Annotated in this window: 57 protein-coding genes (1 of these 57 cut by a window edge); 32 read left to right on the forward strand and 25 right to left on the reverse strand. The window is 66.9% G+C overall.

Annotated features, from left to right (window positions below; all coding sequences use genetic code 11):
• Positions 1-67 precede the first annotated feature (67 nt).
• Positions 68-2119 carry a glycoside hydrolase family 97 protein gene (locus ABE423_RS06945; protein WP_346485531.1) on the reverse strand — a complete coding sequence of 684 codons (2052 nt, stop codon included), beginning with the start codon at positions 2117-2119 and terminating at the stop codon, positions 68-70.
• Positions 2120-2356: 237 nt separating this feature from the next.
• On the opposite strand from ABE423_RS06945, the gene ABE423_RS06950 reads away from it, so the two are divergent.
• The 6 genes from ABE423_RS06950 to ABE423_RS06975 all read left to right on the forward strand — a co-directional run bounded on the left by ABE423_RS06950 (position 2357) and on the right by ABE423_RS06975 (position 9127).
• Entirely contained in the window at positions 2357-4549 is a 2193-nt protein-coding gene (locus ABE423_RS06950; RefSeq protein WP_346485532.1) for a Six-hairpin glycosidase-like protein, read from the forward strand.
• Positions 4546-6033, forward strand: coding sequence for an MFS transporter (locus tag ABE423_RS06955; RefSeq protein WP_346485534.1), 1488 nt, complete (start codon positions 4546-4548; stop codon positions 6031-6033). Before ABE423_RS06950 ends, ABE423_RS06955 begins: the two co-directional genes overlap by 4 nt.
• Entirely contained in the window at positions 6033-7748 is a 1716-nt protein-coding gene (locus ABE423_RS06960; protein ID WP_346485536.1) for an alpha-amylase family glycosyl hydrolase, read from the forward strand. The genes ABE423_RS06955 and ABE423_RS06960 overlap by 1 nt, the downstream gene beginning before the upstream one ends.
• A 122-nt stretch (positions 7749-7870) precedes the next feature.
• Positions 7871-8257, forward strand: coding sequence for an SseB family protein (locus tag ABE423_RS06965; protein WP_346485538.1), 387 nt, complete (start codon positions 7871-7873; stop codon positions 8255-8257).
• Positions 8258-8372: 115 nt separating this feature from the next.
• On the forward strand, positions 8373-8837 hold the full coding sequence (locus ABE423_RS06970) for a GNAT family N-acetyltransferase (protein ID WP_317217222.1): 465 nt from the start codon (positions 8373-8375) through the stop codon (positions 8835-8837).
• Positions 8834-9127 carry a hypothetical protein gene (locus ABE423_RS06975; protein ID WP_336685778.1) on the forward strand — a complete coding sequence of 98 codons (294 nt, stop codon included), beginning with the start codon at positions 8834-8836 and terminating at the stop codon, positions 9125-9127. The genes ABE423_RS06970 and ABE423_RS06975 overlap by 4 nt, the downstream gene beginning before the upstream one ends.
• Positions 9128-9242: 115 nt before the next feature.
• On the opposite strand, the gene ABE423_RS06980 is transcribed toward ABE423_RS06975, so the two are convergent.
• The 3 genes from ABE423_RS06980 to ABE423_RS06990 form a co-directional block, all read right to left on the reverse strand.
• Positions 9243-12827: an ABC transporter permease subunit gene (locus tag ABE423_RS06980; RefSeq protein ID WP_346485540.1), complete on the reverse strand. Its 3585-nt coding sequence runs from the start codon at positions 12825-12827 to the stop codon at positions 9243-9245.
• Positions 12828-12839: 12 nt separating this feature from the next.
• Entirely contained in the window at positions 12840-13742 is a 903-nt protein-coding gene (locus ABE423_RS06985) for an ABC transporter ATP-binding protein (protein WP_134950937.1), read from the reverse strand.
• A gap of 132 nt (positions 13743-13874) precedes the next feature.
• The gene (locus ABE423_RS06990) at positions 13875-14906 is read right to left on the reverse strand and encodes a LacI family DNA-binding transcriptional regulator (RefSeq protein WP_032129583.1); all 1032 of its coding nucleotides are present in this window, start codon (positions 14904-14906) and stop codon (positions 13875-13877) included.
• Between the two features lie 138 nt (positions 14907-15044).
• On the opposite strand from ABE423_RS06990, the gene ABE423_RS06995 reads away from it, so the two are divergent.
• The 6 genes from ABE423_RS06995 (at position 15045) to ABE423_RS07020 (ending at position 20333) form a co-directional block, all read left to right on the forward strand.
• The gene (locus tag ABE423_RS06995) at positions 15045-15440 is read left to right on the forward strand and encodes a hypothetical protein (RefSeq protein WP_071227796.1); all 396 of its coding nucleotides are present in this window, start codon (positions 15045-15047) and stop codon (positions 15438-15440) included.
• Positions 15441-15610: 170 nt separating this feature from the next.
• Positions 15611-16186 carry a single-stranded DNA-binding protein gene (locus ABE423_RS07000; RefSeq protein WP_010483495.1) on the forward strand — a complete coding sequence of 192 codons (576 nt, stop codon included), beginning with the start codon at positions 15611-15613 and terminating at the stop codon, positions 16184-16186.
• Between the two features lie 201 nt (positions 16187-16387).
• Entirely contained in the window at positions 16388-17284 is an 897-nt protein-coding gene (locus tag ABE423_RS07005; protein WP_125893707.1) for a TIM barrel protein, read from the forward strand.
• Positions 17285-17311: 27 nt separating this feature from the next.
• Positions 17312-18997, forward strand: coding sequence for a GMC family oxidoreductase (locus ABE423_RS07010; RefSeq protein WP_125893709.1), 1686 nt, complete (start codon positions 17312-17314; stop codon positions 18995-18997).
• Positions 18997-19572, forward strand: coding sequence for a gluconate 2-dehydrogenase subunit 3 family protein (locus tag ABE423_RS07015; RefSeq protein WP_346485544.1), 576 nt, complete (start codon positions 18997-18999; stop codon positions 19570-19572). Before ABE423_RS07010 ends, ABE423_RS07015 begins: the two co-directional genes overlap by 1 nt.
• Entirely contained in the window at positions 19557-20333 is a 777-nt protein-coding gene (locus tag ABE423_RS07020) for a DUF1080 domain-containing protein (RefSeq protein WP_346485546.1), read from the forward strand. Before ABE423_RS07015 ends, ABE423_RS07020 begins: the two co-directional genes overlap by 16 nt.
• 30 nt (positions 20334-20363) lie before the next feature.
• Here ABE423_RS07020 and ABE423_RS07025 read toward each other — a convergent pair whose 3' ends face one another.
• From ABE423_RS07025 to ABE423_RS07045, 5 genes are read right to left on the reverse strand one after another with little or no spacing between them, the layout of a single operon-like run.
• Positions 20364-20660 (reverse strand): cytochrome c, encoded by a 297-nt coding sequence (locus tag ABE423_RS07025; protein ID WP_106467339.1) that lies wholly within the window; start codon positions 20658-20660, stop codon positions 20364-20366.
• A gap of 18 nt (positions 20661-20678) precedes the next feature.
• The gene (locus tag ABE423_RS07030; RefSeq protein WP_346485549.1) at positions 20679-21542 is read right to left on the reverse strand and encodes a sugar phosphate isomerase/epimerase; all 864 of its coding nucleotides are present in this window, start codon (positions 21540-21542) and stop codon (positions 20679-20681) included.
• A 19-nt stretch (positions 21543-21561) separates the two neighbouring features.
• Positions 21562-22686, reverse strand: coding sequence for a Gfo/Idh/MocA family oxidoreductase (locus tag ABE423_RS07035; protein ID WP_346485550.1), 1125 nt, complete (start codon positions 22684-22686; stop codon positions 21562-21564).
• Positions 22687-22698: 12 nt separating this feature from the next.
• Complete coding sequence (locus ABE423_RS07040; RefSeq protein ID WP_346485552.1) at positions 22699-23916, reverse strand: nucleoside permease; 1218 nt, start codon at positions 23914-23916, stop codon at positions 22699-22701.
• A gap of 27 nt (positions 23917-23943) precedes the next feature.
• Positions 23944-24996, reverse strand: a complete 1053-nt coding sequence (locus ABE423_RS07045; protein ID WP_049422750.1) for a sugar phosphate isomerase/epimerase family protein — start codon at positions 24994-24996, stop codon at positions 23944-23946.
• A 95-nt stretch (positions 24997-25091) separates the two neighbouring features.
• Between ABE423_RS07045 and ABE423_RS07050 the strand changes: the two genes are divergently transcribed.
• On the forward strand, positions 25092-26099 hold the full coding sequence (locus ABE423_RS07050; RefSeq protein ID WP_049398862.1) for a LacI family DNA-binding transcriptional regulator: 1008 nt from the start codon (positions 25092-25094) through the stop codon (positions 26097-26099).
• Positions 26100-26203: 104 nt separating this feature from the next.
• Positions 26204-27256 (forward strand): sensor domain-containing diguanylate cyclase, encoded by a 1053-nt coding sequence (locus ABE423_RS07055; protein WP_132809508.1) that lies wholly within the window; start codon positions 26204-26206, stop codon positions 27254-27256.
• Here ABE423_RS07055 and ABE423_RS07060 read toward each other — a convergent pair.
• A complete protein-coding gene (locus ABE423_RS07060) occupies positions 27244-28140 on the reverse strand; it encodes a LysR family transcriptional regulator (protein ID WP_107433637.1) in 897 nt (298 codons plus the stop codon). The genes ABE423_RS07055 and ABE423_RS07060 overlap by 13 nt on opposite strands.
• Positions 28141-28248: 108 nt before the next feature.
• Between ABE423_RS07060 and ABE423_RS07065 the strand changes: the two genes are divergently transcribed.
• Both ABE423_RS07065 and ABE423_RS07070 read left to right on the forward strand, forming a co-directional pair.
• A complete protein-coding gene (locus tag ABE423_RS07065) occupies positions 28249-29097 on the forward strand; it encodes an isocitrate lyase/PEP mutase family protein (protein ID WP_125893729.1) in 849 nt (282 codons plus the stop codon).
• A gap of 135 nt (positions 29098-29232) precedes the next feature.
• Positions 29233-30258 carry an AI-2E family transporter gene (locus ABE423_RS07070; protein ID WP_012510371.1) on the forward strand — a complete coding sequence of 342 codons (1026 nt, stop codon included), beginning with the start codon at positions 29233-29235 and terminating at the stop codon, positions 30256-30258.
• 86 nt (positions 30259-30344) lie between these two features.
• On the opposite strand, the gene ABE423_RS07075 is transcribed toward ABE423_RS07070, so the two are convergent.
• Positions 30345-30512, reverse strand: a complete 168-nt coding sequence (locus ABE423_RS07075) for a hypothetical protein (RefSeq protein ID WP_346485556.1) — start codon at positions 30510-30512, stop codon at positions 30345-30347.
• Between ABE423_RS07075 and ABE423_RS07080 the strand changes: the two genes are divergently transcribed.
• From ABE423_RS07080 to ABE423_RS07120, 9 genes are all read left to right on the forward strand, one after another.
• A complete protein-coding gene (locus ABE423_RS07080) occupies positions 30505-32163 on the forward strand; it encodes a GGDEF domain-containing protein (protein ID WP_346485558.1) in 1659 nt (552 codons plus the stop codon). The genes ABE423_RS07075 and ABE423_RS07080 overlap by 8 nt on opposite strands.
• Before the next feature lie 72 nt (positions 32164-32235).
• Positions 32236-32673 carry a hypothetical protein gene (locus ABE423_RS07085; protein ID WP_125893731.1) on the forward strand — a complete coding sequence of 146 codons (438 nt, stop codon included), beginning with the start codon at positions 32236-32238 and terminating at the stop codon, positions 32671-32673.
• A gap of 14 nt (positions 32674-32687) precedes the next feature.
• Positions 32688-33191 (forward strand): GNAT family N-acetyltransferase, encoded by a 504-nt coding sequence (locus tag ABE423_RS07090; protein WP_346485560.1) that lies wholly within the window; start codon positions 32688-32690, stop codon positions 33189-33191.
• 128 nt (positions 33192-33319) lie between these two features.
• Entirely contained in the window at positions 33320-33901 is a 582-nt protein-coding gene (locus ABE423_RS07095) for a hypothetical protein (RefSeq protein ID WP_100437520.1), read from the forward strand.
• A gap of 183 nt (positions 33902-34084) precedes the next feature.
• On the forward strand, positions 34085-34552 hold the full coding sequence (locus tag ABE423_RS07100; protein ID WP_125893794.1) for a DUF2975 domain-containing protein: 468 nt from the start codon (positions 34085-34087) through the stop codon (positions 34550-34552).
• Positions 34552-34776 (forward strand): helix-turn-helix transcriptional regulator, encoded by a 225-nt coding sequence (locus tag ABE423_RS07105; RefSeq protein ID WP_032127628.1) that lies wholly within the window; start codon positions 34552-34554, stop codon positions 34774-34776. The genes ABE423_RS07100 and ABE423_RS07105 overlap by 1 nt, the downstream gene beginning before the upstream one ends.
• A gap of 43 nt (positions 34777-34819) precedes the next feature.
• Positions 34820-36358, forward strand: a complete 1539-nt coding sequence (locus ABE423_RS07110) for a TerC family protein (RefSeq protein ID WP_180889626.1) — start codon at positions 34820-34822, stop codon at positions 36356-36358.
• Between the two features lie 133 nt (positions 36359-36491).
• Positions 36492-37628: a metallophosphoesterase gene (locus ABE423_RS07115; protein WP_253145477.1), complete on the forward strand. Its 1137-nt coding sequence runs from the start codon at positions 36492-36494 to the stop codon at positions 37626-37628.
• Positions 37629-37700: 72 nt separating this feature from the next.
• A complete protein-coding gene (locus tag ABE423_RS07120) occupies positions 37701-38105 on the forward strand; it encodes a hypothetical protein (RefSeq protein WP_346485563.1) in 405 nt (134 codons plus the stop codon).
• A gap of 48 nt (positions 38106-38153) precedes the next feature.
• Here ABE423_RS07120 and ABE423_RS07125 read toward each other — a convergent pair whose 3' ends face one another.
• The 5 genes from ABE423_RS07125 to ABE423_RS07145 form a co-directional block, all read right to left on the reverse strand.
• Positions 38154-38792, reverse strand: coding sequence for a hypothetical protein (locus ABE423_RS07125; RefSeq protein ID WP_346485565.1), 639 nt, complete (start codon positions 38790-38792; stop codon positions 38154-38156).
• Between the two features lie 2 nt (positions 38793-38794).
• The gene (locus ABE423_RS07130) at positions 38795-39580 is read right to left on the reverse strand and encodes a putative DNA-binding domain-containing protein (RefSeq protein ID WP_346485567.1); all 786 of its coding nucleotides are present in this window, start codon (positions 39578-39580) and stop codon (positions 38795-38797) included.
• Entirely contained in the window at positions 39573-40418 is an 846-nt protein-coding gene (locus ABE423_RS07135) for a DUF692 domain-containing protein (protein ID WP_346485569.1), read from the reverse strand. The genes ABE423_RS07130 and ABE423_RS07135 overlap by 8 nt, the downstream gene beginning before the upstream one ends.
• Positions 40419-40474: 56 nt before the next feature.
• Complete coding sequence (locus tag ABE423_RS07140) at positions 40475-40951, reverse strand: EF-hand domain-containing protein (protein WP_346485571.1); 477 nt, start codon at positions 40949-40951, stop codon at positions 40475-40477.
• 100 nt (positions 40952-41051) lie between these two features.
• Positions 41052-41696 carry a DoxX family protein gene (locus ABE423_RS07145; RefSeq protein WP_088025044.1) on the reverse strand — a complete coding sequence of 215 codons (645 nt, stop codon included), beginning with the start codon at positions 41694-41696 and terminating at the stop codon, positions 41052-41054.
• Between the two features lie 342 nt (positions 41697-42038).
• Here ABE423_RS07145 and ABE423_RS07150 point away from each other — a divergent pair, with 342 nt between their 5' ends.
• The 6 genes from ABE423_RS07150 (at position 42039) to ABE423_RS07175 (ending at position 47991) form a co-directional block, all read left to right on the forward strand.
• On the forward strand, positions 42039-42833 hold the full coding sequence (locus ABE423_RS07150; protein WP_346485574.1) for an alpha/beta hydrolase: 795 nt from the start codon (positions 42039-42041) through the stop codon (positions 42831-42833).
• A 3-nt stretch (positions 42834-42836) separates the two neighbouring features.
• A complete protein-coding gene (locus ABE423_RS07155; RefSeq protein ID WP_346485576.1) occupies positions 42837-43382 on the forward strand; it encodes a redoxin family protein in 546 nt (181 codons plus the stop codon).
• Positions 43383-43440: 58 nt separating this feature from the next.
• Positions 43441-44181, forward strand: coding sequence for a response regulator transcription factor (locus ABE423_RS07160; RefSeq protein ID WP_049443785.1), 741 nt, complete (start codon positions 43441-43443; stop codon positions 44179-44181).
• Positions 44178-45491 carry a HAMP domain-containing sensor histidine kinase gene (locus ABE423_RS07165; protein WP_346485578.1) on the forward strand — a complete coding sequence of 438 codons (1314 nt, stop codon included), beginning with the start codon at positions 44178-44180 and terminating at the stop codon, positions 45489-45491. Before ABE423_RS07160 ends, ABE423_RS07165 begins: the two co-directional genes overlap by 4 nt.
• Before the next feature lie 148 nt (positions 45492-45639).
• Positions 45640-46653 carry a hypothetical protein gene (locus ABE423_RS07170; RefSeq protein WP_346485580.1) on the forward strand — a complete coding sequence of 338 codons (1014 nt, stop codon included), beginning with the start codon at positions 45640-45642 and terminating at the stop codon, positions 46651-46653.
• Between the two features lie 78 nt (positions 46654-46731).
• The gene (locus tag ABE423_RS07175) at positions 46732-47991 is read left to right on the forward strand and encodes an MFS transporter (RefSeq protein ID WP_346485582.1); all 1260 of its coding nucleotides are present in this window, start codon (positions 46732-46734) and stop codon (positions 47989-47991) included.
• Positions 47992-47995: 4 nt separating this feature from the next.
• Here the strand turns inward: ABE423_RS07175 and ABE423_RS07180 are convergent, their stop codons facing one another.
• Entirely contained in the window at positions 47996-48943 is a 948-nt protein-coding gene (locus ABE423_RS07180; protein ID WP_004147861.1) for a nucleoside hydrolase, read from the reverse strand.
• A gap of 151 nt (positions 48944-49094) precedes the next feature.
• Between ABE423_RS07180 and ABE423_RS07185 the strand changes: the two genes are divergently transcribed.
• Complete coding sequence (locus tag ABE423_RS07185; protein ID WP_253145483.1) at positions 49095-49421, forward strand: hypothetical protein; 327 nt, start codon at positions 49095-49097, stop codon at positions 49419-49421.
• Between the two features lie 71 nt (positions 49422-49492).
• Here the strand turns inward: ABE423_RS07185 and ABE423_RS07190 are convergent, their stop codons facing one another.
• The 8 genes from ABE423_RS07190 to mdcC all read right to left on the reverse strand — a co-directional run.
• The gene (locus tag ABE423_RS07190) at positions 49493-50212 is read right to left on the reverse strand and encodes a GntR family transcriptional regulator (protein ID WP_057499721.1); all 720 of its coding nucleotides are present in this window, start codon (positions 50210-50212) and stop codon (positions 49493-49495) included.
• Positions 50213-50317: 105 nt separating this feature from the next.
• Complete coding sequence (locus tag ABE423_RS07195; protein WP_032127621.1) at positions 50318-51685, reverse strand: SLC13 family permease; 1368 nt, start codon at positions 51683-51685, stop codon at positions 50318-50320.
• A gap of 104 nt (positions 51686-51789) precedes the next feature.
• On the reverse strand, positions 51790-52710 hold the full coding sequence (gene mdcH / locus ABE423_RS07200; RefSeq protein ID WP_346485584.1) for a malonate decarboxylase subunit epsilon: 921 nt from the start codon (positions 52708-52710) through the stop codon (positions 51790-51792).
• The gene (mdcB, locus tag ABE423_RS07205) at positions 52707-53564 is read right to left on the reverse strand and encodes a triphosphoribosyl-dephospho-CoA synthase MdcB (protein WP_346485586.1); all 858 of its coding nucleotides are present in this window, start codon (positions 53562-53564) and stop codon (positions 52707-52709) included. The genes mdcH and mdcB overlap by 4 nt, the downstream gene beginning before the upstream one ends.
• Positions 53561-54202 carry a malonate decarboxylase holo-[acyl-carrier-protein] synthase gene (gene mdcG / locus ABE423_RS07210; protein ID WP_180837931.1) on the reverse strand — a complete coding sequence of 214 codons (642 nt, stop codon included), beginning with the start codon at positions 54200-54202 and terminating at the stop codon, positions 53561-53563. Before mdcG ends, mdcB begins: the two co-directional genes overlap by 4 nt.
• Entirely contained in the window at positions 54195-54899 is a 705-nt protein-coding gene (gene mdcE, locus ABE423_RS07215) for a biotin-independent malonate decarboxylase subunit gamma (RefSeq protein WP_180837939.1), read from the reverse strand. Before mdcE ends, mdcG begins: the two co-directional genes overlap by 8 nt.
• Before the next feature lie 2 nt (positions 54900-54901).
• Positions 54902-55810, reverse strand: a complete 909-nt coding sequence (locus ABE423_RS07220; RefSeq protein ID WP_049422772.1) for a biotin-independent malonate decarboxylase subunit beta — start codon at positions 55808-55810, stop codon at positions 54902-54904.
• Positions 55807-55888, reverse strand: the final stretch of a protein-coding gene (gene mdcC / locus ABE423_RS07225; RefSeq protein WP_180837932.1) for a malonate decarboxylase acyl carrier protein. The gene runs 239 nt beyond the window's last position; only the last 82 of its 321 coding nucleotides appear in the window; its start codon lies beyond the right edge, outside the window — the gene reads right to left on this strand; the stop codon is at positions 55807-55809. The genes ABE423_RS07220 and mdcC overlap by 4 nt, the downstream gene beginning before the upstream one ends.

Raw genomic sequence — 55888 nt, forward strand, 5'->3', positions numbered from 1 at the left:
GTCGCTGCCTGTGTCTTCTTCGTGTGTACCCGGGGAGCCCGCCCCCCCCCCCCCACTACTGCGGCATTCAAAGCGGCGTGAAACGAATGGCCTGCCCACCCCCCGGTGCCAGCACCAGCGTCAGCACGTCGGCGCTGGTCACCTCTCGGGTTTCGCGCGCGAATGCGAAGGGATTGCTGCGGAAATCCGCGCCCTCGCCATCGCGGTAGATCTCGGCGCGGTAGCGCACGCCCGGTTCCAGGAAGCCCAGCGACACCGGCAGCACGCGGCCGTGCTCGTCGGTGATGCTGCCGAGGAACCAGTCGCGGCTGTTGCGGTCGCGGCGCACGATCGTCACGTAGTCGCCCACTTCGCCATCGAGCACGCGGCTCTGCTCCCAGTCCACCGCGACGTCTTCGATGAAGCGGAATGCCTCGCGATGCTGCAGGTAGTGCTCGGGCAGGTCGGCGGCCATCTGGATCGGGCTGTACAGCACCACGTACAGCGCCAGCTGGCGTGCCAGCGTGCTGGGAATGGCCTGGCCGTGGCGGCCCTTCAGGCTGAGGATGCCGGGGGTGTAATCCATCGGCCCGGCCAGCATGCGGGTGAACACCAGATTGACCTCATGTTCCGGCGGGTTCGGCGGCTGGCCCCAAGCGTTGTACTCCATGCCGCGTGCGCCTTCGCGCGAGATCCAGTTGGGATAGGTGCGGCGTAGGCCGGTGTCCTTGATCGGCTCATGCGGGTTCACCGACAGATGGCGGCGTGCCGATTCCTGGACCACCTTCAGGTGGTGGCGCGCCATGAACTGCCCGTCATGCCACTCACGCCACAGCGAGCCGCCCGAGGGATTGCGGCGGTCGACCTGACCGTCGTCGCAGACGTAACCGGTCTTGAACTGGTCCACGCCCAGCCGCGCGTACAGGTCCAGCGCAGCGTCCAGCTGGTCCTCGTAGTGCTCGATGGCGCAGCCGGTTTCATGGTGGCCGATCAGGTGCACGCCCTTGTTCAGGCCATACGCCGACAGCGCTTCAATGTCGAAATCGGGCGTGGCACGGGTGAAATCGAAGTCGTAGCCATTGCCCACCCACATGCCGTCCCAGCCCGGATTCCAGCCTTCCACCAGCACGCCACGGAAGCCGTGTGCGGCGGCGAAGTCGATCACCTTCTTCGTCTTCGCGGTGGTGGCCGCATGCTTCGGCCCGGTCGCCCAGCTCTCGTTGTCCAGGTGCATCGACCACCACACCCCCAGGTACTTGGCCGGCTTCACCCAGCTCACATCACCCAGCGCATTGGGTTCGTTGAGGTTGAGGATCAGGTCCGATTCGACCAGGCCGCCGGCACGGTCGGCAATCTGCAGCGTGCGCCACGGCGTGGCGAAGGGCAGGCCGCGGCGCACCTTCCAGACTTCGGCCGAGGGCGAGAGCTGCGCGCGCAGGCGCTGGCCCTCGGTGCGGCGCAGCCACATGCCGGCATAGTCCACCAGCGCGGCCTCGTGAATCGCCACGTGCAGGCCATCGCGGCTGCGCAGGGTCATCGGCGTATGCACCAGCGGAACCTCGCGCAGCGGCGTGCGCTGGTACAGGTACTCGTAGTGGATCGGTTCGCCGGCAGGGATCCACCACGCGGTGGAATCCTGCGCGATGGCGAACTCGGTCAGCTCGTCATCGATGATGGCTTCGCGCAGGTTCGGCTGCTCGGGGAATACGTAGCGGAAGCCAAGGCCATCGTCGTACACGCGGAACACCACATCCAGCCGGCGCTTGCTGCCGGTGGTCTCGGCCAGCTGCACGGTCAGTTCGTTGAAGTGGTTGCGGGTGAGCCGGCGTTCGCCCCAGGGCTGTTCCCAGTTGTCATCGACGCTGCGTTGCTGTTGGCCGAGCAGGGCGAAATCCCGGTCCAGGCGCCCATCGCGCAAGGCAAAGCCCAGCTTCGAATCTTCCACCACGGTCTCGCCGAAACGCTCGACGCGATAGCGCGCGGTGCCACCGTCCAGCACCAGGCTGACCTTGAGCACCTTTCCCGGTGATTCGACGCTGGCCACCTGCGGCGCGGCCTGCGCCAGCGTGGCCAGGCCCAGCAGAGCCAGACCGAGCAGGTGCGCGAACACCGCGCGTACAGCAGTGGGTGACATCGGCATTTCCCCTCCCAAGGCGCCGTTGGCAGACCCGGACCATAAGCCAGCGCGGCAGGCCCGCTACCGCGCAACGCCATGAATACGTATGCAGCTGGACGCAGCCGACAGCCCCGCGTCTACCATGGGGCCAAGGCACCTTGAGGGAGGGGCCGCGCCCGCCCGCCGACAACGACGGTGCGGACCTACAACGCGTGCAGAGAGGGAGGGAGGCCGACGGGCGAAAGCCGGTCCGCCGCTTCGATGCTGAAGATCATTTGCCTGACCGCTGCCCTGGGGGCAGCGCTGGGATCGACCGCGCAGGCGGCCGACCTGCAATTCGACGGCCGCCATGCGCGCGCCGAAGCCGCTGCCAACGGCAGCTACGTGCTGCATGCGCCGAAGGCTGAGGTGCGTATCGCGCCCATGCCGATGCGCAGCCAGACCGGCAGCGTGATGTTCGATGCACTGTTCGCGCTGGCCCAGCAGGAGATGGACCAGGACCGCGTGGATGCGATCCGCGATCCCGCGTTCGACGAAGGCCGGCCGGTGCCATGCGGGTGCTTCCAGACCGGCGCGCGCTGGCCCTACGTGTGGACCCGCGATGTCAGCTTCGCCGCCGACCTGGCGCTGGCGCGGCTGGACCCGCAGCGCACCCGGCAGTCGCTTCAGTTCAAGCTCTCGGCAGCGCGCGATGGCCATACGCCCGGCCTGTTCGTGGCGCAGGACACCGGTTCCGGCGGCAGCTGGCCAATCAGCAGCGACCGCGTGGTGTGGTTCCTGGCGGCACGCCACCTGTTGGAGGATCGCGCGTTTGCCGACCAGGTCTGGCAGGCGCTGCAGGGTACGCTGGCGCAGGACCGCGCGATGGTGTTCGACGCGCGAATGGGCCTTTATCGTGGCGAGACCTCGTTCCTGGATTGGCGTGAGCAGACCTATCCGGACTGGACCCGCGAGGACGTGCGCTTCATCGGCGATTCCTATGCGCTGTCCACCAACGTGCTGCACTACCAGGCGCTGCGCCTGGCCGAACGCCTGGCTGGCCAACATGGTGATGCCCGCGCGGCTGACTACAAGGCGTGGGCCGATGCGTTGGCGCAGCAGATCGATGCGCGCTTCTGGCGCGAGGACATGGGCCAGTACATGAGCTACATCGGCGAAGCCGCGCACCCGGTGCCCTACGCCAAGGTCGATCTGCTCGGCCTGTCGCTGGGCATCCTCGCCGAGGTGTTGCCGGCCGAGCGTGCGCGCCGTGCGCTGGCCGCCTACCCGATGGCGCCGGCCGGCAGTCCGGTGGTGTGGCCGCAGGAGTCGCAGCAGCCGATCTACCACAACCGCGCGATCTGGCCGTTCGTCAGCGCCTACTCGCTGCGTGCGGCGCGGCAGCTGGACGATGCGCCGCGCATCGCTGCCGAAATCCGCTCGCTGATGCAGGGCGCGGCGCTGGCCGGTTCCAACATGGAGAACTACGAGCTGGTCAGCCAGGCCGTGCATGTCGACGAAGGCGCACTCAGCGGCCCGGTGGTCAACTCCGAACGCCAGTTGTGGTCGGTGGCCGGCTATCTGTCGATGGTGACCGAGGGTGTGTTCGGCGTGCAGGATGACGGTCGCGTGCAGCCCAAACTGCCGGCCGAACTGGTGCCGGAGCTGTTCGGCACGCATCCCCGCATCACGCTGGAAGCCAACGGCAGGCGCTATGTGCTGGAGCGCCCGCAGAACGTGGGCGATGGCCTGCTGGTGGCCGGCAGCACCATCACACGTGGCACGACTACCACGGTGCAGCTGGTCGCTGCCCCGGCAGCAACCGGTTTCGCTGCCACGACTGCGGATGCCAACGCGCGTGCGCCCGCAACACCGGCGGCACCGCAGGCCCTGCGCATGGGCACGGGCTGGAACGTTCCGGTGCAAGCCGAGCAGGTTCTGTGGAAGGACGGCAGGGCCCTCGTCGCCAGCAATGGCCCGGTGCACATCAGCGACGATGGCCTGCAGCACTGCCTCAGCCTGACCCTGCGCGAGGGTGCGCTGGAGTCGCTGCACAGCCCGACGCTCTGCGTCGGTCCGCAGCAGGTGCTGAAGGGCGAGGAACGCTGGCAGTTCACCGCGGGCCAGGCCGGGCAGGTGCGCCTGCGCCTGCAGTACCGCAACCCGAACGGGCCGATCAACACCGGCGTCACCGCTGCGGTCAAGCAGCTGGTGCTGCAGTGCCCGGGCCAGCCATTGCAGCGGCATACGGTCACTCTGCCGCACAGCGTGGCGATGCAGGACTCGACCTCGGCGACATTCACGGTGCCCAAGGGGCAATGCACGGTCGCGCTTGAAGAGGGCTTCAACATGAGCGCGCTGCAGCACTTCGCGCACTACACGGGCGGCAAGGGTGGACGTGAGGGTGTGCTCAACCAGGCCCAGGTGCAGGCGCTGAAGGTGGCGCCGGTGGCGATGGAAGAGGGCGCACGATGAGTCGTCCCGTCAAACCGCAGTTGTCGTTCTGGCAGATCTGGAACATGTGTTTCGGCTTCCTCGGCATCCAGTTCGGATTCGCCCTGCAGAACGCCAACGCCAGCCGCATCTTCGAGACACTGGGCGCGGACATGGACGCGGTGCCCGGGCTGTGGATCGCGGCGCCACTGACTGGCCTGCTGGTGCAGCCGGTGATCGGTTACCTGTCCGATCGCACCTGGACGCGCTGGGGCCGTCGCCGCCCGTTCTTCATGATCGGTGCGGTACTGACTACGCTGGCGCTGCTGGTGATGCCGAATTCGCCGACGCTGTGGATCGCCGCCGGTACCTTGTGGGTGCTGGACGCCTCGATCAACGTGTCGATGGAACCGTTCCGCGCCTTCGTCGGCGATCAGCTGGCGCCGCGCCAGCGTCCGGCCGGCTATGCCATGCAGAGCTTCTTCATCGGTGTGGGCGCCATCGTCGCCAGCTTCCTGCCGTTCATCCTGGCCCACTTCGGTGTTGCCAATACCGCAGCTGCCGGCGAAGTGCCCGATACCGTGCGCTATGCGTTCTACTTCGGCGCGGTGGTGCTGCTGGCGGCGATCACCTGGACGGTGGTCAGCACCCGCGAGTACTCGCCGGCAGAGCTGGCCGGGTTTGACGATGCCGAGCCGCCGGCGCACCACGCAGGGGCTGCGATCAGTGGCCCCGCGCCGTGGGCACAGGTGGCGCTGTGGCTGGGGCTCGGCGTGGTGCTGGCGCTGCTGATCGCCTGGCGGCAGGGCGACAGGATGCTGTATGTGCTGGCAGGACTGTGCGCCGGCTACGGCCTGCTGCTGGCGGCCGCGCGTGCCTTGCCGGCCACGCATATGCTGGCCGCCATCGTCGGCGACCTGCGCGCGATGCCGGTGACCATGCGTCGTTTGGCGTGGGTGCAGTTCTTCTCGTGGTTCGCGCTGTTTGCGATGTGGATTTACACCACCGCCGCGGTGGCCGGTATCCACTTCGGCTCGACCGATCCGCAGTCGGCGGCCTACAACGAGGGCGCCAACTGGGTGGGCGTGCTGTTTGGTGCCTACAACGGCTTCGCCGCGCTGGCCGCAGTACTGATCCCGCCGATGGTGCGTGCGATCGGCCTGCGCTGGAGCCACCTGGTCAACCTGTGGCTGGGCGGCGCCGGCCTGGTCTCGCTGATGTTCATCCGCGACCCACACTGGCTGCTGCTGTCGATGGTCGGCGTCGGCTTCGCCTGGGCGTCCATCCTTTCGCTGCCCTATGCGCTGCTGTCCGACAGCGTGCCGGCATCGAAGATGGGCGTGTACATGGGCATCTTCAATTTCTTCATCGTGATCCCGCAGCTGGTCGCGGCCAGTGCGCTCGGCTTTGCCCTGCGCGCTTGGCTGGGCGGTCAGCCGATGCATGTGCTGGTGCTGGGCGGCTGCAGCCTGTTCGTCGCCGGCCTGTGCGTGCTGCGGGTTCCATCCCGTCCGGAGGTGGTGTGATGCGTGGTGCGCTGTCTGTTGCTGTTTCCCTGGTACTGCTGGCCGGCCATGCGGCGGCCGCGCCACGCCCGGACTATGTGGGCACCACCGAGCCGTTCGCCAGCGATGCGGTGTACTTCGTGGTCACCGACCGCTTCGTCAACGGCGACCCGTCCAACGACCACCGCGACCAGGGCGGCACGCACCGCACCTTCGATATCCCGGTGCCGTGCCCGGACAAGGTGGACGGTAATATCGGCTACCTCGGTGGCGACTTCCGCGGCGTGCTCGACAATGCGCAGTACATCCGCAACCTCGGCTTCGGCGCGGTATGGATCACGCCGATCATCGACAACCCGGACGAGGCATTCACCGGCAGCAAGGCGATCAGCTGTACCAGCACGCTGACCGATCGTGGCAAGACCGGTTATCACGGCTACTGGGGCGTCAATTTCTACAAACTCGATGAGCACCTGCCCAGCAGGGATCTGGACTTCGCGGGGTTGACCAAGGGCCTGCACGGCGCAGGCCTGAAGGTGGTGCTGGACATCGTCGGCAACCACGGCTCGCCGGCCTGGACCATGCCGACGCGGCAGCCGCAGTTCGGCCAGATCTTCGACAAGGACGGAACGCTGATCGCCGACCACCAGAACCTGCCACCGCAGAAGCTGGATCCGAAGCACAACCCGCTGCATGCGTTCTACAACAACATCGGTCCGGTCGACGGCAAGAACGGATCGATCTTCGACGGCAACCTTGCCGAGCTGTCCGACTTCAACCAGGACAATCCGGCGGTGATGGATTATCTGGTGGGTGCTTACCTGCAGTGGACCGCGCAGGGCGTGGATGCCTTGCGCATCGACACCATCGGCTGGCTGCCGCACCCGTGGTGGCATGCCTTCGTGAAGCGCATCCGCGCCGAGCATCCGGGCATGTTCATGTTCGGCGAAGCGTTCGACTACAACGCCGCGAGCATCGCCGAACACACCTGGCCGGCCAACGCCAATGTCAGCGTGCTCGACTTCCCGCTGCGCGGCGCACTGGAGCAGACCTTCGGCACCGCCGGAAAGGGCTTCGAGACCCTGGCCGAGCCGCTGCACCTGAGCGGTGGCCCGTACGCCAACCCGTATGAGCTGATGAGCTTCTACGACAACCACGACATGCCGCGCCTGCAGGCCAGCGACAGCGGCTTCATCGATGCGCACAACTGGTTGTTCACCGCACGCGGCATTCCGGTGGTCTATTACGGCTCGGAAACCGGCTTCATGCGCGGCCGCGCCGAGCATGCCGGCAATCGTGCCTACTTCGGCCAGCCGCGTGTGGATGCCGCACCGGAGAGTCCGATCTTCGCGCCGCTGCAGCGTATCGCGCGATTGCGCGAAGCCACGCCGGCGCTGCAGCGTGGCCTGCAGGTGAACGAGCGCCTGCAGGGTGATGAAGCGGTGTTCTTCCGCGTGCTGCAGCAGGGCGACGTGGCGCAGACCGCGCTGGTGCTGCTGAACAAGGGCGACCGGACCAGGATCCTCACCGTGTCGCGTTACGTGCAGGCGGGCCGCTGGCGCGATGCACTGGACGGCGGTTGGTTGCAGGTGGATGCCTCCCTGAAGGCCGACGTGCCCGCGCACGGCGTGAAGGTCTACGTGCTGGACGCCGCCGTGCAGCAGCCGGCATTGCAGGCCGAGCTGGACAAGGCGATGGCCGACCAGAAGGCGCGGGATCAGCGGCTGGGGCGGTAGTGCCGGCCGCTGGCCGGCAACCCATGAATCCATGGCACCTTCAGGTGCCGGCCAGCGGCCGGCACTACCTGGTTTGCCTGCATCCGGCACAATAGGCACCCCTTACGCCCCGCCGTACCGCCATGACCGACCTCGCCCCGCAGACCCCGATCGAAACCCTGCTCAAGGCGGCGATGGACGGGGCGGTGCCGATCCGCGCCTTCATGGAGGCCTTCGTCGCCTCCGAAGTGGTGCTGCTGACCGGCAGCCTGGTCACTCACGACGGCAGCGGCTTCGACCCGCTGCTGTTCGACAAGCAGGGCACCCTGCACGTGGCCGTGTTCACCGACCCGTCGCGGGTGGGCATCTACAGCCAGCAGGCCGAACACCAGATCCGCTGGCTGATGCTGGACGTGCTGCGCCGCGTGCCGGGTGGCTATGGCGTGGTGATCAATCCGGGCACTTCGCTGGGCTTTGAGATTTCGCCGAGCGGCGTCGGCGAGATCCTGAAGGACTTCGCCCAGAGCTGAACCGCCACCGCGCTATATTTGTAAAGTCGAGCCATGCTCGACTGCCTTTCGCACAGTGCCAGATCAGTCGAGCATGGCTCGACTCTACAGAACGCTTCCCCATCGAGGCATTGCCATGGAATTCAGGGTATTACCCGCCGGCGCACCGGGACGGCAGCAGTTGGCCCGGTGGTACCACGCCGAATGGGGCCGCGACGCCGGCCTGTCGCTGGAACAGGAACTGCAGCGGCTGAACACACCTCAGGACGCCGAGGGTTTCCCGCACCTGATCGCCGCCTTCGATGGCGACCAGGTGGTCGGTGCCGTGCAGCTCAAGCGCCGGGAAATGCAGGCCTTCCCGCAGTACGAGCATTGGCTGGGCAGCGTGTTCGTGGCCGATAGTCATCGCGGGCGTGGGCTGGCTGGCGCGCTGGTCGAGCAGGCCGCGGCGCAGGCGGTGCGGATGGGGGTTTCCGAACTGTACCTGCAGACCGAATCCCTGGATGGCGGCCTGTATGCGCGGTTGGGCTGGAAGCCGCTGCAGGAAGCCGACAACCGCAGCCACCGCGTGCTGGTGATGGTGCGCAGGTTGGCCGCATGAGCGCCGCAACGGCCCGGCACTCCCGCTCAGCACTGATCTTCCTGATCGCAGCCATCGTTGCCGCACTGGTCTCCATGCCCCTGCTGCGCGCGGTGGGCATGGTGCTGTGGCCGGTCTTCGTCATTGCCTGGCTGATCAACCTGGGCGCGGCCTGGCATCTGGCCCAGTGGGCGCGCCAGCAGGGCCGTTCGGCGTGGGCATTCGGGTTGCCGGCGGCGCTCGGTACCGTCGCCTCGATCGTGGTCTATGTGCTGCTGGCGTTGCTGGGGCCGAAGGCGACGGTGCGCTGAAGCTTCGCGGTCACCGTGGGCAGTATGCCGAGCATGGCTCGGCACTACAGTAAGGCCGAGCCAAGCCCGCAGGTGTTGCGTGGAGCGCCGGCGGACAGGCCGGCGCCCCGTTGCCTCACATCGTCACCTTGCGCCGGTTGTCATCGCTCACGCGGTCGATCAGCTTGTTGTACGGGTCGAAGCCTGCTTCATCCGGCTTTTCATCCACCGTCACCGTGATCTTCGGCGCGGCGCTGGTGATGTGGTGGCGCTGCAGATACAGCACCTTCTGGTCGCGTTCCTTGCCCGACGGCCCGTTGGCGAACACGCCGATCTCGACCCAGTCATCCATCGTGCCGTCGCTCTCCTTGCCCTTGCCATCGGCGTACTGCTTGGCGGCGTGCAGGTCCAGGGTCACGTCGTAGCGACCGTCAGCACGCTTGCGGGCGCTGGCGGCCATCACCCGGTTGTCGTAGAAACTGATCTTCTCGAACAGGTCGGTGACCAGCTGCTGGCGGTCGGCCGGGGTCTCCGCCCGGATGTAGCCCAGCAGTTCGCGTGAGGTGGTGTACGGCGGTTGCTGATAGCCCTTGTCCTGCAGGAAGCGCTTCAACGCACGGTTCAGCGCCTGCTCGCCGATTTCCTCGCGCAGCCGGTAGAACACCAGCGAACCCTTCTGGTAGTGGATGTACTGCTGGTTCTCCACGCGCTCCAGCGGCTGCTCCTCGATGGCCTCGCCACCGCGTCCGGACAGGTAGCCATCCAGCTCGCGCTTGAGGAACTGGCGCATGTGCTGGCGGCCGTACTCCTGCTCCATCACCATCAGCGCAGAGTACTGCGACAACGATTCGGAGAGCACCGTCGCGCCCTGCACGTTGGCACCGATCACCTGGTGCGCCCACCACTGGTGCGCGATCTCGTGCGCGGTCACGTAGAACACGTAGTCCACCTTGTCCGGATCGCGCAGGTCGGCGATGAAGCCGATGGCCTCGGAGTAGGGGATGGTATTGGCGAACGACTGCGCGAAGCGCGCATAGCCTGGGAACTCGATGATGCGTACCTGGCGGTGCTGGTAGGGCGTGAAGTTCGCTTCGTAGTAGGCCAGCGACTTCTGCACCGCTTCGATCATCCGGTCCACGTTGTAGCCGTGCGCCGGGTCGAAGTAGACCTCGATCGGGATGTCCTTGTACTTCGCCTTGCGCACCTCCCAGCGTGCCGACAGATAGGCGTAGAAGTTCAGCATCGGCCGATCCATGGCGTAGCTGAAGCAGCGGCGGCCATTCACCGCGGTCTCCTTCTGCAGGTAGCCCGGCGCCAGCGCCACCTGGTCCGGTGCGGTGCAGACCGTGGTGCGGAAGTCGAGCCAATCGGCATCGTTGGAGATGTAGGTGTTGGCACGCGCGGCTTCGTCTTCCAGCTTGGGCATGCGCCGCGGCTCACCCAGGCCGCGCTTGCGCCGCTCGTTGCGGTCGCTGATCTCGGCGCCTTCGTTGTAGCCGAACGACGGCAGTACGCGGCTGTTGAAGAACGTGCCGTTGTCGACGATGTTGCTCGGCGCCTGGCCGGCGGTGATGCCATTGGGTTTCTGCACCACCCGGAAGTGGACGTTGCGGCTTTCACCCGGTTGCAGTGGCGCGGCCAGGCGGTAGATGCGGTAGCCAAGGTCGGCGTCGTGCATCGACAAGGTCTGCCCACCCAGGTCAGCCGCGACCAGCTGCTTGTCGTCGCCCATCGAGACATGCACGTCCTGGATTGGCACGGCATGCGTGTTGCGCACCGTCCAGTTCGCATCGATCACCATCGACTGCGATTCGGGGAACAGGTCCACGCGGTTGTCCACCGCCACGATGCGAGGCTGCGGCAAAGTGCGGTACTTCGACAGCTCGCGCTCGTAGCGGGCCTGCAGATCCAGCTGCTGGTCGGGCGAGATGAACTCGTTGCGGATGTTGGTGCTCCAGTAGAGCCAGCCGCCCACGCCGATGAAGGCCAAGGCCGCTACTCCAGCGAAGACGCCGGTCGGACCGCGCAGGCGGCGGCCGGCCAGGGCCAGTCGCTGGCGCAGCCCTTGGCTGACGCCACGCACCCAGAATGCCGATGCCAGGCACATCAACGTCAGCAGGAACAGGGCCCAGTAGCCCTGGAACGCCAGCTGCCCGGTCAGGAAGTGGCCGTAGCCGTTCATGTCCGAATAGGGCGCGTTGGGCCAGCTGCCGAAGTTGTACAGGTTCTGCGTGTAGTCGAGCAGGCCGAGCACACCCTGGCCGATCATCACCACGATCAGCAGTGCGTAGCCGACGAACTTGTTGTTGGTGAGCACCTGCAGCACCAGCGCCAGGCCGCCCATCAGGATGTAGACCACCGAATCCAGGGCCAGGCTGCGCAGGTACAGCAGCGGCTCAAGATGCGTGTAGCCCTTGGCCAGCTGCACACCCATCGCCGCCAGCGCGCCGGCGGCCTGGAAGCAGACGATCACCGCCAGCAGTGCAGTGAACTTGGCCAGCAGCGGCACCCAGTTCGGCACCGGCATGGCATCGGTCACTTCATTGATGCGCGCGCTGCGTTCCTTCCAGACCAGCTCACCGGCGAAGAACAGCACGATGATCACCAGCAGCCAGCTGAAGGCGCCCTGCAGGCCCATGATCATCTGCGAGGTGACCGGCCAGATCGAGGTGCCGTACAGGGTCTGCCGGAACAGCGCGCTGGGCAGGAAGTTGGCCAGGCCGAGCACGAGCAGCACGATGAACGGCACGCTGCGCAGGACGCCACGTGTATCGAAGCGGACCTGGCGCAGGAACTGCTGCCACGCCGTGGTGGTAGTGAACGCCGGTACCACGCGCGGCAGCGTTGCGCGGGTGGGGCGGACGGCGCCGGCATCGGCAACCGGTTGCGCCTGCCTGAGGCCCCAGCGCCGACGGCCACTGCCGCTGCGTTCGGTGCGGAACAGCGCGAAGGTGGCGGTGAACAGCGCGGCAGCCACGCCCAACCACAGGGCGCGGTTGGCCAGCAGGTAACCGGCCAGCTCGGGAATCCCGTTGTTGCGTTCGGCGGTGGACCAGTAGCGGATCGTGCGGCCCAGTGCGCGCATGCCCAACGGTTCGCTCAGCACCGCGATCCACGTGTTGTCGATGTCGCGCAGCAGGGCTGCACTGACGCCATACAGCACGAGGTAGGCCACCAGGCCGATGTAGACCCACAGGATCGAGCGCGTCAGCGCCGCCAGCAGCGACAGCAGCGCGGTGGTGAACAGCAGGTTCGGAATGACGATGACCGCGAACGTCCACGCATAGCCCTGCCAGCTGATCGGGCCCATGCGCTCGGGATCGACCCACGGCATGAACGGCGCCAGCCACAGGCCGAACGCGATCAGGACGTAGACCAGCAGCCCGGCCGCCAGGGCGGCAGCGATGCGCCCGGCCAGGTAATCGCGGCGCTTCACCGGACTGGCGAAGATCAGTTCGGCGGTGCCGAGTTCGAAGTCACGCAACAGCGCATTGCTGACGAACAGTGCGGTGACCAGCATGCCAAGCAGGGTGAAGATGCCCAGCATCTGCGCGATCACGGTGGGCGCGTTGCTGTGCACGTTGCCAGTGCCGCCACCGATCTGCACGGCGTCGCTGGAGGCGGCGGCGAAGGCGAGCAGGGCGAACAGCCCGGCCAGCAGCCACAGCAGCGGGGAACGCAGCTGCTCGCGCAGCTCGAAGCGGAAGAAGTTGAGGATCATGGCGTGCTCCGCTCAGGCTGCCGCGCGGGCACGGGCCTGCAGGCGCAGGCGCTGGAAGTACACGTCCTCGAGGTCGGGAGCTACGGCCGCAAAGCCGTCGCCGGGGTCGTTGGCGCTGTGCACGTGGATCACCGGGCGGCCACCGACCAGGCGGGTCGACAGCACCACATAGCGCGCTTCGTGGTCGGCCAGTTCAGAAGGATCGACCTGCTTGCGCCAGACCTGGTGCTGCAGGGCGTCGATGGCTTCGGCAGGACGGCCGGTCAGCAGCACCTGGCCCTTGTTCATGATCGCCATCGTCGGGCACAGATCGGTTACGTCCTCGACGATGTGGGTGGACAGGATCACCGCCACGTTCTCGCCGATGGCCGCCAGCAGGTTGAGGAAGCGGTTGCGTTCTTCCGGGTCGAGGCCGGCGGTGGGTTCATCGACGATCACCAGCCGCGGGTCACCCAGCAACGCCTGGGCAATGCCGAAGCGCTGGCGCATGCCGCCGGAGTAGGTGCCCAGCTTGCGTTTGCGGGCGTCCCACAGGTTCACCTGCTGCAGCAGTCCATCGACCACCTCGCGGCGCTGCGCGCGCTGGGTCAGGCCCTTGAGCACCGCGAAATGCTCCAGCAGGTCCAGCGCGCTGACTTTCGGGTACACGCCGAAATCCTGCGGAAGGTAGCCCAGCCGGCGGCGCACCGCGTCCTTGTCGCGCAGCACGTCGATCGGTGTCTCGCCGGGGATGGTGAGCACGGCCGTGCCGCTGTCGGCCTCCTGCAGGGTGGACAGCGTGCGCATCAGCGACGATTTGCCGGCGCCGTTCGGGCCGAGCAGGCCGAACATGCCGCGCGGGATGTCCAGGTTGACGTTGTTGAGGGCATGCACGCCGTTGGCGTACGTCTTGGACAGCGAATCGATCTTCAGCATGCGACGTACACCTTTCAATGGGCGATGTCTGCGCGTTATCCGCGCATCAGCCTCCGTGCGCATCCGCCGTTGGTCATGGGGGGAGAATTCCGCCGTCGCACGTTGGGGCGTGGGGCGGTGGCCTGGCAGCGCTTACCCGCGCAGCGAAGATTCCCGCACCACCAGCTTCACCGGGATGCTCTGGCTCTCCACCGGTTGCCGGCCGATCAGTGCCAGCAGGCGCTCCACCAGCAGCTGTCCGGCCTGCTTGGTGTCCTGCTGCACGGTGGTCAGCGCCGGGGATACCGAGGCCGCCAGTGGGATGTCGTCGAAGCCGGTCACCGCCACGTCCTGTGGCACCCGCAGGCCAGCCTCGCGGAGCGCGCGCATCGCACCGATGGCGATCAGGTCGCTGGCGGCGCAGATCGCATCGATCGGTTCACCGCGCGCCAGCAGCACCTGGCAGGCCTCCTGGCCGGAAGCCTCGGTGGTGATCGCATCGTGCTGCAGCGCCGGTTCGGCGGCCAGGCCGTGGTCCTGCAGGGCCGCGACATGGCCGCGGTAGCGTTCCTGGAATTCGGGGTAATGGCTGGAGGCATGGCCGAGGAAGGCGATGCGGCGGCAGCCCTGCTGCAACAGGTGGGTGGTGATGTCATGCCCGCCCTGGAAGTTGTCGCTGCCGATCGACACGCCGGGCTGGCCGGGCAGGGCGGCGCCCCAGCGCACGAAGTGCGTGCCCTGTTCGACCAGCCGCTGCAGGCGGTCGCGCGATTCGTGGTAGTCGCCGTAGCCGAGCAGGATGATGCCGTCGGCCTTGTTGCTGTCCTCGTAGTCGGCCTGCCAGTCGGTGGACAACTGCTGGAACGAGACCAGCAGGTCCTGCCCGTGCAGGGCGCAGGCGCGGGTGATCGAGCCCAGCATCGAGTGGAAGAACGGGTTGATCAGCGAGTCGTCGTTGGTCGGGTCTTCGAAGAACAGCAGGGCCAGGGTGCCGGCGTTGCGCAGGCGCAGGCTGGAGGCGTTCTTGTCGACCTTGTAGTTCAGCTCGCGGGCGATGCGCAGGATGCGCTCGCGGGTCTCGGCGTTGACCATCGGGCTGCCACGGAGCGCCCGCGACACGGTCGGCTGGGAGACCCCGGCCAGGTGGGCGATGTCCAGGGAGGTGGCTTTGCCTTTGATCGTCATGGGAACGCGGAAGGGGGCAGGCGGAAGGTGCCTGGGCATGATGCCATGCGGTGGCTGCCGGCCGTCCTGGCCGACGCCGCTTGTGGTCAAGGTCGCGGGTGTGCGACGGTCAGTGCCACAGCCTGATGGAGCCAAGCGGTGTCCTTTCGCCTGTACCCGGATGTTCCGGATGATTTCGAGGCGCGGATCCGTATCCTCGCGCCGGAGGAGGGCGGGCGACGCAGCCCGGCCCGGAACGGTATCCGCTGGGACTTCGCCTACGCCGATGACGCCGGGACACCCGAGCTGTTCATGATCTGGCCCGACTTCCGGCACGCTGAGGGCGACAGCTGGGCGACCGAGCTGCCGCTGCCGGTGGGCGAGCCCCTTCTGGCGGGCCTGACCGTGGTCAATGAGGTGCTGAGGGCGGGGTTGCACCGGGAGCGTATCCAGCCGGGCGTGCGCTTCCACTGCCATGAAGGGCCCAAGGTGGTGGCGGTGGGGGAGGTTACGCGGGTCACCGGCCTGCTGCTGGATCGTCCCCTGCTTCGTTGAGGCCGGTTCCGACCCGGATCGGCCGGATTCCCGACGGGCCGGGGGCGAAGGGAATGGTAAGATGCCTCGTTCCGATATCCCCCATTCGCAACCGTGGGAGGTCCAGCGTATCGGCACCCCGTCGGGTGTGCTATCACTGGTCCAGCCCCGGACAACGGAAGAATCCATCTATGGCGCGCGGCATCAACAAAGTCATCCTGGTCGGCAACCTCGGCAACGACCCGGACGTGAAGTACACCCAGAGCGGCATGGCGATCACCCGCATCAGCCTGGCCACCACCAGCGTCCGCAAGGACAAGGATGGCAACCAGCAGGAACGTACCGAATGGCACCGCGTGGTGTTCTTCGGCAAGCTCGGCGAGATCGCCGGCGAGTACCTGCGCAAGGGCAGCTCGGTCTACGTCGAAGGCAGCCTGCGCTACGACAAGTACACCGGCCAGGACGGCGTGGAGAAGTACTCCACCGACATCGTTGCCGATGAAATGCAGATGCTGGGCGGCCGTGGTGAAGGCGGCGGTGGCGGCGGTGGCGGCAACTACGGCGGCGATCGCCCGCAGCGCCAGCAGGCGCCGCGCCAGGAGTACGGCGGCGGTGGCGGTGGCCAGCGCGGCGGCCAGGGCGGTGGCTATGGCAACCAGGGCGGCAATCAGGGCGGCGGTTACGGCAACCAGGGTGGCAACCAGCGCCCGCAGCCGCAGCAGGCGCCGCCGATGGACGACTTCGCTGACGACGATATTCCGTTCTGATCGAACGCTCGTTCGCAGCAGAAAAGAAAGCCCCGCTCATGCGGGGCTTTTCTTTATCCGGAATCCCTTCGGAGTTGTGCCCCGCAGCATCGGTTTTCGTGCACCGCGACTTGCAAACAGACAATTTCCTCCCCTATGGTGCAATCGATTGCATTGCTGTGAATCGTTGCGTTTGATACCGGTTGGGAGGCCGGCAGGTGGATGTCCATCCATTCGATCAGACCGGCCCCGGCGACGGGCCTCACGCGGCGCGATGCGTTGCGCATGGCGGTTGCTGGAGGCGTAGCTCTGGGTACTGCGGGTACGCTGCCCGCATTCGCCGCCATGGCGCCGCTCAAGGGCAACCTGAAGCATTCTGTCGCCCGCTGGACCTTCCCGCAGCTGTCCGTCGCCCAGCTTTGCGCGACGGTGAAGGACATCGGCTTTGCCGCGATCGACCTGGTCGGCCCGGAAGACTGGTCCACGCTGAAGGCGAATGGCGTGTACAGCTCGATGTGCAACGGCGCGGAGCTGGGCCTGACCAAGGGCTTTGCCGGCCGCCAGTTCCATGACCAGCTGGTGGAGCGCTACACGCGGCACATTGATCTGGTGGCCGATGCCGGCTATCGCAACCTGATCTGCTTCTCCGGCAACCGCAACGGCATGGACCCCGCCGAAGGCATGGCCAATGCCGAGGCCGGCCTCAAGCGCATACTCGGGCACGCCGAGAAGCGCGGGGTGGTGCTGGTGATGGAGCTGCTGAATTCCAGGGTCGATCATCGCGACTACCTGTGCGACCACTCGGCATGGGGCGTGGAGCTTTGCCAGCGACTCGGCTCGGACAACTTCGGCCTGCTCTACGATATCTACCACATGCAGATCATGGAGGGCGACATCATCGCCACCATCGGCAAGCATCACGCCTGCTTCAAGCATTACCACACCGCAGGCGTGCCCGGCCGGAACGAGATCGGAGACCAGCAGGAGCTCCACTATCCGGCCATCTGCCGCGCGATCCGCGACACCGGTTTCAAGGGGTATCTGGCGCAGGAGTTCACGCCTGCAGCGCCCGATCCCGTTGGCTCATTGCGCGAGGCGATCCGCCTCTGCGACGTCTGAAACGATATCCACCCAGGTGAGAAACCCATGGCAGATAATCATTACGACGCCATTGTTGTTGGCTCGGGAATCAGTGGCGGTTGGGCGGCGAAGGAGCTGACCGAAAAGGGCCTGAAGGTCCTGATGCTGGAACGCGGACGCAACATCGAGCACGTCAAGGACTACGTCAATGCGATGAAGGAAGCGTGGGACTTCCCGCATCGCAACCGGCCAACGCAGGCGATGAAGGCCGACTTCCCGGTGCTGATGCGCGACTACGGCCTGGCTGAGAATCTGGAAGGGATGTGGGCCAACGAACAGGACTCGCCCTACATCGAGACCAAACGTTTCGACTGGTTCCGTGGCTACCACGTCGGCGGCCGCTCATTGCTATGGGGCCGGCAGAGCTATCGCTTCTCCGACCTGGATTTCGAGGCGAACCTCAAGGACGGCATCGCGGCCGATTGGCCCATCCGCTACGCCGATATCGCGCCGTGGTACGACCATGTGGAAAAGTTCGCCGGCATCGCCGGCACGCGCGAAGGACTGGACGTGTTGCCGGACGGCGAGTTCCTGCCGCCGATTCCCTTGAATATCGTCGAGAAGGATGTGGCCGCGCGTATCAAGAAGGCCTTCGGCGGAACGCGCCATATGATCCACTCGCGCACTGCCAACATCACAAAGCCCATGCCGGAACAGGGCCGCGTCAACTGCCAGTACCGCAACAAGTGCATCCTGGGTTGCCCTTTCGGCGCTTATTTTTCCACCCAGGCAGCGACACTGCCGGCGGCGATGAAGACCGGCAACCTGACCTTGCGGCCGTTCTCGATCGTCAAGGAAGTGCTCTACGACAAGGACCGCAAGCGTGCCCGCGGTGTGGAGGTCATCGATGCCGAAACCGGCCAGACCTACCAGTACACCGCCAAGGTCATCTTCCTCAACGCGTCGTCGTTCAACTCGACGTGGCTGTTGATGAACTCGGCCACTGATGTGTGGGAGGGCGGGCTGGGCTCATCGTCGGGCGAGCTCGGGCACAACGTGATGGACCATCACTTCGGTGCGGGCGCCTCCGGCCGGGTCGAGGGTTACGAAGACAAGTACTACTTCGGGCGTCGCCCCTGCGGCTTCTACATTCCGCGTTTCCGCAACGTTGCGGCCGACAAGCGCGGCTATCTGCGCGGGTTCGGCTACCAGGGCGGTGCCAGCCGCACCGGCTGGTCGCGCGAGATCGCCGAGCTGAACATCGGTGCCGATCTGAAGGAGGCGCTGACCGTGCCCGGTGACTGGCGCATCGGCATGACCGGGTTCGGTGAAATGCTGCCGCACCACGACAACACGATCCGCCTGGACCGCGACCGCAAGGACAAGTGGGGGCTGCCGGTGCTGGCGATGGACGTTGCCATGCGCGCCAACGAACTGGCGATGCGCAAGGACATGGCCGCCGATGCCGCCGAGATGCTGGAGGCGGCCGGTGTCAAGGACGTGAAGATGCACGACAACGATTACGCCCCGGGCAAGGGCATCCACGAAATGGGGACCGCGCGCATGGGACGTGATCGGAAGAGCTCGGTGCTGAACCAGCACAATCAGGTCTGGGATGCACCCAATGTCTATGTGACCGACGGTGCCTGCATGACCTCCAGCGCCTGCGTGAATCCTTCGTTGACCTACATGGCGCTGACGGCTCGGGCCGCAGATCATGCGGTGCGCGAACTGAAAGCGGGGAATCTCTGATGGATCGCCGCGAGCTGTTGAAGATGATCGTCGCCGCCACCGGTGCGGCCATGGTTGGGTTGCCTGCCCTTGTGCAGGGTCAGGCACCGGCGGGCGCCACCAAGATTCATTTCTCCGATACCGACGTCGCTACGCTGGACGAGATCGCCGAGACCATCCTGCCGCGGACCCGGACACCAGGGGCGAAGGATGCCGGCGCCGGCCTGTTCATGGCGACGTTCGTCAGTGACTGCTACACCGCCCGGCAGCAGGCGACGTTCCGCGCAGGGCTGGCCGACATCGACAAACGCGCCGGCGGTCGCTTCGCGTCGCTCACGCCGGAAGCCCGCGCCGAATTGCTGCGCACGCTGGACGCCGAAGCCAAGGCACGCCATGCCGATGTGACCGAAACCGGTACGCCTGAAGAGGGCGAGGCGATGCCGCATTACTTCACGATGCTCAAGCAGCTGGCCATCTTCGGCTTCTTCACCTCCAAGGTCGGCGCCACCGGGGTGCTGCAGTACGTCGCCGTGCCGGGGCGCTACGACGGCGACCTCGCCTATGTTCCCGGCACGCCCGCATGGGGGACCAGCTGATGGAGCGCAACACGATGATCAAGCCGCTGCTGATCGCGGCCACCGTGCTGGCCACCACCTCACCCGTGTTCGCGCAGAACGGTGCCGACGCCGCGCGCGATCCGAAGAAGACCGAGGTGTGGACGCCGGTACCTGCGACCGTGGCTACGCCGCCAGGCAAGGCCCCGTCCGACGCAATCGTGCTGTTCGATGGCAAGGATGTCTCCGCGTGGGAGTCGGAGCAGGGCGGAGGCGTGCCCTGGAAGGTTGCCGATGGCGCCATGACCGTCGTGCCCGGCAGCAAGGGCATTCGCACCCGGCAACGCTTCTGCGACGTCCAGCTGCATGTCGAGTGGCGCACGCCTACCGACACGAAGGGCTTCGACGGACAGAACCGCGGCAACAGCGGCATCTTCCTGCAGGAGCTGTATGAGCTGCAGGTGCTCGACAGCTACAACAACCCGACCTATGCCAATGGCCAGGCGGGCTCGATCTACAAGCAGGCCATGCCGTTGGTGAACGCCTCGCGCGCACCGGGTGAGTGGCAGGCCTACGACATCCTCTGGAAGGCGCCGCGCTTCTCGCAGGGCGGTGGGCTTGTGTCGCCCGCGCGCATCACGGTGCTGCACAACGGCGTCCTGGTGCAGGACGACACGGTGCTGGCGGGCAAGACCGAGTACATTGGCGCACCGTCGTACGCGCCGCATGGGTGCGCGCCGCTCTATCTGCAGGAACATGACGCCAGGGTCAGCTACCGCAACATCTGGGTGCGCGAGCTGTAGTGGCACATGGCCGGTGTGGTTGCCGGCCGCTTACTTCGCCAGATAGCTGGCGATGTCATCGATCTCCTGCTGTGACAGCTGGGAGAAGGGCGGCATCAGCCCACCGCCCTTGCTGATCTTTTCCTTGATCTGTGCGGGTGCCATGCGCTTGCCGATGTCGGTGAGCGCCGGGAACGCGCCCGGCATGCCCGCACGATCGGCGCCGTGGCAGGCCACGCAGTTCGCGGTGTAGAGCTTTGCACCCGCAGCCGGGTCGTCCTTGCACCAGGCGGTTGTCGCAACGCTCATGCCACCCAGGGCCACCGCCATTGCCAGGATCATTTTCATGTGGGGCTCCTTGATGCGTCAGCGCCGCGCATGGGCGGGCACGCGGGTGGTCAGGTGTTCACGCAGATAGTCCGCACCGGCCTGGATGATCCTGGCCGGATCGCGTGGCTGGTCGTGCTCGATGATGTACCAATGCACGCCGGCGGCTGCCGCAGCAGGCAGGATCGCGTTCCAGTCCAGTACGCCCTGGCCCACCGCAGCGAATCCGCCTTCGTCCTGGGCCTGGCCCTTCGGTGCATTGTCCTTGGCGTGCACCGCGAATACGTGGCCGCGGAACTTTGCCAGCATCACGGCCGGGTCCAGGCCTGCACGCGCGACCCAGGCCAGGTCCAGCTCGGTCTGCAGGTTTGGACCGGCGGCGGCGAACAGCAGCTCCAGTCCGGTCCTGCCGTCGAAGTCGGCCAGTTCGAAGTCGTGGTTGTGGTAGGCCAGGCGCATGCCTTTACCGCGCACCTGCTTTGCGATGCGGCCCAGTTCCTGGCCCAGGGCGGTCCAGCCGGCGGCATCGCTCGGACGATCCTTCTTGTCCAGGTACGGCACCACCAGTGTCGTGTTGCCGATCGACCGGTTGAAGGTCACCACCCCATCCAGGTTGCTGCGCAGCTCGGCCAGCGGCACATGCGATGAAACTGCCTTGATCGAATACCGGTCCAGCAGCTGCTTGAGCTCGGCGGCGCTGGTGTTCTGCGTGCCGACCGTTTCCACCGCATGGACGCCGGCGTCGCGGACGATCTTCAGCTGCTGCTCGAGCGAGCCGGCATCGCGCAGGGTGTACATCTGTACCGCGATCGGCTTCTGCGTGCTGGCGGCTTCGACTGCGAAAGCGGGCAGGGTAGCGAGCAGCAGAATGAGGCTTGCAGTTCCATGGACAAGGGCTTTCATCAACAGATCCTCCCGGGATTCAACCGATGGTGGTCCAGGCACGCGACCTGGCTGATGCAATGACACGATCGACGATCTGCGCCGAGCGCAGGCCGTCCTCGAAGGTGGGCAGGCCCTGCGGCCGCTCGCCCTCGATGGCGCGATAGGTGTCGGCGACAAACGCTTCGAAGCACTGGGCGTAGCCCTGCGCGTGGCCGGCCGGCAACACCGACAGCCGGCGCTGTTCGGCACCGCCGGCGCCCGGTCCGCGCACGAAGATCTCCTCGCGCTGGTCGGGCAGGCCGATCCACAGGCGCTCGGCGTCCTCCTGGTTGAAGGCCACGCTGGCCTTGGCACCGTCGATCTCGAACCAGAGGCGGTTGTGGCGTCCGGCCGAGACCTGGCTGACCGTCAGAGATGCCAGCGTACCGGCGCCGGTCCTGAACATCGCCGCCGCTACGTCCTCGCTCGTTACCGCCTGCATTGCGCTGGCTGCGGTTGGCGTGCTGAAGCTCTGTCCGCTGACGGCGCCGCGCTCGGCGATGACCGTAGAGAACGCCGCGCTGACTTCGGCGAAGCGCTCGCCGCTGACCCATTCCACCAGGTCGCACCAGTGCGAGCCGATGTCGGCGAACACGCGCGATGCGCCACCCAACGCCGGGTCCACGCGCCAGTTGTTGCTGGCCGGGTCCAGCAGCCAGTCCTGCAGATAGCTGCCGTGGATCAGGTGCAGTGGCCCCAGATCACCTTCGGCGATGCGTGCGCGTGCCTCGCGCACCACCGGGTGGTAGCGATAAACGAAAGGTACTGTGGCGACCAGCCCGGTTGAGGCGGCCAATGCTGCAAGGGCCTGCGCATCGTCCAGCGTGGTCGCCAGCGGTTTCTCGCAGATCACATGCTTGCCGGCTTCCAGCGCGGCCTGCGCCATCGCGCGGTGCAGATGGTTTGGCGTGCAGACGTGCACGACCTGCACCTGCGGATCGGCGATCACCTCCTCGATGTCCCGATAGGCGCGCGGGACATTCCACAGCTGCGCCATCTCACGCGCGCGCTGCGCTGACGAAGCGGCAACGCCGCGTACCTCGGCACCGGCGAGCAAGGCCGCGCGGCGGTGCACGGCGCCGATCATGCCGGCGCCGACGATGGCGATTCCAAGCGTTGGCATCGGCTCGAATCCTCAGCGTGTGGAAGATGCGGCGGCCACGGCGGGCCGGTCGCGGAACAGCAGCAGGAAGGCGATCAGCACCACCAGCGCGACGCCAGCCGGGAACAGCCAGATCTGCTGCCAGTCGGGGCCGGCCTCGGTGGTGAAGTGCTCCACCACCGCGCCGGACAGGAAGGTGCCGATCAGCATGCCCACGCCGTACGTGGCCAGGGTGATGAAGCCCTGCGCGCTGCTGCGCACGGCGGGGCCGGCATGGGCATCGGTGTAGATCTGGCCGGTGACGAAGAAGAAGTCGTAGCAGATGCCGTGCAGCACGATGCCGATCACCAGCAGCGAGAAGCCGCTGCCCGCATCGCCGAAGGCGAACAGGACGTAGCGCACCACCCACGCCGCCATGCCGACCGCCAGCATGGTCTTCACCCCCAGCCGCACGAACAGGAACGGCATGGCCAGCATCAGCAGCACCTCGGAAACCTGGCCCAGCGACTGCAGGCCCGCTGCGCCGCGCACGCCCAGGTCGTTGAGATACGGATTGGTGAAGTTGTAGTAGAACGACAGCGGGATGCAGATGGCGATGGACGCCAGGAAGAACACCAGGTAGGCACGCGACTTCAGCAGCCGCAATGAATCCAGCCCGAGGATCTGCCCCAGCCCGGCATCGCGCTGCTGTGCCAGTGGCGGCGTGTGCGGCAGGGTGAACGCATACAGGCCCAGTACCAGCGATGCCAGCGCCGCCATGCGGAACGTCAGTTCAAGCCGATGGGCCTGCTCCCAGCCCAGCCAGCCGATCAGCACGCCTGCGACAATCCAGCCGATGCTGCCGGCCACGCGTACCAGCGGGAACTGTTTCTCGGGCGACTGCATGTGCCGCATCGCCACGCTGTTGGCCAGTGCCAGCGTGGGCATGAACAGCAGCATGTAACCCATCACGTAGGCCGAGAACATGCTGAAGCTGGAAGCAGTGGACGCCAGCCACATCAGCACCGCGCCGGCCAGGTGCAGCACCGCTAGGATGCGCTGCGCGGCGAAGTAGCGATCGGCGATCAGGCCGACCAGGAACGGCGCCACGATCGCGCCGATCGACTGGCTGAGGAAGGCGGTGGCCACCTGGCTGGCGCTGGCCTGCAGCGGGCCCTGTACCAGGTACGTCCCGAGGGTCACGAACCACGCTCCCCAGATGAAGAACTGCAGAAACATCATCGCGCCCAAGCGCGACATGGCGTGCGACATGGCTTGCCCTCCCGGGGCGGTAATGGCTCAGATTCCCAGCATGTGGTGCAGTGATGCGGCGTCCGTGCCACTGTCGGCAAAGTCATCGAAGGCGCGCTCGGTCACCCGGATGATGTGGTCGCGGATGAAGGCGGCACCTTCGCGTGCGCCGTCCTCCGGGTGCTTCAGGCAGCACTCCCATTCCAGTACCGCCCATCCGGGGAAGTCGTACTGGGCGAACTTGGAGAAGATCGCCTTGAAGTCGATCTGGCCATCACCGGGCGAACGGAACCGGCCCGGACGATCGATCCAGTCCTGGTAGCCGCCATACACGCCGCTGCTCGCGCTGGCGCGATACTCCGCGTCCTTGACGTGGAAGATGCCGATGCGCGCGTGGTAGCGGTCAATGAAGCCCAGGTAGTCCATCTGCTGCAGCAGCAGGTGGCTGGGGTCGTACAGGATCTTGGCGCGGGGGTGATGATCCACCACGTCGAGGAAGCGTTCGAAGGTCGCGCCATCGTGCAGGTCCTCACCTGGGTGGATCTCGAAGCAGAGATCCACGCCGCAGGCATCGAAGGCATCGAGGATCGGGCGCCAGCGGCGGCCGAGTTCGGCGAAGGCTTCTTCCACCAGTCCCGGTGGACGCTGCGGCCAGGGATAGAAATAGGGCCAGGCCAATGCGCCGGAGAACGTGGCATGCGCGGTCAGCCCCAGGCGCTGGCTGGCTTTGGCGGCCAGCAGAAGCTGCTCGACTGCCCAAGCCTGGCGGGCAGCCGGATCGCCGCGCTTGTCCGCCGGCGCGAATCCGTCGAACAGACTGTCGTAGGCCGGATGCACCGCGACCAGCTGCCCCTGCAGATGGGTGGACAGCTCGGTGATCTGCACGCCATGACCGGCCAGCATGCCGGCGACGTCGTCGCAGTACGCCTGGCTGCGCGCGGCCTCGGCCAGATCGAACAGGTGGGGCGCGCCGGTGGGGACTTGTACGCCAGAATAGCCCAGACCCGCGGCCCATCCGGCCAGCGTGTCCAGCCGATCAAAAGGAGCTGTGTCGCCGATGAACTGCGCCAGGAACAGCGCTGGACCCTTGAGCGTCTTCAACGTGATTCGCCCTCGATGCAATCGATTGCATTATCCTAGCAGGGGCTCACGCAGGACCTGTTGTGCACTGCACAGCAGACAGGAGAACTAACGCCATGGCCACCATCTACGACATCGCGAAGCACGTCGGCGTCTCCGCAGGCACGGTGTCGCGGGCGCTTTCCCGGCCGGACAAAGTGCTGCCGGCTACCCGCGCGCGCATCGAGCAGGCCGCCGCCGCACTGGGCTATGTGCCCAACACAGTGGCCCGCACGCTCAAGACCCAGCGCAGCGGCAAGATCCTGGTCACCGTCCCGGACATCGCAAATCCGTTCTTCGCGCAGATCCTGCAGGGGGCGGAGGACGCCGCACAGGCGGTCGGCTATGCGGTTCTGCTCGGCGATACCCAGCATCAACCCGACCGCGAGGAGCGCTATGCGCAGATGCTCCGGCGCAACGAGGCTGATGGCATGATCGTGCTGGGGCACCGCCTGCCGCCCACGGCGCGCGAGATCGTCCAGCAGCGCGGTGCCGCCGCGCCGGTGATCAACGGCTGCGAGTTCGACCCCGCACTGGGCATTCCCAGCGTCCATATCGATAACGCCGCGGCCGCGCGCGTGGTGATGGAGCATCTGTATGGGCTGGGACACGAGCGGATCGCCGTGGTCGGCGGACCGCCGGACAATCCGCTGCACCAGCAACGGCTGGAAGGGGTGCGGGCGGCCAGCAAGGCGCGTGGACGCCTGCGCCAGCTGAACATCGTGCCGGGTGACTTTTCGGTGGAATCCGGCCATGCGGCTGCCATGGCGCTGCTGGACGGCATGTCTGCGCCAACGGCGATCTTCTGTTTCAGCGATCAGATGGCGCTGGGCACCCTGGCGGCCTGCCGCGATCTGGGCATCCGCGTGCCGGAGGACCTGTCCATCGTCGGCTTCGATGATCTGGCATCTTCCCGCTACCTCACGCCGCCGTTGACCACCATCCGGCAACCGATGCGGGAGATCGGTGAGCGCGCGGTCAACCTGCTGCTTGCCATCATCGAGCACATGGATGTGCCGCTGCAGCAGACGCTGGATTTCAGCCTGATGCTGCGGGGTTCAACGGCGCCACCCAGGCGTGGGTGAGGCAGGGTAACCGCCGTGAATCCTTGATCCCGAATTGACGCAGAGCTGTCAGACTCACCAGAGGCCGCCCGGCAAGGGCGTGCGATCGCGCAAGGGGGTCGGCAATGCCGTTCTTGACGGACTCGACGGAAGTCGCGGTCGAAGGCATCGGCGCGGCACGTCGCATCGGCTGGATGCGCTTCGTGGGCAATGGGCTGGGCGCGATTCCCATCGCCTCGATCATTCTTGAACGTCAGGACGGTGTGTTGGCCTGGGCGTTGCTGCTGCTCAATGCGTTGGCATGGCCGGCGCTCGCGCTGGTGCTGACCCAGCGCTCACGGCAGCCTGCGGTGGTCCAGTTCCGTTGCATGGTGGTTGATTCCTTCTTTGGCGGTGGCTGGATCGCCTTCATGGGGCTCAGCGTGGTACCCAGTGCGTTGTTCGCCGCGCTGCTGGTCGCCGACAAGATCGCCGCCGGTGGGGTGAAGCTGGCGGTACGGGCCACACTGGCACTGGTGGTGGGGTTCGCGCTCACCTGGTGGGGGCTCGGGTTTCCTTACCAGCCGGTGTCATCGCAGCGCACGATCGTGCTCAGCGTGCCGTTCCTGTTCGTCTACGGCATCGGCCTCAGCATCCTCAGCTGGCAGCTGGCGCGGCGGGTGAAATCGCAGAACCGCCAGTTGAAGCGGCTGAGCCGCATGGACCCGCTGGTGGAGCTGGCCAACCGCGGCTTCCTGATCGTCCGTGCGCAGCAGGCACTGGACAAGGCGCAGGGGCAGGGTGGTTTTGCCTGCCTGCTGATGCTTGATGTGGATGACTTCAAGCGCATCAATGACTCGCACGGTCATCGCGCCGGGGACGAAGTGCTGCGCCATATCGCCTCCACCTTGCGCGCCTTCGCCCGGCCTGGCGATACCCCTGCGCGGCTGGGAGGCGACGAGTTCGTCGTGCTGCTGCAGGACTGTGCGCCCGTCGATGCGATGCATGTGGCAGAGCGGGTTCGGCTGCAACTTCTGGAGGCAGCACGGCAGGCAACCCCGGGCATCGAGTTCAGCGTCAGCATCGGAATCGCGGCGACGCCGCGCGGTGGCAGCGTCGAGGACTGGCTGGCACTGGCCGACCGCGCGCTGTACCACGCCAAGCGCCAGGGCAAGAACAACGCCAGCTATGGCGAATGAGGTGTTGACACGTCTCTGGCGCAGGCCAGCAGCTGGGCGGCCGTTGCCGGAGGCTTGCAGCGCACCGCCAACTGCAGCGTAGTGGTCGGCATGCCCAGTTCCAGCGCAACAAAAGCCAGGCCGCTGCGGTGCATGCTCTGCATCGAGGCCGGCACGATGGCGATGCCCAGGCCGGCAGCGGCAAGGTTGATCGCCGAAGCCACCTGCGGCGCTTCCTGCTGGATGGTAGGCGCAAAGCCCTGGCTGCGGCAGGCAGCGACGACGTCTGCACTCAGGCCCTGGCCCGATTTCCGCGAGAACAGGATGAAGCGCTCGTCGCGCAGCTCGATCAGCGCGATGCTCGTCCGGCACGCCAACGGGTGATCGGCCGGCAGTACTGCCACCAGGGGTTCGGCACTGAGTTGCTGTGTCATCCGTTCACCGGTATTGGAAAACGGCGGGCGCACGATTACTGCATCGAGCTCGCCATCATCGAGGCGCCGGACCAGCGATTCACTGCCATCTTCTACCAGCCGCACCTGCACTGCCGGATGCGCCCGCTGGAAGCTGCGCATCAGCGCGGTGACCGCCTCGTTGTAGGTCGCCGATTCGGTCAGCCCCAATGTCAACGTGCCGACCTCGCCGCGTGCGGCGCGCAGCGCCTCCTCCTTGGCCTGGTCGACGCGCGCGAGGATGTCCTCCGCGGCTTTCCAGAATACCTGGCCAGCATCGCTGAGCACGATGCCGCGTCCCTGCCGGTGGAACAGCGGTGTGCCGATCTCTTCCTCCAGGGCGCGGATCTGCTGCCCGAGCGGCGGCTGGGCGATATGCAGGGCCTCGGCGGCCTTGGTGAAGCTCTGCAGCTGGGCAGTCATGACGAAGTAGCGCAGGTGCCGCAGTTCCATTGGAACCTCAAACGTTCTGGTGCTGTACGAACACGGTATTGGACGGTCGCCGCTGGCGGCAACATCATCGGTATCCCACGGCAGATGTCCAACGACAAGGGAGACCCCATGAAAAAGACACGTCGGCTGCGCGATCTGCTCCGCCAGGGCAGCGTGATTGCGCCAGGTGCATTCGATGGATTGTCGGCACGCCTGGTGGAGCTGGCCGGCTTCGATGCGGTCTATGCCAGCGGCGGCGCCATTGCACGTTCGGCCGGCGTGCCGGACATCGGCCTGCTCGGCCTCAGCGAAGTGCTTGCGCAGGTTGAACGGATCGTCGATGCCTGCGATCTGCCGGTGATCGCCGACGCTGACACCGGCTTCGGCGGCACCGCGAATGTTGAACGCACGGTGCGCGCGTTCGAAAGGGCAGGCGTTGCCGCCCTGCATATCGAGGACCAGGCCTTCCCCAAGCGCTGCGGACACCTGGATGACAAGACGCTGGTCGACGCGGGCGAGATGTGCACGAAGATCCGTGTCGCCTGCCAGTCGCGGATCGACCCGGAGTTGATGATCATCGCGCGTACCGACGCCATCGCCTGCGAAGGCCTGGATGCGGCGATCGAACGGGCGCAGGCCTATGTGGACGCGGGCGCGGACATGATCTTCGTCGAGGCACCGGAAACGCTGGAGCAGATCGAGGTGATTTCGCAGCAGGTTCCCGGGCCGAAGCTGATCAACATGTTCCACAGCGGCAAGACGCCGCTGGTGCCGGTGGCGCGGCTGGCCGAACTCGATTACCGGCTGGTGATCATTCCCTCGGACCTGCAGCGCGCTGCGATCCGGGCCATGCAGCGCACCCTGCAGGAGATCGCAGCGACTGGCGACAGCGGGCGTGTTGCCGGCGAGCTGGCCAGCTTCGGCGAGCGTGAGACGATCGTGCGCACGGCGCGGTATCTGGCACTGGACCGGGTGTGATCCGGGCGTGATTGCGGACGTGCCGATGGACGGAGAAGGGGCGGCGGAATCCGCGTGTGTTGCCTGTTCATCCTGCACCCGGAATCATCGCCGCCAATCCTCTACCATGGGCCACCCTGCCCGGACGTGCCGCCCATGCAAGACGCCCTCGTTGCCCAGCCCAAGCCCCCCGTCCCGAGGATCGCGGCCTGGCTGATGATGCTGCTGGGCATGTGGCTGGCGTTGAAGCTGGGCCTGGTGGTGACCCTGCTGTCGGGCCTGCTGGTGTTCCAGCTGACCCACCTGCTGGCCTCCACCGTGGAGGGCAAGCTGCCGCCAGGCCGGGCGCGGGCGATCGCGGTGATCGTGCTGTCAGCGGTGATCATCAGCGCGCTGGTGCTGGCCGGGATCGGCGTGGCGTCATTTTTCCGCAACGAGACCGGTGGACCGGACGCATTGCTGGCGCGGCTGATGGAGATCCTCAATTCGTCGCGGCACCAGGTGCCGGCGCTGCTGCAGCCGTACATCCCCGAGGACATGCCGGCGCTGCGCACGGCACTGAACGACTGGGCCGCCGAGCATCAGCGCCAGCTGGGCGTGGCCGGTACCTCGGTGGTGCAGGTGGGCGTACGCGTACTGATCGGTATGGTGCTGGGCGCGATGATCGCGCTGTATGACGAACTGCCGCTGCCGAAGATGGGCCCGCTGGCGCAGGAGCTGATCGGCCGCACCAGCCGCCTGGCCACCGCGTTCCGCCAGGTGGTGTTCGCGCAGGTGAAGATCTCGCTGCTCAACACCGTGTTCACCGCCATCTTCCTGCTGGGCGTGCTGCCGTTGTTCGGCGTGCACCTGCCACTGTCCAAGACCCTGGTACTGATCACCTTCATCGCCGGCCTGCTGCCGGTGGTGGGCAACATCATTTCCAACACCATCATCACCATCGTCGCGCTGTCGGTCTCGTTCTACGTGGCCGTGGCGGCGCTGCTGTACCTGATCGTGATCCACAAGCTGGAGTACTTCCTCAATGCGCGCATCGTTGGCGGCGAAATCCAGGCCCGCGCCTGGGAGCTGCTGTTGGCGATGCTGGTGATGGAAGCGGCGTTCGGCCTGCCCGGCCTGGTGGCGGCGCCGGTGTTCTACGCCTACGTGAAGCGCGAACTGGTCGACCAGCGCTGGATCTAGTACGGCAGGGTGTGACGCATTCGCCCCAGCCCGGCGCGGGGTGAGACCTTGCCGGCGCGTTCGCGGTGGCTGCGGTATACCCATGGTCACGGTTCGCGCGGCACTGGCTTGGCGCTGCCGGGACCGGCGGCTACAGTGATCCGCACTTCAGGGGAAATTTGCATGGCCGGCAAGGCATCGCCCATCGGACTGCGGACCTGGGTCTGGATCCTGGCGGGGTCGTTCGTGGTCTGTACGCTGCCGTTGATGGCCATCGCGCTCGTCCAGGGCACGCTGCGCTACAGCGCTGCCGAGGACAACCTGGTCAGCCTGCGCCAGCTGCGCCAGACCTTCGACCTGGCCAACCTGGTCTCGGCCGAACGCGGCCCGGCCAACAGCCTGCTCGGTGCCGACCCGGCCGATGCCAGCGAGCATGCGCGGCTTACGCTGCAGCTGGCGGTGGTGCGCAGGCGTGTGGACACCGCGCTGCAGCAGCTGGATGCCGTGTTCACGGCTGATCCGGGCGTGGTGGATGAGCATGGGATGCTGGCGGACGCGCAACGTCGCCTGCAGTCGGCACGCGCGGGCGTGGACCGGGTGGCAGCGCAGCCGCGCGACGCACGACGCGTCGAAGACGTGGAGCGCGCGATCAGCGGCATGTTTGCCGTGGTCGACCGCCTGCACCTGCTGACCTCGGCACAGATCAACGTACTGGTCAGGGCCGACCGCGAAGCGGCGATTCCAGCCATGCAGGGCCAGGTGCTGATCGACCTGCGCGAGCACGGCGGGCGTCTGGCCTCCAACGTGATGGCGCCGGTGGCGGTACCCGGTGCCTGGCGCAACGAACAGGTGCGCGCGGCGCTGCAGACCGAGGGCCGCCTGTTGGAACTGTGGCGGCTGGCCGGCAGCCACGAATCGGTGTTCCGCAGTGATCCGACGCTGTCCTGGCATTGGGATATGGCGCGCCGGCAGTTCTTCGGCGAGTCACTGCCGATGATCGAACAGCTGATCGACGACGGGCGGCGTGGCCTGCCGCCGCCGTGGACCGCTGCCGAGTTCACCACGCGCTACGTGCCGACCCTGCAGTCGCTTGAGGCGCTGCGTGACGGTTACCTGAGTGTGTCCATCGCCAGGTTCGAGCACACCCGCAACCGGGAGGCCACGCGGCTGGCGGTACTTCTGGCCACCGCGCTGGGAACCCTGGTGGTACTGGGTGTGGCGCTGCGTATCGCGCATCTGCAGATCCTGCGGCCTCTGCTGCAGGCACAACGGCAGGTGATCCAGATTGCCTCCGAAGCGCCTGGGCCCGAGCAGCATGTCACCCATCCGCTGGCCGAGATGCAGCGCCTGTTCGATGCGATTGAAGTGCTGCGCGAGAAGTCGCGCGAACGCTCGGCGCTGACCAGCGAGCTGCGCCAGCTGGCCGGCACCGATGAATTGACCGGACTGCTGAACCGTCGCGCGCTGGAGGAACTGGTGCAGCAGCGCCACGACGAGGGGCGGATGAGCGCAGTGGTGATCCTGCTGGACGTTGATCGCTTCAAATCGATCAATGATGGTCATGGCCACGATGCGGGTGATGAAGTGCTGGTACAGGTGGCGCAACTGCTGCAGCGCCATCTTCGCCGCAGCGACAGCATTTCCCGCTATGGTGGCGAGGAGTTCCTGGTGCTGCTGGCCGACGGTGACCTGGCCGCTGGCCGACAGCTGGCCGAATCGCTGCGGCTTGCGCTGCAGCAGCTGGACATCGTGGTGGCCGGCGGTACCGTGCTGCGGGTGACCGCCAGCTTCGGCGTGGCCCGCGGTGCTACCGACGCCTTGGGCTGGCGGACCCTGCTGCGTGCCGCCGATGCGGCCATGTACCAGGCCAAGGCGCAGGGCCGCGACCGCGTGCGGGTCGCCGGTGGTGGGCGCATTCCACGCTGAAACATCATGTTCATCGCTGGCGCACGCATGGCTGCCTAGACTGGACCTTCGACCATTTGGCAGGAGCGCATCATGACCGTTCGCCCCGTCGTTGCTGCAGCGCTGCTGGCCGGGATGCTGGCCGGCTGTACCTCCACTTCGTCGCAGACCGCTGCGGATGCGCCACGCCACCCCTCGGTTGCCGCCGACCTGAGCCCGGTGCCGGCTTTCACCGGCGGCGGTGCGGGTTGGAGCATTGAGATCGCCTCCACCGGCCAGGGCAACCACGATGCCAGCCTCAGCGCTGACGGCCGTACCCTCAAGGGCACGCTGCGCTATCCGGGGCAGCCGGCCGATGCACCGAGCTCGCTGATCGTGCTCAACGGCGAGCTTGGCCAGCAGCCCGCCATCGTCGAGATCAAGCGTGAGTCGTGCCGCACTGCCGAAGGTGTGGACACCCTGGCCAGCGTGCAGGTGACGATGGAAGGGCAGCCACAGCGCCGCGGTTGTGGCCACCTGGCGGTGTATTGAGGTCGCGCGACGGTATGCTCGAGATTCCCACGCTTTACACCGAACGCTTGCGGCTTCGCCCGCAACGGCTCGATGACTTCGAGGTCTACGCCGCATTCCTGGCGTCGCCGCGTGCGTGCGGCATGGGCGGTCCGTTTGGTGAGGTCGCCGCGTGGGGGCAGTTCTGCCACGACCTGGCCAGCTGGCAGCTGTTCGGCCATGGCGCGTTGATGATCGAGCGTGCCGATACGGGAGCCTGCATCGGCCAGGTCGGGATCAATCATGGCCCGCTGTTTCCTGAAAAGGAGCTGGGCTGGTTGCTGTACGACGGCCATGAAGGGCAGGGCTTTGCCACTGAAGCGGCCGGTGCACTACGCGATTGGGCATTCGTGGTGGTGCGGCTGCCGACGCTGGTCAGCTACATGGCGCCGGACAACCTGGCATCACAAGCCGTCGCGCGGCGCCTGGGCGGGGTGCTGGATGCGAACGCCGTGCGCAGCGATGCGGATGATCTGGTCTACCGCTACAGCACCCGGTAGTGCCGGCCGCTGGCCGGCATCATCGGTGCACCCGGGGGCGTCATCTACGCATGTCAAGCCATGACCCATTGCGCGTGGCGCCCGGGCTTTGCCATCCTCCCTGCTGTTTTCCGTAGCGTGGAATCCCGATGCGTCCTGTGTTCTGGCTGGCTTTGGCCCTGCTGCCCACCCTGGCGGTGGCGCAACCCGCGCGTATTGCCAAGACCAAGGCTCCGGCGCAGGATCCCTTCAGCGAGCTGTTCGACACCGCCTGCATGCAGCACATCGGTGCCCCGGCGCGGTTGCAGTCGCTGATGGAATCCAATGGGCTGTCGCCGTTGCAGCCCGCCGAAGCCGCGACGCTGTTGCAGGGGCAATCGGGCGTGGCCTGGATGGTGCCTCTGGCCAGTGGCCGCTATGCGGTGAGCTGGGCTGACGATGGCACGTGTACTGTCTACGCCGAAAAGGCCGACGCGGCGGTCGTGCAGAAGGGATTCGCCCGGTTGGTGCAGGCCGCACCGAAGCCGTTGCAGGTGCGGTCGCTGCCAGGGCGTGGGCCGCTGTCGGCCGATCAGGTGGCCATCCAGTACGGCTGGGCCACGCCGGGGCAGGGCAAGCTGCAGGTGCGATTCCGCCTGGTCACACGGCAGGCGGCCGAAGCCGGCGTGCAGGCGATGGCCTCGGCGGCCCCGGGCGAAGCGATGCTGGCGCAGGGCGCGCCTGGGCCCTGAAGGGCCCACGCTCGCGATTCAGCCTTTCACGCGGCAAGTGGTATATCGTTTATCGATAAATTCACCCGGGGCGGCGAGGCCACCCCCAATGCCGGAGGCCGCTTGACCGCTCGTCCCGCCCGCGCCAGACCCGCGCGAGGCTTGTTCACCCTGGCCCAGGCCGCCGTACAGGCGGTGCGGGCGATGTGCTGGCTGGGCATCCTGGCCGCACTGCTGGCCGTGCCGCTGGTCGCCCACGACCGCAGCTGGCTGCTCGACAGCATCCACGACGCTGATGCCGCTGCCGTGCATGGCAGCGGCCTGTTCCTGCATTTCTGCCTGGGCCTGGGCGCGATCGTCGCGCTGCTGGTGCTGTGCCTGATGTTCCTGCGCCACCTGCTGCGGCTGTTGAAGTCGGCGGCGCGCGAGCGGCCGTTCACCCACGCCAATGCACAGCGCCTGCAGCGCATGGCCTGGCTGATGCTGTCGATGGAGGTGCTGTCGATCCTGATCGGCGCCTACGCCGCCTGGATGGGCCCGGACTTCACCTGGATGGAGGTGGGCGGCGGCATGTCGATCACCGGCCTGGTCGCGGTGCTGATGCTGTTCGTGCTGGCACGCGTGTTTGTCGTGGGTGCGGCAATGCGCGATGACCTCGACGGTGTCATCTGATGGCGATTGTCATCACCCTGGACCGCATGCTGCAGGAACGGGGCATGACCCTGTCCGAGCTGGCCGGGCGCATCGACATCACCCTGGCCAACCTGTCGATCCTCAAAACCGGCAAGGCGCGCGCCATCCGCTTTTCCACACTTGATGCGATCTGCCGTGAGCTGCAGTGCACGCCCGGTGACCTGCTCGGGCATGACCCGGCGCAGGCGCAGGAGGCTGACTGAGTGTTTCCCCTTTTCCCTTACCTACTGACGAAACGGACCTGAAATGGAATGGTTGGCTGACCCCTCGATATGGATGGGCCTTGCAACCCTGGTCGTGCTGGAGATCGTTCTCGGCATCGACAACCTGGTGTTCATCGCGATCCTGGCCGACAAACTGCCGCCGCACCAGCGTGACCGCGCGCGGGTGATCGGCCTGGCGCTGGCCCTGCTGATGCGGCTGGTGCTGCTGGCCGCGCTGGCATGGATCATGAAGTTGACCGAACCGCTGCTCACGCTGTTCGACCACAGCTTCTCCGGGCGTGACCTGATCCTGCTGGGCGGTGGTCTGTTCCTGCTGTTCAAGGGCACGATGGAACTGCACGAGCGACTGGAGGGCCGCCAGCATGAGGACAATGGCAAGAAGGTCTACGCCAGCTTCGCGATGGTGGTGGCTCAGATCGTGGTGCTCGACGCGGTGTTCTCGCTGGACTCGGTGATCACTGCGGTCGGCATGGTCGACAACCTGGGCGTGATGTACGCCGCGGTGACCATCGCGATGGTGCTGATGCTGGTGGCCAGCAAGCCGCTGACCCGCTTCGTCAACAAGCACCCCACGGTGGTGGTGCTGTGCCTGGGCTTCCTGTTGATGATCGGTTTCAGCCTGGTGGCCGAAGGCCTGGGCTACAAGATTCCGAAGGGCTATCTGTACGCGGCGATCGCCTTCTCGATCCTGGTTGAAGCCTTCAACCAGTGGGTGCGCTTCAATCGCGAGCGCAACGAGCGTCGCCAGCCCTTCCGCCAGCGTACCGCCGACGCCGTGCTGCGCATGCTGGGCGCGCGCCCGGCCAATGGCCACGACGACGAAAACGCTGACGAACACGTCGATGCCGAAGAGCGGTTGCAGCCGGCCGAGCACGAGATGATCCGCAGCGTGCTGGGCCTGGCTGATCGCCCGGTGTCGAGCGTGATGACCGTGCGTGCCGACGTGCAGTGGATCGACCTGGCACGTGGGCAGGAGGATGTGGTGGCACGCCTGGTGGCATCGCCGCACACCCGCCTGCTGGTGGGTGATGGCGACCTGGACAGCCTGCGCGGCGTGGTGCAGAGCCGCGACCTTCTGGCCGACCTGCTGCAGGGCAGGCCGCTGCAGCTGGAGGGCAACCTGCGCGAGCCGCAGTACGTGCTGTCCAGCGCCAGCGCACTGCAGGCGCTGGAACTGATCCGCCAGCACCCGGTGCCGTTGGCGGTAGCGGTGGACGAGTACGGCAGTGTGGAAGGCCTGGTGACCGCCAACGATCTGCTGGCGGCCATTGCCGGTGACCTGGTCGACACCCAGGACGAGCGCTATGGCGTGGAGGCGCAGGGCGAGAACCAGTGGGAGGCCGACGGTGCGCTGACCCTGGACGACCTGCAGCGCCTGGCCGGCGTCTCGCTGCCACGCAGTGCCGACTACATGACCATCTCCGGTCTGGTGCTGGAGCGTCTGGGGCGCCTGCCGGACATCGGTGACACGGTGGAGATTGCGGATGTACGCATCACCGTACTGGCAATGGAGAAGCGTCGCATCGCCCGCCTGCGGGTGGAACGCATCGGGCTTTCGTAGAGTCGAGCCTGCTCGACTGGCCCTCTGTAGAGTCGAGCCATGCTCGACTGCCTCCTGAGCAGCCGGGTACGGGCTCGGCTCTACACAACACTGCCGGCAACCGTCACCATGGCGGGCCCGTTTTCCTTCCCGGATGGTTGCAGTGCTGAGTACGATCGGTTTGTTGATGGGCCTGTATGTGGCCTGGCGCCTGTTCTGGCCACTGCGCATGCCCATCTGGATGAAGGTCGTGCTGTCGCTGCTGCTGGTGGGCGTTGCCGTGCAGCTGCGCATCGTAGCCACCTTCTGGGGCACGATGGCCTCGCCGGAGATACCGAAGCTGGCCATCGCCACGCTGGCCACCGGCTCCACTGCCGTGTTGCTGCTGGCGCTGGTGATGCTGGTGCTGGACGCCGGCCTGCTGCTGTCGCACCTGCTGCGCTGGCCGCGTACTGTATCGGTCCTGCGCGCGCCGAAGCTGCGGCCGACGGCAGGTCTGCTGGCCCTGCTCGTGAGCGGTTATGGCGTCAGCCAGGGCATGGCGGTACCCAAGCCCCGGCAGATCGAGGTGAGCATTGCCGGCTTGCCTGCCGCGTTCGATGGCTATCGCGTGCTGCAGCTGACCGACATCCATGCCAGCCGCCTGCTGACTGGCGACTGGGTGCGCAAGGTGGTGGACGAGAGCAACGCACTGACGCCGGACCTGATCGTGATCACCGGCGATCTGATCGACGGTAGTGTCGAGGCGCGTCGCGAGGACGCCCGCCCGTTGGCTGATCTGCATGCACCGGACGGCGTCATCGCCATCACCGGCAACCACGAGTACTACGCGCAGTACCAGGCGTGGATGCAGGCGTTCCGCGCACTGCACATGCAGGTGCTGGAGAACAGCCACCTGCAGGTGCGGCGCGGCGATGCGGCGCTGACCATTGCCGGCGTCACCGACCCCGTGGCCGCACGCTACGGTCTGCCGCTGCCGGACCTGGAGGCCGCGCTGGCTGGCGCCGATCCGGGCGCGCCGGTGATCCTGCTCGACCATCGCCCGCGCAACGCACGCGAGGCGGCCGCGCGTGGGGTGAAGCTGCAGCTGTCCGGGCATACACATGGCGGCCAGATCATCGGCATGGACCAGCTGGTGAAGCGCGCCAATGGCGATTATGTGTCCGGTCGCTACGAGGTGGATGGCATGACACTGTACGTGAGCAATGGTGCTGGCCTGTGGGCCGGTTTCCCGGCACGCATCGGCGTTCCTTCGGAGATCACCCTGATCACCCTGCGCCGCGCCCCGTGACCTGAAGTGGGGTCAGAGCCCTTTGCCTGCGGGAAATGGATCTGACCCCTGACAAACCAAATGGAAGGAACCATGTCCCATCCCCGCGCACCCATGGAACGTCTTATCCGCGCCAATGCGGACGAGATCAATCGGCTGCGCCAAGCCATCCGCGAAGCCGCTGGCGCGCGCTGGCGTGGCCCGGAAGAAATGCAGCGGCACGTGGCAGCCTGCGCGGAATACAACCAGCGCTATGAACAGCTTGCTTTCCCGGGGGGCTACGCCAACGCGCTGAAGCAACTTGCCGAACGCGATCCAGATACGGTGGATGTCGTGCTGACCTTCCTTGAGGTGCGCCCGTACTTCTTCCGTTCCGGATATATGTGGAAGACGCTGCTGAAGCGCGTGCAGCGGGTAGCCATGGGGACGAAGCAACACGCGCGGCTGCAGAAGATCCTCAATGCCTACGCTGCCTACCGCCCCACACGTGACGGCTGATGGGGTCAGATCCCTTCGCGCTTGGCAAAGGGATCTGACCCCGGCCCGTCAGGCCGCCCGCAGCGGCGGCCGCGCATGCGCACTTCGACGCAGCGCTTGCGCCCGCTTGGCGATCCAGCGCACCACGAAGGCGGTGAATAGCAGCGCCGATGGCACCGCATACCAGAAGTTACCCGGCACGCGCTTGAAGTACGAGTAGGTGAACACCGCCGCGATGATCCACATGCCGGTCACGTGCAGGCGACGCCAGGCCGTGGATCCCATGCGCCGGGCGAGCCCCCGGTGCGAGGTGATGGCCAGCGCCAGGATGGCGAGGTAGCCCACCGTACCCGGGAGGTTGGCCATCGCTGAGCGTGCTGGCCAGAACGCCGGGTTGAGGATGCCGAAACTGGTGATGGCGATTGCATGCAGCAGGTGCGAGAACGCGAAGGATAGGCCGATGATGCGCCGTTCGCGCAGCAGGAACCGGGTGAACGGGCCGGGCAGCAGGGTGGCGAAGGAGGATGCCGTGAATGCCGCCAGGAACAGCAGGAACGATGTGCGGGCGGTGAGCCGGATCGCCGCGCGGCTGCCTTCGGCTGCATCGGGATACAGAGTGAAGGCGGTCAGTGCGAACGCGATCAGGACCACGCTGATGGCTACGAACAGGCGCCAGCCGTGCAGGAAGGACGTGTTGGAAACAGTCATGATCAGGCCTCGAAGAAAGGAGAGGGGGTAGTGGCGGCCGCCCGCCGGCCCCCCCCGGGGTCGGTCGACGCAACCAGAACGCCTGCTTTGCAGAGGTCGCGCAGCACTGGAATGCAGGCCGCACGCAGTTCATCCGGCGCGACACCATGTGCTTCAGCCACGGTCTGCAATACGTCATCCACACGTGTGCCGTCATCGCCGAAGGCCAACAGCACTGCATAGGCCAGCGGGGCCAGTTCCTCGACACGCAGACTGAATTCAGGCGTGCGGCGCATCAGCAGCAGCGTGGGAGCTGCATCCAGCATCGGTTCCAACATCTCGTCCACATGTACCGGCCACCGGTAGCCAAGCACCTGCACCAGCGGCGAAACCGCCAGCACATCACTGTCCACCGGAACGCGGTGCAGCGAACGCCCGGCGGCGCGCGCTTCAATGTGCAGCGACTGCTGCGTGCTCTCGTAGTGCGCCAGTTCCGCTGCCCAGGCCGGCAGTGCCACCGCGTCCTGCATCGCCAGCCAGGCCGCGAATTCGCCGGCGATCTGTGGGAACAACGGGGTGCGACAGGTATGGCTGGCGTAGTAGTGCTCCACGGTGTCGCGCCAGCGCGGCATGCCCAACTGGTGTTGCAGGCGTGGCAGGCTGCCAGCCAGCAGGGTGTCCAGGCTGTCGATGCACAGGCGGCGGTACACCGCCAGCCGGCGCGCCTCGATGCCATCGGGTGCGGCCATTGATGGGTCGCGCACATGGTCGGCCCAACGCCGTTGCAGGGTGGCCAGCGACTCAGCCATGGGCCACCTCGGGCCAATGTGCCTCGGTCTGCGCCTGGCGGATCTGCGCGACCTCGGCCAGCAACTCGGCCAGTGGCGGGAAGTTGAAGTCGCGTTCGAGCAGAGTGGGACGCACGCCAACCCGCGCATAGGCCTCGCGCAACAGCGCCCAGACCACACCTTTCACCGGCGCACCGTGGGTATCGATCTTGAAGCCATCGTCTTCATCGAAGTGACCCGCTACGTGCAGCGAGGCGACACGGTGGGACGGCACGCGGGCCAGGAATTCGAAGGCGTCGTAACCGTTGTTGCAGGCGTTTACGAAGACGTTGTTGACGTCCAGCAGCAGGTCGCAGTCCGCCTCGGCGAGCACGGCATTGATGAAGTCGATCTCGCTCATCTCCGCACCGGCAACGGCGTAGTAGGAAATGTTCTCCACGGCGATGCGTCGGCCCAGCATCTCCTGCACCTGGGCGATGCGGCCGGCGACGTGATGCACGGCCTCGGCGGTGAACGGCAGCGGCAGCAGGTCGTAGACGTGGCCACCGGCAGCGCAGTAGCTCAGGTGTTCGCTGTACAGCTGCACCTGGTGCAGGTCGAGGAAGGCACGCGTCTGGGCCAGCAGGGTGCGGTCCAGCGGATCAGGACCGCCCAGCGACAGCGACAGGCCATGACAGGTCAGGGGGTGGCGTTCGCTCAACCTGCGCAGCGCTGCACCGTGTGCACCGCCGACGCCGATCCAGTTGTCGGGCGAAACTTCGAGGAAGTCGATGGCACCGGCCGGCATGGCCAGCAGTTCGGCGATCAGGCCACGGCGCAGGCCAAGACCGGCGGCATCGGAAGGCAGGGGCAGGCTCATGACGGATGCTCCAGGGAGAGGGCGCCGCCTCGGAGGCGGCGCCGGTTGAACGTCGATCAATCGGCTACGCGGGAGAAGAGGCCCTTCGGCATCGGCTTGCCGTTGGCGGTGTAGACGCTGCGCAGGTAGTCGTGCGCTTCCTGCTCGCTGATGTAGCCGTCGTGGTCGGTGTCGATGCGGTCGAACTCGGCGGCACGCTTGGCGGCCACAGCGTTGAACTCGGCACGCGAGACCCGGCCATCGTGGTCGCGGTCGGTGCGGGCAAACGAGGCGTCGCCGCACTTGCCTTCGCCACACTGGCCCTCGGCCACCTTGGCCTTGCCGGCGGGCTTGCCGGTGGCGGTCTTGTTGCCCCCGCACTTGCCTTCACCGCACTTGCCTTCGGCGGCAGCGCTCATGGCCACGGCACTGATCGCCAGTGGCTGGATCGCCGCGGCCTGGCCGGCCAGCAGCAGGCCACCGGCCAGGGCGATGCCGATGGCACCGATGCGCGGCAGGCGGGAGGAGGGGGTGGTCTTGGTCGAGACGGACATGGTGGTGACTCCTTGGGAAAGCACGCGGGGCGTGCGGGATGGACGCCGCTTGAAGGCGACGGAAACGAAGGGAAGAAGCGCGGTGAAGGGGCGAAGCGGATCAGGCGTTGCGGCGACGGCGCAGTACGTAACCCACCAGCAGCACACCGCCGAGCAGGGCGCCGCCGAAGCCGATGCCGGGGAGCAGCGCGGCAACCGGCAGCAGCAGGGCGATGAGGCTGACGCCCCAACCCAGGCCGTCATTGCCAACGGGGGCGTGCTGCGAGCCGGCCAGCAGACGGTCGACGCTGAGTGCGCCACCGCCGTTGAGGATCAGTGGCAGCAGCATGGCCAGGAACAGCAGCGGCAGCTTGAAGTTGCCGTAGCCTTGGTCGGTGATTGCATAGCCCTGCCAGAGTTCGCCCAGGCCGTTCCATTGGTCGGGCCAGTGCACGGCGGCGATGGCGACCACGGTCAGCACCCAGAACACATAAGCCACCGAGCGCGTGGCCAGGCCGAGCAGCAGCATCACTGCACCCACCAGTTCCAGCCAGGTGGCCAGCTGCCAGTTCAGTGATGCGGGCAGGGCGGAGAACGGGAACGGGAAGCGACCTTCCAGGTCGGCGAACCAGTTCTGGCCGCCCAGTTTTTCGCGGCCGGATTCAAAGAACTCCCAGGCCAGCAGGGTGCGCAGCGCCAATGGCGAGAGCCAGCGGCCGACGGCGTCCAGGCGGGGGGTATACACGGAAGAGGCGGTGCTGATCATGGTGGTGTCCTGCGGGCCAGTGGTCGATGGAGGCCATTTCAGGCGGCGCAGGTATCGGCAACGTGTGCCGTTGCCCGGGGTTTTGTCAGCGACTGTGGCCGCGGCCGGGGTTTCGTACAGTCAGATACAAAGACGATGTGTCGGGGCACATCGGGGCGTTGCGCGCCCGCGTGCGGGCAGCGATATCCACCCGGTAGCGCCTGGTCGGGCCCGGCGGCCGAATGTATCCCACTGTAGAAACCCGCCTGCGCCCTACAGTCCGGTACAACTCCGTGCCGCGGAGAAACAGCGCCGATACACCGGCAGGGGGAAATGGCCACTCCCAACACCGGAGTGCCACCCATGATCCGTACCTCGTTGCTTGCTGCCGCTCTCGCCCTTGCCGGCGCCGCAGCCCCCGCCTTCGCTGCCCAGGCCGGTACCGCTGCACCGCCCACCGTCATCCTGGTGCACGGCGCGTTCGCCGATGGCTCCAGCTGGAGCAAGGTCATCAGTACCCTGCATGACTGGAAGCTGCCGGCGGTGGCCGTACAGAATCCGCTCACTTCGCTGGCCGACGATGTTGCCGCCACCCGCCGTGCGATTGCCGCTGCACCCGGCAAGGTGGTGCTGGTCGGCCACAGCTGGGGCGGTACGGTCATCACCGAGGCGGGCAATGACCCGAAGGTGCAGGCGCTGGTGTACGTGGCGGCCTTTGCACCGGATGCAGGGCAGTCTTCGGCGCAACAGGGCGAAGGTTTCCCGGTCGGTCCGGGCCTGGCCCGACTGCAGGAAAGGGATGGCTATCTGACGTTGCCGGCTGATGCCATCGCCCAGGACTTCGCGCCGGACGTGATGAAAAAATCGGCCGCACTGCTGTACAGCACGCAGGTCCCGTTGAAGGCCAGCGCGCTGGGCGAGGTGGTGAACGTGGCGGCGTGGCGCAGCAAGCCGAGCTGGTACGTGCTCAGCCGCGATGACCGCATGCTGTCGCCGCAGCTGCAGGCCGCGACCGCACGTCGCATCGGTGCACAGCTGCAATCGATCGGCAGCAGCCATGTATCGCTGCTTTCGCATCCGGCGCAGGTGGCCGACAGCATCCTGGAAGCGGCAGGGGTGAAGCCGGCGGAACTGCCGCTGGCCGAGCAGGGGGGCTGAGCGATGGCCGCCCTGCGTGCGTACGCGCTGCCGTTGCTGATGGGCCTGCTGGGTGGGGCTGCGCTGTTGATGGCCTGGCCCAGCCCGGGGGCCGATGCGCAGCCGGCACAGGCCGTTCCCGCCGCCGAGTTCGACGGTGGCGGGCCCTGGCACAACAGCCCACCGCTCACACTGGAGCAGTTGCAGGGGCAGGTGGTGCTGGTCGAGTTCTGGACCTACACCTGCAGCAACTGCCTCAACGTGGCGCCATACGTCCACCAGTGGCATGCACGCTACGCGTCGCGGGGCCTGAGGGTGATCGGCGTGCATACGCCCGAGTTCGCCTATGAAGGGCTGCCCAGCAACGTGCGCAAGGCCATCGCACGGTTGGATATCACCTGGCCGGTGGTGCAGGACAACCAGTACCGGATCTGGAACGCGTGGGGCAACCGCTTCTGGCCCGCGCTGTACCTGCTCGACCGGCAGGGGCGGGTGGTCTACCGCCATTACGGCGAGGGCGACTACGCACATACCGAAAGCGAGATCCAGCGCCAGCTGGCCAACCCCTGAGGCGCGCTACCATGGCCGCGCCGCGCGGCGCTGTCCCCCTGCCTTCATCGAGAACGCAATGAACCCTGTACCGCACATCCTGGTCGTCGACGATGACAGCGAGATCCGCCAGATGCTGGCCGACTACCTGCAACGCAACGGCCTGCGCGTGAGCCAGGCCGACGGTGGCCGGGCCATGCGTGCACTGATGGATACCCATGCGGTGGACCTGGTGGTGCTGGACGTGATGATGCCAGGCGAGGACGGCCTGAGCCTGTGCCGCAACCTGCGTGCCGGCAAGCATCGTGCGGTGCCGGTGGTGCTGCTGACCGCACGCGACGACGAGACCGACCGCATCATCGGTCTGGAAATGGGCGCCGACGACTACGTGACCAAGCCGTTCTCTTCCCGCGAACTGCTGGCACGCATCAATGCGGTGATCCGTCGCACCCGGATGCTGCCGCCAAACCTGCAGGTGAGCGAAGCCGGTCGCCAACTGGCCTTCGGTGCCTGGCGCCTGGATACCACCGCGCGCCATCTGCTGGATGCGCAGGACACCGCGTACCCGCTCAGTGGTGCCGAGTTCCGCCTGTTGCGCGTATTCCTCGATCACGCCAATCGGGTGCTCAGCCGTGACCAGCTGCTCAGCCTCACCCAGGGCCGCGATGCCGAACTGTTCGACCGCTCGATCGACCTGCTGGTCAGCCGCGTACGCCAACGGCTGGGTGACGACGCACGCGAGCCGACCTACATCAAGACCGTGCGCAGCGAAGGCTATGTGTTCAGCGTGCCGGTGCAGTTGCTGGGGCCGGACGAATGAACACCGGCGCACGCCGTCTACGCTGGCCGCGCACGCTGTCGGCGCGGCTGCTGCTGGTGCTGCTGGGCGGACTGGCGCTGGCCCACGCGCTGTCCTTCGGCTTGTTGTTTTTCGAACGCTATCAGTCCACCCGCAGCATGATGCTGCGCAACCTCGATGAAGACGTGGCCGTGAGTGTCGCGCTGCTGGAGCACCTGCCCGCGGACCAGCGCGATGCCTGGGTGCCGCGGCTGGAGCGGCGCACCTACCGTTACCTGCTGCGCCCGGCTGCGGCTGGGCCGGGACTGCAGACCGATCGTGCACGCCAGGTCACCGCGATCATTGACGACAGCCTGCAGCATCGCTATCCGTTGCAGGCGCGCCAGGTGGCTCGCCTGCCGGAGCGGTTCGAGGTGGAACTGCGACTGCACGATGGCACACCCTTGACCATTGAAGTCACCCCGTCGGGTCTGCCGCTGGCGCGCTGGTTGCCCGCCGTGCTGCTCGTGCAGCTGGCGTTGCTGCTGGTGTGCGCGTGGCTGGCGGTGCGCCTGGCCATGCGCCCGCTGCAGCAGTTGTCGCAGGCGGTGGAACAGCTGCAGCCGGGCAAGGACGGGCCGGCACTGCCTGAAGATGGTCCTGCGGAAGTAGGCGGTGCGGCAGCTGCACTCAACGCGCTGCAGGCACGCATTCGTGGCCATGTCAGCGAGCGCCTGCAGATCCTCGCAGCGATCTCGCACGATCTGCAGACCCCCATCACGCGCATGAAGCTTCGGGTGGAGACCCTGCCTGAAGACAGCACCCAGCAGCGACTGCTGGCCGACCTCGACCACCTTGGGCAACTGGTGCGGGAAGGCGTGGCCTATGCGCGCAGCAGCCACGTCGCCAGTGGCGCGCCAGTGTCGATGGACCTGGGTGCGTTCCTGGCCAGCGTGGTCGGCGACTACGAGGACATGGGCAAGCCGGTCAGTGGCGGTGCACCCGCTGGACTGATCGTGCAGACCTGGCCGCAGCCGCTGCGACGGGTGGTCGGCAATCTGGTCGACAACGCAGTGCGCTACGCGGGCGCCGCCGAGATCGGGGCGGGCCGCGATGAGGCCGGCAGGGTATGGATCAGCATTTCCGACCGTGGCCCGGGCATTCCCGAGAACCAGCTGCAGGCGGTGCTGGCGCCGTTCCATCGGCTGGAGAGCTCGCGCAACCGCGATACCGGCGGCACCGGCCTGGGCCTGGCCATCGCAGTGCAGCTGGCACAGTCGCTGGGCGGCTCACTGCGGCTGCACAACCGCGAGGGCGGTGGCTTGCGAGCGGAGCTGCAGCTGCCGGGGTAACCGGCGGAGTCAGATCCGTTTGCCGCAGCAAAGGGATCTGACCCCGACGCGAGAGCATCCACGCATGGCGTGGATCTACGGCATTCCTGCACCACCCCGGGATCGGCGATCATCCGCAGCGAGTGTTGAAACCAGGAAGCACCACGCAATGCAGGGAACGCATCATTCAATCCGGCGCCCACGTTACGCTGCACTGCTGATCGCCGCACTGCTGCTGGCGGCCTGCCCGCGCACACCAGACGAACCGGCCGACGCGCCCGCTGCCGACACGCCACTTGCCGCGCCGACCACAACAACAGACATCTCGCCTCTGCTCGATGCCCTGCCGACCTGTGCGCTGGACGGCTGGTACATCGATCAGCAGACCGAGCGTCCGGCACATCCCTGGCTGGCCACGAATACGCCGAAGCCCTGCAAGGAGGACGAGGAGAACGAGATCGCCACGTTCTGCGTGCAGGGGCAGTGGAAGGGACTGCCGGTGGAGGAGGTGATCCTGCCGACGATGACCTTCGTCTCGTTCCGTGGCGTGAAGATCGGCCTGCCGCTGGAGAAGGCGCGTCCCATCGTCCGCCTGCGCTTCGGGCAGGAATTTCCGGGCGGCGCGTCTTACGAGCAGGGCCGCGAACCGAAGCTGATGGCCGATCCTGAAGATGCGCAGCGTTCGTGGCTGCTGTGCAGCACCCCGGAACTGGGCCACGACGTGGACAGCGAGGGGAGCATCAGCTATTCCGGCATGAACCTGCCCTACGACCACGACGGTTGCAGCTACCGCTACAGCCCGGTCGACTTCTGCGATGCGCGGCACCGGGCCGCCATTGAAGAAGCTCTCCAGCATCAGAAGCCCAATTTCAACCAGCACTATCTGCTGGTACAGGTCGATGATCGTCCCGAGTACTTCCAGCGCACGCTGGTGCTGGTCGACACCCGCACCGGACGCGCCACGCCATTGCCGATCGATGCCTTCACCGGTACGGCGGGGAAGGGCGGAGACGCCACCGGCTACGGGACCCTGGAAACGGGTGTGGACCAGCAACAGTTCTGCCTTGATGGTGCGTTGCTGGTCTACCGCGTGTTCGAGGAAGGACGCTTCTGCTTCGGCTTTGACGGTGAGCGATTCACCGGCCATGAAACCCAGTACATGCAGGCGACGGACAGCCGATGACCGGTATTTCACCCCGGCCATGACATCCTGCCCCGAACCTGCGCAACCGGGATCGAGGCTGTTGAAGGCGAACACGCAATGACTGCCGAGCGGCAGCGCTCGATGTGGGTGGCCGGCCTGTCCACGGTGGTGGAGTGGTACGACTTCACCTTGTATCTGTACTTCGCCACGGTGCTGTCGCGGGTGTTCTTCGGTGGTGGCGAGCAGGCGCTGCTGGTCACCCTGGCCGGCTTTGCGGTGTCCTACCTGATGCGCCCGCTGGGCGCACTGTGCTTCGGCCACCTGGGGGACCGGCTGGGCCGGCGTTGGATGCTGCTGGCATCGATGGCCTTGATGGCAGCGGCGATGCTGGCCACCGCGCTGCTGCCGACAGCGGCCACGGCGGGCACTACGGCGGGCGTGCTGCTGCTGGTACTGCGCTGCGTGATGGCATTTTCGGTGGGCGGTGAGTACACCGGCGTGGTGGCGTACCTGCTGGAAAGCGCACCAGCACGGCGACGCGGCCTGGTGACCTCGCTGGCATCGGCGGCCAGCGAGGTGGGCGCGCTGCTGGCGGTGGCGATCTCGGCGCTTACGGTTGCGCTGCTGCCCACGGCGCAGCTGGACAGCTGGGGCTGGCGCATTCCGTTCTTCTTCGGTGCCGCGCTGGCACTGGTGATCCTGGTTGCGCGCTCGGGCATGCACGAATCGCCGGAGTTCGAACGCCAGCGTCGCGAGGGCAGTATTCCGGCTACGCCGCTTCGCCACGTATTGCGTAACCACCCGCTGGCAGTAGCGCGCACGTTTGCGATCTCGGCGCTGGGATCGATCACTTATTACGTCGGCATCACCTATGTGCCGGCATTCCTGCATGCGCAGGGTCATGACGAAGGTGATGCACTGTGGCTGTCGACGATTGCGGCAGTGGCGGTCATTGCGATCACGCCGCTGTGCGGCGCATTGTCCGACCGCGTCGGGCGACGCCCGATGCTGCTGGGTCTGACTCTGCTGGCGGCGCTGCTGCCGTTGTCCCTGTTCGCGTGGATGGCGGAGGCGACGGCGCTGGGCATCGCGCTGGCGGCGGTGCTGCTGGCCTGCGTGGCCGGTGGCGTGAGCGCGGTCGCGGCCCCGGCTACGGCCGAGCAGTTCCCGGGCGAGGGCCGGGTCAGCGGGTTGGCACTGGGGGTGACCATGGCCACCGCCTTCTTCGGCGGGGCAACGCCATGGCTGGCGCAATGGTGGGTGGAGCGCAGCGGCTGGGCAGCGGCACCGGGCGCGATGATCGCGCTGGTGGCGGTGCTGGTGCTGCCGGTGCTGTGGACCCTGCCCGAGACGGTCCCGGGCAGGGCCAGGCGCTAGCGGGTCAGACCTTCAGGGTCTGCTCGATGTCGGCCAGTACCGCGGCCGCATCCACGCCGATGGCAATCGACTGCACCACGTGGCCATCCCACACGCTGGGACCGAACGCCAGGCCTTCCGGCTTGGGAATGGTCATGCCGCGGGCGACACCGTCGGTGGCCACGCGCACGCTGGCGCGCTCGAACTGGAACAGCTCCGGGCGGGTCAGCGCGATGCACGCGCAGCAGTCGTGCACGACCATGCCCTTGTGGCCGGCCTGCAGGTAGAAGTCCACATAATCCTGCGACAGCGCACGCACCAGCTCGGCGTCGGCACCGCCGATGGCAGCCAGCTTGTCCAGGCCGTCACGGTCCATTTCCACGCGGGTGGTCACGTCCAGACCGATCGCAGTAACCGGCCAGCTGGCGGTGAACACCACGTCGGCGGCTTCGGCATCGCCCCAGATGTTGGCCTCGGCGGCAGGGGTGATGTTGCCGTTGACGTGGAAAGCGCCACCCATGATCACCACGCCGCGCACCAGGCCGGCGATGTCCGGGGCCTGCTGCAGGGCCAGGGCCAGGTTGGTCATGCGGCCGACCGCGACCAGGGTCACCTCGCCCGGATGGGCGCGGACCAGGTCGATGATCAGCTGATGGGCCGGGCGCGCATCGGCGGCCACGTCCAGGCTGGCCGGCACCGGGTGGTTGCCCAGGCCGTTGTGGCCATGGATGTGCACCGGCCAGGCTTCCGGGGTGGCTTCCGGCTGCAGCGGGCCGCCGGCACCGCGCGCGACCGGAGCGGCAAAGCCCCAGGCCTGCTTCAGGTACAGCGCGTTGTGGGTGGTCGACTCCACCGAGGCGTTGCCGAAGGTGGTGGTGACGCCGATCAGGTCGATCTGGGCGTGCTTGTGCAGGTACAGCAGGGCCAGGGCGTCGTCGACGCCCGGGTCGGTATCGAAAATGACTTTCAGCATGTTGTTGTTTTTCTTCTTCCGTGTGGTGCGGGGGGCGCCGGCGGCCACGGGGCAGGCCGGCGCGCCCTACATTGTCCCATCTTCATGACAGGCAGGGCCATTGCCGGGGAGGCAGGCCATAATGCCCCCAGTCCAGGCACGGAACCGCCGAATGCTGATCGTTGCCCTTCTGCTGGTCCTGCTGGTGCTGGGCCTGAACGTGGTGGCTACCGTGGTGATCGTCAGGCGCGATGGCCTGTCGGCGGGTGGCCGGACAGTGCAGTTGCTGCTGGTCTGGCTGCTGCCGCTGGTCGGCGCGATCCTGTGCATGGCAGTGGCCACGGCCGATGGCTCGGGAAGCCGGGGGGATGGCGGCGCAAGCTACGACAGCTCAGGTGGTTATTCCGGTGACAACCACAGCCATCACAGCCACAGCAGCTCCGACTGCAGCAGTGATGGTGGTGGGGGTGACGGCGGCAGCTGCGGTGGCGGCGATTGATGAGACGTCCCAGGGTGCCGGCCAAGGTCACGTCCTGGTAGTGCCGGCCGCTGGCCGGCAACCCCAACAGCTCAGCCGCCGCCTTCGGTCGGCAACGGCGCCGGCACGTTCAACAGCCCGCCCGCCGCCACATAGGCGGCCAGCGCCTGGCCCTGGCTCAGCAGGTGGCGTTCCATGGTGCGTTCGGCAGCCTGCGCGTCGCGGCGGCGGAAGCATTCCATCAGCTCGCGGTGTTCGGCCAGCGACTGCGCGGTGCGACCCGGCGTCAACAGCTGGCGGCCACGATGCATCTTCAGGATGCGGTGCAGGTCGTGGGTGATGCGGATCAGCCACGGGTTGCCCGCGTAATGCTGCACGGTTTCGTGGATCAGGTAGTTGTTGCGGTAGTACTCGGCGATGTTGCCCTCGGCCGCCGCGGTTTCCATCGCTGCATGCAGGTCTTCCAACTGCTGCACGCCTGCATCGTCGATGTGCTTCACCGCCTCATGCGCGCAGCGGCCTTCCAGCATCGCCATCACCGGGAACAGCTGGTTGAGGTCTTCCAGCGTCAGTCGCGTGACCCGGCTGCCACGACCCGCATCGATCTGCACCAGGCCTTCGGCGGCCAGCAGCTTCAGCGCCTCGCGCAGCGGCGTGCGGCTGATGCCCAGTTCCTCGCACAGCGCGGGCTCGTCGATCCATTCTCCCGGCGGCAGCCGGTAATCGTAGATGCGCTCGCGCACGTGTTCGGCCACCTCTTCGTACAGAGGTGCGCGCTTCTTCGGTGACCGCGGGGCAGGGGCAATGGCCATGGTGGAAGTGTACCGCCAGGTAGTGCCGGCCGCGGGCCGGCAACCCAGGCGCGCTGGAGGGCTTCATGAGAGTGCCGGCCAGCGGTCGGCACTACCGCTGGGCGGTTACATCCAGCCCGGCACCACGAACACCAGCCAGGCCAGCAGCGGTCCGAGCGCAACCACCAGGCCGCTGTAGACCAGGAAGCGGCGGAACAGGGTCTCGCGCTCTTCCTTCGCGGCCGAGGCCACCACCAGTGCGCCATTGGTCGAGAACGGGCTGACATCGACGATGGTGGATGACACCGCCAGCGCGCAGATCACGCCGGCGGCACTGAGGTGACCCTGCATCAGGAATGGCACCGCCAATGGAATCGTCGCGCCGAGTACCGCTGCCGACGAAGCGAATGCGGAGACGATGCCGCCGACATAGCAGACCAGCAGCGCTCCGAGCAGCGGGATGCCGATGTCGGAGACACCGTTGCCGATGAAGTCCACCGCGCCGGCATGTTCCAGCACGCCGATGTAGGTCACCACGCCGCAGATCAGCAGCACGGTGGACCAGCTGATGCCATCGACCGCACCCTTCTGGCTCTGCGGGGACAACAGCGCCAGCGCCACCGCCACGGTGATCGAGACCAGGCCGACGTTGAGGTTGTAGATCAGCGCGGCCACGCCCAGGCCGAGCAGGCCGATCAGGGTGAACAACCGCTCGCGGGTCAGGTTCACCGCATCCAGTGCCACCGGATCATTGCTGAGCGTGCCGCCGCCTGCCGCGACCAGCGCGCCATGACCTTCGATCGCGAACTGGCGCGACGACGCCTGCGGGCCACCGGCCATCGCCAGCTCGGCATTGCCGAGTGTTCCTGCTGCGGTGATCGAGCCACGGCGCAGCAGGGCGATGCCACCAAAGGCGAAGAAGCAGATCGTCGCCATCATGAAGTTGAAGCCCAGACTGGTCAGGAACACCGCCATCTCGGTCACTTCCAGCCCGGCTTTCTGCACCACGCCGTTGGTGATGCTGCCGTATACGCTGATCGGCGAGAAGCCGCCCGCCTGTGCGCCATGGATCACCAGCAGGCCCATCATCAACGGGTTGATGTTGTACTGCTTGGCAAAGCGCAGCGCGACCGGACCGATGATCGCGACCGCCGCCGGGCCCAGTGCACCGAACGCAGTGAGGACCGCGGTGATCACGAACATCACCCACGGAATGGCCACGATATGGCCGCGCACGGCTTTCACTGCCCAGTGCACCAGCAGGTCGATGGTGCCGTTCTTCTGCGCGATGGCGAACAGATAGGTAATGCCGACCAGGGTCAGGAACAGATCGCCGGGAAAGCCGGCCAGGACCTCCTTGCCGCCCATGTCGACCCACAGTCCGCCGATGATGAAGGCCAGCGCGAAGGCGACGGCACCCATGTTGATCGGCATCGCGGTGGCGACGATGAACATGATCACCAGACCGATGATCGTTGCGATTTGTGGACTCATGCGCCCTCCCAGACACGTGACTCACGTACAGCGCGGATGGAGACCCGCCATCCCGGGGTAAGGCGACGTACTGCGTGTTGCGTGATACGTACTGCTCGAACCCGTTACTGCAGCCGCTCCAGCGCGCTGCGGACCCACGCCGCGGCGCCTTCAAGGCTCTGGAACTCTTCCACCGCGCGCACCTCGCAGCACGGATAGGCCGGCGCGACCATGCGCGCCAATGCGTTGCCCGGGCCCAGCTGCAGGAACACCCGCGCGCCACGCTCGAAGGCCTGGCGCATCACCTGCGCCCATTCGATGGTCTGCGCGAGCTGCGCCGACAGCGTGTGGACTGCCGTTGCGCGATCCCGCACCGGTCGCGCATCGATGCCGGCCAGCAGCGGCAGGCGTGGGGCCTGCAGTGGCGAGGCGTCGAGTGCGGCAGCGAACGGTGCGACCGCCGCTGTCAGCAACGGTGTGTGTGCAGGCACGTGCACCGGCAGTGGACGGATGTCCGCACCCTGCGGCCGCGCGGCATCGGCCAGCCGCTGCAATGAGGCGTGCGTGCCGCCAACGATGAAATGGTCCTGCCCGTTGGCGATGGCCACGTGCGCTCCGTGCAGATCGCACAGCGGCTGCAGTACATGGCGTTCCAGGCCAAGCACTGCCTGCAGGCCTGCATCGGCGGGGTTGGCACTGTCCATCAACAGCGCGCGCTGCGCAGCCAGGGCAAGGCAGGTGGCCGCATCGACGCCGCCGGCGATGGCATGTGCGGCCAGCTCGCCGATGCTGTAACCCGCGATCACCGTCGGCGTTGGCAATACCTCGCGCAGGCCCTGCCAATGCGCCAGGCTTGCTGCGCACAGCAGTGGTTGCGCCCGCACATTGTCGAAGCGGTCGTCGGCCGCCGTAGCGGCGAATACATCGCGGCCGAGCAGTTCGCTCGTGGCATCGAGCACCGGCCGCGCGGCAGCCAGATCGCGCACGCGATCGAACATCGCCGCGTGCTGCGCGCCTTGGCCAGGGCAGAGCAGGGCCAGGCTCATGCCTGCTCCTGCTGCAGCAGGAACACGCTGCAGGCCAACAGGTCTGCGCTGCCGCCCGGGCTCAGCCGGCGCATGACGAAGCCGTCACCGATGCGACGCAGATGTACCTGCCAGTCCGGCGCGAAGGTGCCACCGGCGTCCAGGAAGGTGCGTGCCTGCCGCTGGGCCCAGCGCAGGCCGTCGGCGCCGCCGCGGTGCAGCAGGTTGAGGTCATCCACGCACGCGATCAGCTGCATCAGGGTCTGGCACATCGCGGCCTCGCGTGGCAGGCCGCTGGCCAGTGCGTGGCGCAGGGCAGGCAGTGCCACTTCGCGCAGCAGCGGGTAGCCGGCGGCCGCTTGTTCGCGCACACCTTGCACGCCGTGCCGTGCACGCGCGCGCTGGCCAGGGCTGTTCGCATCCAGAGGCGCGTCGGCGAGCTCGGCCGCCCAACGGCGCACTTCCTGGCAGACCTGCTCGGCTGCGGCGACACGGCCCGCGCGGCCCCAGCAGGCAGCGGACGCGGCCACCAGCAGGCCAAGGCTGAAGATCGCACCGCGATGGGTGTTGATGCCCGCAGTGGCGTGCAGCATCGATATCTCGGCGGCGATGCCATGCCGCCGCAGCGTCTGGAACGGCGCCGCGCCGGCACCGGCGTCGGCCACGGCGATGAAATAGTGGCGCAGCGCGAACAGGCTGCGCAGGAAGGTGCCGGCATCCATGTCGTGGTGGCTGCCGCGATCGAACGGTGTAACCAGTCCCGGTTTGGGGGCAAGGGCCAGTTCGGCGTGCAGGCTGGCGATGGCAAAGCGCCCCAGGCGCGCGCTGTCCACCGCCGGGCTGGACCGGGCGACGCGCTTCGCGACGGCGTTCATGCGACAACTCCAGTGGCGTTGAACAAGGCCTCGCGCAGTTCCAGAGCGGCACCATCAATGCGTTTGACCAGTACTTCGCGGCTGCGACCGGCGTATTCGCGCCAGTTCACCGCGCCACCATCCACCAGGCACAGTTCGCCATCCACGCGATGCCCATAGGCGCTTTCCCAGTGCTGCAGGCGTTCGACCAGCAGGTCGGCCTGGCGCGCGTCATCCACCTGCCACAGCAGGTCGATGTCCGAGCGCGGGTGCACATAGGGCAGTCCGGTGAGGTGCTGCCATGCGAAGGCGCCGAATACGCGGGCTGGTGCAAGCCGCAGCATTGCCTGCAACGCCGCCTGCCAATCCGCCGGAACGCCGCCGGCGAGAACGTCATCCAAGGCAGGGGGAGGCTGCAGCTGCTGGACGTCCTGCAGGGCCACGCGCAGCGCCAGCCGTTGCTTGCCTTCGCTTGGCGGTAGCGGTACCCCCAGACGCAGCCGAGGGTCGGGGTCGTCCGCCGCACAGCGCGCCACCATGGCCGGCAAGCCCTGCGCGAACCACGCTGCCAGGCGTGGTTCCTGTGCAGTCACGTCAGCCCGCCAGTCGGCATCGGCCGACAGCCAGGCCAGCGTGTGGCGGGCGGGCCGCTCAGGCATCGCCGTGGGCCACCGCAGATGAAACGCCTGCCGCCAGGGCACGACCGCCGCGCTGTGCGCCGCGTGCGGCACGCAGGTCGCCTTCGGCGGGCGTGCGCAGCGCCTGCAGCAGGTGCTGGGCAAGATCGCCCTCCCACAGCGATTCCACCGCACCCATCGCCACGTAGTTCTCCACGCCCGGCGCGAACACCGGCGAGCTCTGGCTGAGTGCCTGCAGTTTCTCCAGCGGTTGCTTGGTCACCCGCGCCATCGCGCGCAGGTCCATCACCCGCACCTGTGCATCGGGCAGGGCGTGGATGTGGTCGGCCATCAGGCCGAATGAGAGGAAGCCGCCACTGACGGATTCACCATAGACCAGCGTGACAAGCCGCGCGCCACGTCGACGCGCGAGATCCAGCGTCTGTGCCAGATGCGCGAAACAGCCGTTGATGCCAAGCAGTTCGTCGCGCCGCGCCAGGCGCTGGCCAGCGGTGTCCACCAGCATCACGATCGGTCGCTGTGGAAGCGCGGCGGTGCTGGCAAGCACGGTTTCGGCCAGTGCCAATGCGTGGTCCACGCCGACTTCGAGTTTGTCGGCGGTACCGATCACGGTCACCTCGCCATCCTCGGTGGTGGCGCTGCCGGTCAGCACCGAATCGTTCACGGCAATGGCATGCCCATGCGGGAACAGGGCATCGAGCAGGGTCTGCAGCGGCATGCTCATGGCAGGCTCCGGTCGGCGGTGGCGATGAGGAACGCATCGGTGTCGAGCAGCGGCAGTCGCTCGGGGGCAGTGATACCCAGCCGCGCCCAGATCTCCAGGCCATCGCGGCAATCGCCCCAGGCCTGCACGCGCGCCTTCAGTGCCGCATGGCGTTCCTGCAGCGCGGCCAGTGCAGTATCTGGATCGGTGCTGCTGGTATCGGGCTGCAGCGCATTGCTGGCAGCCTGCGCGAACGCCTCGATGGCATCGGGCACCAGCACCTGTGCCTGGTCGATCAGGTAGCGGTGCTTGCCTCCCGTTACGCGCCAGACCAGCGCACGATCGCGGGAATCGAACTCTTCCACACCACGCACGGTCTCGATTACTTCCGGCCCGGACAGTGACAGCCGGCCTTCCTCGGACATGACTACTGTGCTGCAGCAGCGGGCGACGATGCCCATGCCACCGAATGCGCCGTTGCCGCTACCGATCAGCGCCACCACGGGGACGCCTGCAGCGCGCGCATCCAGCGTGGCGCGCATGATCTCGGAAATGGCGATGAGCCCTGCATTGGCTTCGTGCAGGCGCACGCCACCGGTATCGAGCAGCAGCAGCACACCGTCAGGTCGGGTTTCCGCTGCACGGTGCAGCAGCCCGGTCAACTTGGCGCCGTGCACCTCGCCCACGCCGCCGCCCATGAATTCACCCTGCTGTGCGGCCAGCAGCACGCGTCGGCCGCGCAGTGTGGCTTCGCCGACAACGATACCGTCGTCGAACGCCGCGGGCTGGTCGAGCTGTGCCAGGTGCGGGCTCATCATCCGCCGCGCCGGGCCGAGGAATTCACGGAACGAGCCGGCGTCGGCCAGGCCGGCGATGCGCTCGCGTGCATCGGCTTCGTAGTAACTGTGGCGCTGCGTCCGGCTCATCGTGGATCTCCAGCAAGCAGGGTTTCCACTGCCTGGTCCAGGCGCAGGCTGACCACCGCCGGGGTCGCACCGGCATCG

Source organism: Stenotrophomonas sp. TWI1409, from assembly GCF_039673015.1.
Lineage (GTDB): Bacteria > Pseudomonadota > Gammaproteobacteria > Xanthomonadales > Xanthomonadaceae > Stenotrophomonas > Stenotrophomonas maltophilia_A.

Coding starts and splice junctions, on each gene's coding strand:
- ABE423_RS06945 (WP_346485531.1), bottom strand. CDS start 2,119: ATGCCGATGTCACCCACTGCTGTACGCGCGGTGTTCGCGCACCTGCTC.
- ABE423_RS06950 (WP_346485532.1), top strand. CDS start 2,357: ATGCTGAAGATCATTTGCCTGACCGCTGCCCTGGGGGCAGCGCTGGGA.
- ABE423_RS06955 (WP_346485534.1), top strand. CDS start 4,546: ATGAGTCGTCCCGTCAAACCGCAGTTGTCGTTCTGGCAGATCTGGAAC.
- ABE423_RS06960 (WP_346485536.1), top strand. CDS start 6,033: ATGCGTGGTGCGCTGTCTGTTGCTGTTTCCCTGGTACTGCTGGCCGGC.
- ABE423_RS06965 (WP_346485538.1), top strand. CDS start 7,871: ATGACCGACCTCGCCCCGCAGACCCCGATCGAAACCCTGCTCAAGGCG.
- ABE423_RS06970 (WP_317217222.1), top strand. CDS start 8,373: ATGGAATTCAGGGTATTACCCGCCGGCGCACCGGGACGGCAGCAGTTG.
- ABE423_RS06975 (WP_336685778.1), top strand. CDS start 8,834: ATGAGCGCCGCAACGGCCCGGCACTCCCGCTCAGCACTGATCTTCCTG.
- ABE423_RS06980 (WP_346485540.1), bottom strand. CDS start 12,827: ATGATCCTCAACTTCTTCCGCTTCGAGCTGCGCGAGCAGCTGCGTTCC.
- ABE423_RS06985 (WP_134950937.1), bottom strand. CDS start 13,742: ATGCTGAAGATCGATTCGCTGTCCAAGACGTACGCCAACGGCGTGCAT.
- ABE423_RS06990 (WP_032129583.1), bottom strand. CDS start 14,906: ATGACGATCAAAGGCAAAGCCACCTCCCTGGACATCGCCCACCTGGCC.
- ABE423_RS07000 (WP_010483495.1), top strand. CDS start 15,611: ATGGCGCGCGGCATCAACAAAGTCATCCTGGTCGGCAACCTCGGCAAC.
- ABE423_RS07005 (WP_125893707.1), top strand. CDS start 16,388: ATGTCCATCCATTCGATCAGACCGGCCCCGGCGACGGGCCTCACGCGG.
- ABE423_RS07010 (WP_125893709.1), top strand. CDS start 17,312: ATGGCAGATAATCATTACGACGCCATTGTTGTTGGCTCGGGAATCAGT.
- ABE423_RS07015 (WP_346485544.1), top strand. CDS start 18,997: ATGGATCGCCGCGAGCTGTTGAAGATGATCGTCGCCGCCACCGGTGCG.
- ABE423_RS07020 (WP_346485546.1), top strand. CDS start 19,557: ATGGGGGACCAGCTGATGGAGCGCAACACGATGATCAAGCCGCTGCTG.
- ABE423_RS07025 (WP_106467339.1), bottom strand. CDS start 20,660: ATGAAAATGATCCTGGCAATGGCGGTGGCCCTGGGTGGCATGAGCGTT.
- ABE423_RS07030 (WP_346485549.1), bottom strand. CDS start 21,542: ATGAAAGCCCTTGTCCATGGAACTGCAAGCCTCATTCTGCTGCTCGCT.
- ABE423_RS07035 (WP_346485550.1), bottom strand. CDS start 22,686: ATGCCAACGCTTGGAATCGCCATCGTCGGCGCCGGCATGATCGGCGCC.
- ABE423_RS07040 (WP_346485552.1), bottom strand. CDS start 23,916: ATGTCGCACGCCATGTCGCGCTTGGGCGCGATGATGTTTCTGCAGTTC.
- ABE423_RS07050 (WP_049398862.1), top strand. CDS start 25,092: ATGGCCACCATCTACGACATCGCGAAGCACGTCGGCGTCTCCGCAGGC.
- ABE423_RS07055 (WP_132809508.1), top strand. CDS start 26,204: ATGCCGTTCTTGACGGACTCGACGGAAGTCGCGGTCGAAGGCATCGGC.
- ABE423_RS07060 (WP_107433637.1), bottom strand. CDS start 28,140: ATGGAACTGCGGCACCTGCGCTACTTCGTCATGACTGCCCAGCTGCAG.
- ABE423_RS07065 (WP_125893729.1), top strand. CDS start 28,249: ATGAAAAAGACACGTCGGCTGCGCGATCTGCTCCGCCAGGGCAGCGTG.
- ABE423_RS07070 (WP_012510371.1), top strand. CDS start 29,233: ATGCAAGACGCCCTCGTTGCCCAGCCCAAGCCCCCCGTCCCGAGGATC.
- ABE423_RS07080 (WP_346485558.1), top strand. CDS start 30,505: ATGGCCATCGCGCTCGTCCAGGGCACGCTGCGCTACAGCGCTGCCGAG.
- ABE423_RS07075 (WP_346485556.1), bottom strand. CDS start 30,512: ATGGCCATCAACGGCAGCGTACAGACCACGAACGACCCCGCCAGGATC.
- ABE423_RS07085 (WP_125893731.1), top strand. CDS start 32,236: ATGACCGTTCGCCCCGTCGTTGCTGCAGCGCTGCTGGCCGGGATGCTG.
- ABE423_RS07090 (WP_346485560.1), top strand. CDS start 32,688: ATGCTCGAGATTCCCACGCTTTACACCGAACGCTTGCGGCTTCGCCCG.
- ABE423_RS07095 (WP_100437520.1), top strand. CDS start 33,320: ATGCGTCCTGTGTTCTGGCTGGCTTTGGCCCTGCTGCCCACCCTGGCG.
- ABE423_RS07100 (WP_125893794.1), top strand. CDS start 34,085: ATGTGCTGGCTGGGCATCCTGGCCGCACTGCTGGCCGTGCCGCTGGTC.
- ABE423_RS07105 (WP_032127628.1), top strand. CDS start 34,552: ATGGCGATTGTCATCACCCTGGACCGCATGCTGCAGGAACGGGGCATG.
- ABE423_RS07110 (WP_180889626.1), top strand. CDS start 34,820: ATGGAATGGTTGGCTGACCCCTCGATATGGATGGGCCTTGCAACCCTG.
- ABE423_RS07115 (WP_253145477.1), top strand. CDS start 36,492: ATGGTTGCAGTGCTGAGTACGATCGGTTTGTTGATGGGCCTGTATGTG.
- ABE423_RS07120 (WP_346485563.1), top strand. CDS start 37,701: ATGTCCCATCCCCGCGCACCCATGGAACGTCTTATCCGCGCCAATGCG.
- ABE423_RS07125 (WP_346485565.1), bottom strand. CDS start 38,792: ATGACTGTTTCCAACACGTCCTTCCTGCACGGCTGGCGCCTGTTCGTA.
- ABE423_RS07130 (WP_346485567.1), bottom strand. CDS start 39,580: ATGGCTGAGTCGCTGGCCACCCTGCAACGGCGTTGGGCCGACCATGTG.
- ABE423_RS07135 (WP_346485569.1), bottom strand. CDS start 40,418: ATGAGCCTGCCCCTGCCTTCCGATGCCGCCGGTCTTGGCCTGCGCCGT.
- ABE423_RS07140 (WP_346485571.1), bottom strand. CDS start 40,951: ATGTCCGTCTCGACCAAGACCACCCCCTCCTCCCGCCTGCCGCGCATC.
- ABE423_RS07145 (WP_088025044.1), bottom strand. CDS start 41,696: ATGATCAGCACCGCCTCTTCCGTGTATACCCCCCGCCTGGACGCCGTC.
- ABE423_RS07150 (WP_346485574.1), top strand. CDS start 42,039: ATGATCCGTACCTCGTTGCTTGCTGCCGCTCTCGCCCTTGCCGGCGCC.
- ABE423_RS07155 (WP_346485576.1), top strand. CDS start 42,837: ATGGCCGCCCTGCGTGCGTACGCGCTGCCGTTGCTGATGGGCCTGCTG.
- ABE423_RS07160 (WP_049443785.1), top strand. CDS start 43,441: ATGAACCCTGTACCGCACATCCTGGTCGTCGACGATGACAGCGAGATC.
- ABE423_RS07165 (WP_346485578.1), top strand. CDS start 44,178: ATGAACACCGGCGCACGCCGTCTACGCTGGCCGCGCACGCTGTCGGCG.
- ABE423_RS07170 (WP_346485580.1), top strand. CDS start 45,640: ATGCAGGGAACGCATCATTCAATCCGGCGCCCACGTTACGCTGCACTG.
- ABE423_RS07175 (WP_346485582.1), top strand. CDS start 46,732: ATGACTGCCGAGCGGCAGCGCTCGATGTGGGTGGCCGGCCTGTCCACG.
- ABE423_RS07180 (WP_004147861.1), bottom strand. CDS start 48,943: ATGCTGAAAGTCATTTTCGATACCGACCCGGGCGTCGACGACGCCCTG.
- ABE423_RS07185 (WP_253145483.1), top strand. CDS start 49,095: ATGCTGATCGTTGCCCTTCTGCTGGTCCTGCTGGTGCTGGGCCTGAAC.
- ABE423_RS07190 (WP_057499721.1), bottom strand. CDS start 50,212: ATGGCCATTGCCCCTGCCCCGCGGTCACCGAAGAAGCGCGCACCTCTG.
- ABE423_RS07195 (WP_032127621.1), bottom strand. CDS start 51,685: ATGAGTCCACAAATCGCAACGATCATCGGTCTGGTGATCATGTTCATC.
- mdcH (WP_346485584.1), bottom strand. CDS start 52,710: ATGAGCCTGGCCCTGCTCTGCCCTGGCCAAGGCGCGCAGCACGCGGCG.
- mdcB (WP_346485586.1), bottom strand. CDS start 53,564: ATGAACGCCGTCGCGAAGCGCGTCGCCCGGTCCAGCCCGGCGGTGGAC.
- mdcG (WP_180837931.1), bottom strand. CDS start 54,202: ATGCCTGAGCGGCCCGCCCGCCACACGCTGGCCTGGCTGTCGGCCGAT.
- mdcE (WP_180837939.1), bottom strand. CDS start 54,899: ATGCCGCTGCAGACCCTGCTCGATGCCCTGTTCCCGCATGGGCATGCC.
- ABE423_RS07220 (WP_049422772.1), bottom strand. CDS start 55,810: ATGAGCCGGACGCAGCGCCACAGTTACTACGAAGCCGATGCACGCGAG.